Raw genomic sequence first — 56,867 nt, 5'->3', positions numbered from 1 at the left:
CCTGTTCGATGCCCGCAGTTTCGACATCAAGGGCGGCGCTCTCGTGATCGGCGACGGCGTCAAGGCGCACAGCGTGACGGTGTCGGTCGACGGCGGCGCCCTGACGGTCGCCGGCACCATCGATGCCAGCGGCGCCGCGCCCGGCACGATCCGCCTCTCGGCTGGCAACGGCTTGGCGCTTGCATCGACTGCCGTACTCGATGCCCACGGCACGGTGCTGCAAACGGATAGCTACGGCCAGCCAATTGAGGCCAAGAACCGCGGTCACATCGAGCTGACCGCCGCCGGCGGCGCGCTCACGCTGTCTGCCGGCGCGACGATGGATCTCACCGCGCCGAACGGGGTCGCCTATGGCGACGTGGTGCTAAATGCCCAGCGCACCGGCGAGACCTCCGGCGATATCGCGCTCAACGCCGCGGGGCCGCTCAACATCAAGGGCGCCTATAGCATCGCGCTCAACGCGTTCTGGACCTATAGTTTGCCTGCCGGCAGCACCATCACCCAAGCCACGCTCGACGGCTACGACACCGCGAGCACGGCCTTCATCAACGCGGCGCTCGGCAATGCAGGATTGTCGGCGCGTGTTGCAGGGCTGTCGGCGTACGGCAGCGCCTATCATCTGCGGCCGGGCGTTCAGATCACCTCGAGCGGCGATCTGTCGACCTCGGGCGACATCGACCTCGCGAAGTATCGCTACGGCGCCAATGCCGATCGCAATCCGAACTCGGCGACCTATGGTGCCGGCGAGGCGATGGCCCTCGTGATCCGGGCGGGTGGCAATCTGGCCGTTCAGGGAAGCATATCGGACGGCTTCCGGCCGGCCACCGATGCTCCGGCCCTGTATTCCCCGGTGGCCGACGTCACCACGAGTTCTGCTTTCAGACCTGTCGGCGCCAACTTTCTGCTGAGCATTGGTGGGACCGTGCAAACAGCCGCCGCCTGGACTGTTCCAACGACGTGGGGATTGGTGCTGCCCTTCTATCCGAGGGACTTGAGCGGTCATCGCTATTCTCCCGGGCAGACCATTCCGGCTGGAACTACTCTCAACTTGGTGGTTATTCCGGCCACCAAGGCATCCTCCGTTGGCGGCGTATTCAGCTCGCCATCGGGTCCCGCCCTGCCGGCCGCACAGGGAACGTCGGCCTGGGCCGTCATGCTGCCGAGCGGCTCGCAATCGGCATCGCTGCGCCTGACGGCGGGCGCCGATCTCACTGCCGCCGACCAACGCGGGTTGCAAACGGTTGGTGCGCTGAGCGGCGGGGGCAATCTGACGCTCAACGATCCCGCCTATGGCAACTTCGCCCAGGGCACCTTCTACAATGTGGTTCGCACCGGCACCGGCAGCCTCGAATTACTTGCCGGCGGCAGTTTCAACGAAGCGACCCCGTATGGGGTCTATACGGCCGGCACGCAGTCTGCCCCGGCTCTGGTCAACGGCAGCAATCCCTACGACCTGGTGGGTACGCTACGAAGCAACATCACGCATGCCTGGTATCCGGAGCATGGCGGCGATCTGCTGCTCGTGGCGCAGCAGGATGTGACGGGCTACATCGAGACCGCCCCGGTACAAAACACCTTACGCAACACCAACACGGATCGGATCGCGAACTGGCTGCAAACCCAGGGCGGTGGCGGGCTGACGCCGGATCCGACCGCATGGTGGATCAACTTCGGCACCTTCGCCAAGACCGACGCGGCTGCAACCGGCGCCTCCCTCGTCGGCTTCCAGGGGATCGGCACGCTCGGTGGCGGCAATCTGACAGTGATCGCAGGCCGCAATGCCGGCGCATCCGGCGGCGGCGCTGCAACCACCTCGACCGGGCTCGATCTTGCGGTCGCGTCGACCGGGCGGGTGCTACCGGACGGGACGGTGTTGCAGACCGGCGGCGGCGACCTGACGCTGAATGTCGGAGGCATTCTCAATCCGATGAACCCGCTCACCGCGGCGGGATCCTACTGGCCGGATTATTTCGGGTCGGTTGCCGATCTGCGCGGAAACACCATTGTTCGCGCCGGGTCGGTCGGAGCTGTGCTTCCAAACGGGCGGAGCGGCGGGGCCTCGTCGGTCGATCCGCGCACGCTTGATCCATCCACCTTCAAGGCTTCGATCAAGACGCTCGGCCCGACGTTCGCGCCGGGCGACGGCAGCGTCAGCATCACGACGCGCGGTGACCTCGTGATCAGCGGGGCGAGCGACCCCGGCATGGCCGCGCCGGTCGATGTCAATCGTGGCCTCTATACGCGGTTTCAGGTCAACGCGGACGGATCGTCGACGCCGGTGGTGAGTACGGGCGGGCTGACCAATTTCACGCTGTGGACGTCGGCCACTGCGATCAATCTCTACTCGGCGGGTGGCGATGTGGCACCGATGTCGGGCGACACCGGCGGCAGGCAGAACGCGAACGGCTTCTATCCGGGAACGCTGATCGTTGCAGCCGCCAACGGCGACATCCGCTTCAGCGGCGGATCGATCGAGATGACGCCGTCGCAATACGGTCAGCTCGAAGTGCTGGCGGCGGGGTCGATCTACGGGCAGGGCCAGGTTCTGTCGATGTCGGGCGCCGACATCAACTCACTTGCGACGCCACGCCATGCGGTGTTCTCCACCGGTACGTCAAAAACCAACGCGTCGCCGGATGCGGCTTACCGAAACAACAATTTCAATCCGATGGCGTTCGGCGAGGACACGTCTGTCTCCAATCTACATCAGGGTGATACCCAGCTCGCGCTGGTCTATGCCGGCACCGACATCGACGATCTTGGCCTCGGGGCAATACTGCCCATGAGACGCAATGGCGCCAACGGGTTCAATCCCCTCCATGGCACCTGGTATCTCGCGGCCAAGCCGTTCGAGGTGATTGCCGGCCGCGATATCGTCGGCCTCGGTGCGGCGCCGGATGTATTCTTCAACACCAGCCCGACCAGCGTTTCGTCGATGCAGGCCGGCCGCGACATCATCTACCAGTCGGTCGATGTGGTTGGTCCGGGCGTGTTTCAGATCCAGGCCGGCCGTAACCTGTACCAGGGCTATTATGGTTCGCTGACCAGCATTGGCGATGTCGTCAACCCTGCCAACAATGCGGGCGGCGCCGATATCACGGTGCTGACCGGAGTCGGTGCGAACGGCCCGGATTATGCCGATTTCGCCAAACTCTATTTCGACCCGGCCAATCAGCTGACAAGCAACGGCTCGCCGCTCGCCGGAAGCGGCAAGGTGGTGCACGCCTATGGCGCCGAACTGCTGGCGTGGCTGCAAAAGCGCTACGGCTATGCCGGAAGCGCGGCCGACGCACTCGCCTACTTCCTGGCGCTGCCGAGCGAGCAGCAGGGCGTGTTCGTTCGTCAGGTCTTCTACCAGGAACTGACCCTCGGCGGCCGCGAGTACAACGATACGACCGGCCCCCGCTACAAGAGCTATCTGCGCGGCCGCGAGGCGATCGCGACGCTGTTCCCCGACCAGGATGCCTTGGGCAACCCGATCAGCTATTCCGGCGGGCTGACGATGTTCAGCGGCTTTGCCAAGGACTATCTGGGCAATCTGTATCTCGCCGATGCCGGCATCCATACCCAGTATGGTGGCGCGATCCAGGTGCTCAATCCAGGCGGGCGGACCATCCTCGGCGTGGAAAGCGTCACGCCGGGCGCCGGCTCCGGCCTGATCACGCAGGGACGCAACAGCCCGATCGACATCTATTCGCTCGGCAGCATCCTGCTCGGCCAGAGCCGTATCATGACGACCTTCGGCGGCAACATTCTCGCATGGTCTGCCACCGGCGACATCAACGCCGGCCGCGGCTCGAAGACCACGACGATCTATACGCCGCCGCTGCTGAGCTACGACAGCTACGGCAACGCCACGCTGTCGCCGGCCGCGCCTTCGAGCGGCGCCGGCATCGCTGCGCTCGCGACCATCCCTGGCACACCGCCGAGCGATGTCGACCTGATCGCGCCGCTCGGCACCATCGACGCGGGCGAAGCCGGCATTCGCGTGTCGGGTAACGTCAACCTCGCCGCGCTGCAAGTGCTCAACGCTGCCAACATCCAGGTGCAGGGCACCTCGACCGGCATTCCGACAGTACAGGGACCGCCGGTGGGCGCGCTGACAGCGGCGTCAAATACCACGGCCGCCAGCCAGCAGGCCGCGGCGCCACCGCCAAAGACCAATGACCAGCCCTCGATCATCATCGTCGAGGTCATGGGCTACGGTGGCGGCGACGGCACTCCGTCCGAGACGGCGCCGGAACAGCAGCGCAAGCCGCGCGACAGGCAGAGCTACAACGAGAACAGCGCCTTTCAGGTCATCGGGCTCGGTGAGGTGAGCGGCTCACCCGGCAGGTGATCGATGTGAAGGAGGCTGGTTCGGGGACAGCGGTCGCGCTGTCCCCCGCCTCGACCTCCGATCGGCGGCTACTTGATCGTGAGATGGACATCCGGCACCGGCGGGCCGGGGACCCATCCCAATGCAAAGTGCTGGCCGGCGACGATCTCGTTTTGCGAGAGTTTTGATGCGACCGCATCGCGGTAGCGGAGATAGGCGTCGCGTTGTCGACCGCCGGTGCGGGCCGCGGCCAGGTTGAGCCATTTGTACGCCAGCACGAAATTGGTCGGAACGCCGTGGCCCTTGTCGTACATCAGGCCGAGTTGGGCTTGCGCGAACGGGTCGCCCTGCGCGGCGCCGCGATAGTAGAGATCGGCCGAGGCTTCATAAGCCTGCGGCACGCCGAAGCCATGCTCATACATGAAGCCGAGCAGGCCGAGGGCCCTTGGATTGCCACGCTCGGCGGCAGGTGCAAGCTCCCGGGCCGCCCTCACATAGTCGCCGTGGTGGAAGGCGGCCGCTCCGCGGGCGACGCTGTCGGCGTTCGCGACCGCTGCGGTCATCGCCCAAAGCACGACGGCGAGCGACGCGGAGATGGTTGTCCGGAGCGCGAGCGTGCGGCGCATGCTGTTGCTCCGCTCAATGATAGCTGGTGGTGATCGGCGCATTGGTCGTTGTCGTGGCGATGCTGCCGCGCAGCTTCGAACGGAGCTCCTCGGCGACGGTCTGGGCGTCGGAACCGTTGCGGATGATCTGCGGGCGGATGAAGATGATCAGCTCGGTGCGCTGGGTGGCGTTGCTCTGGTGCCCGAAGGCATCGCCAAGGCCGGGGATCTGGTCGAGCACCGGAAGCGCATTGCGGTTGCCGCTCTGCTGCTCGCTGATCAGGCCGGCCAGCAGCACGGTCTGGCCGTTGGCGACCGCGATCTGGCTCTTGACCCTGCGCTCCGACACCGTCGGGGTCAGGCTGTTTGCGCTGTTGGTCGGAACGTTGCTGATCTCCTGCTCGATATCGAGCCGTACCGTGCCGTTGATGCTGACGCGCGGCGACACCCGCAGGATGATGCCGGTGTTGCGATAGTCGATGGTGTTGACCACCGTGTTGCTGGTGGTCAGCACGGTGGCGCTGCCGGTCGATACCGGGACCACGTCGCCGACCTGCAAGGTGGCGACCTGATTGTTGATCACGACCAGCGACGGATTGGAGAGCACCTTGACGCTGGTGACGGCATGCAGCGCATCCAGGATAAGGCTCGGCTGCGTCTCGGACCCGATCAGGAAGTTGAAGCCCGGGAAGGCACGGTTGATGAAGGCATTGGTGACCGAACCCGCGACGGAGACCGCGCCGGTGGTGGCGTCCGTGGTGGTCGCGGGCGCCGTGGTGGCCTGGGTGCCGGTGAACGAGCCGACGTTCGGCTTCAGGCCCAGGCTCCGGCTGGTGAGATAGGTCTGCACGCCGTAGGACAAGGTGTTGTTGAGCGTGACCTCGGCGATCGTCGCATCGATCGCGACCTGGAGCTGCGGTTCGTCGATCTGCACCAGCGTGGCCTCGATGATGCGGTAGTTGGCCTGGTCGGCATAGATCAAGAGATTGTTGTTCACGACGTCGGGCGTGATCCGCACGTCCTGCATCACGGGCTGGCCGTTGCCGCCGTTGGCACCGCGGCCACTATCCAGCGCCGCATTGTTGCCCTGGCCCTGGTTGTTGGGATTGTTGGACTGACCGCCGGCACCGAATCCCTGGCCGAGGCCCTGACCGGTCCCGCCCGTCCCCGACGTGCCGCGCGAGGCGAAGCCGCCCATGCTGGAATTCGAGCCGTTGTTGTTGTTGAGCGACAGCCGATCGGCGACGCTCGATGTCGACGAGGTGCCGGAGCCGGGCGCGAGCTGACTGTCGGCGCTGTCGAGCAGGTTGCCGGACGATCCGCCCAGGAACATGTCGGTCAGCACCCGCGCCATCTGGCGCGCATCGCCGTATTTGACGCGATAGACATGCACCGTGGTTCGCGCGGTGTCGTTGCGGTCGAGCCGCTTGATCCAGGTCGCCGCGGTGTGCAGCATCTCCGGCTTCTTGGTCACCACCAGCACCGCGTTGAGGCGTTGGATCGGCATGAACTTGACGACGTTCTGGCTGAGGCCGTTCTCGCCGGAATCGACGATCTTTTCGAGTTCGGCAATCACGGGCGCAGGCGATCCGCTCGAGATCGGGAAGATGCCGACTGACTGGCCGCGCATCCAGTCGACGTCGAAGCTGAGCACGGTGTCGACCGCGGTGCGTCGCTCGGCGCCGGTGCCCTGGATCAGGAGCAGATTGCGCGCCGTATCGGCACGAACCGAGCCGGCCCGCGTGGCGAAGCTGTCGGTCAGCTTCAGCAGGGTCTGCGCCGATACATATTGCAGGGGGACCACCGAGACGCCGAAACCAGCCTCCGGGTTGGCTGCCGCCGCATCGACGCGGCCGCCGCCGACGGCGTCGCCGAGCGGCGTCAGACGGTAACCCGCCGTGTCCTTGAGCAGCACGACGCCGCTCAGCCGGAGCGCGTTTTCGAGCACGAACACCATGTCGGATTTCGGCACCGGGCGGACCGACACCAGGCTCACCGTGCCCTGCACCCGCGGGTCGATGGTGTATCCGACATGCAAGATATCGCCGAGCACGACCTTGGCGACGGTTGCCACCGGCGTGCTCTCGAAATTCAGATCGAAGCCATTGCCATTCGATGCCGGTTGCGGCCGCGCGTCCGCGACACCGGTCACCTCGCTGCCGTCGTACATCGCGGCGCGGACGCTGCCGTTCTGGTTTCCGGTCGTCGCCGCCAGCGCGCCTACGGGCTGTGGTTGGCGCGGCAGCAGATCCAGCGAGCGCACCTTGTCGGTGACGTCGACCTGCGACGCGTCCACGCTTTCGCTGACCGTCGCTGAATTGCAGGACGCCAACAACCCCAGCGACGTCAAAGCAAGAATAGCTGCGAGGCCGCCACGGATCGTCGGGCAGCGGCCCACTGTGCCTACGCGTTGCATGAAGGCCCTTACTCTGACTAACTGAAATTTCGACGGCTTGCGACGATCGGTCTCACCCCAAAGGGACTCTTATCGATCGAACATGACAGAAATAAATTGGTTACATGATTGTCGTTGGCGACCTCAGCAACGCGTTGCACCAAATCTCATCCAGCCGTCGGAGCGTCGCTGGCGTGTCCGATCCTCATCTCAAAGTTTCTTGAGAGCGGCGGAAGCCGGTGTGACTTCGCACAGCTGTCATACTTCGAGCCGATAACCGCGCAGTTGACGGGAGCCGAACGGCGCCGGTGCCTCGGCGCGAACTGATCCAGGATAGCGTGGCGGGATATCGAGAATGGCCAACGACCTGTCCGTTCGGTTCGTGGATTATCTCCGCCAGAACAATCACCTTGCGTCGGTCGATGGCGCGGCCGACCGCACCGGGCAGGGCGCCGACGTCAGGCAAATGAAGCTGTGGGAGGTCACCAGCCTCTCGCCGACCGAGTTCGCCGACGAAGCCGGGCGCTTCTTTGCGCTCGGTCGCCTGACGCTTCAGGACATGACATCGGCCGAACCGCTCGTCGGATCGTTCTCGCCGCGTTTCCTGCGCGAGACCATGGTGTTCCCGTGCCGGGTAGCCGACGGAAGCACGGTCCTCGCGGTCGTCGATCCGACCGATCAGGCAACGCTGCGCGCGGCGCAGATCGTGCTTGGTGCGGGCATTCAGGTGAAAGTGGCGTCGTCGGAAGACGTCGCCATCGCGTTGAACAACTCCTCGAGCGCCGAGGAAACCGAGACCGCCGATACGGCGACGGCGCTTCCCCGCGAAGACGACATCGAGAGCTTGCGCGATCTCGCCAGTGGCGCGCCTGTCGTGCGCGCGGTCAATGATCTGATCGAGAAGGCGGTCGAGCTCCGCGCCAGCGACATCCATATCGAGCCGTTTGCCGCCGGCCTGATGGTGCGCCTGCGCATCGATGGCCTGCTGCGGCCGGTTGCGGCGTTGTCGGGCGTGCTCCCGCAGGCGGTGGTCTCCCGCATCAAGATCATCGCCAATCTCAATATCGCCGAGCGGCGCCTGCCGCAGGACGGCGCGGCGCGGCTGCGCGCCGGGCGTACCGATATCGACATCCGCGTCGCGATCATGCCGACGCAGCACGGCGAATCTGCCGTCATCCGCATCCTGCCCAAGGATCGCGGCCTGCTGGTGGTCGAGAAACTCGGATTCTCGGAGCCTGACGAGACCAAGCTGCGGCGGCTATTGAAGCTGCCGCACGGCATGATCGTGATCACCGGACCGACCGGCAGCGGCAAGACCACGACGCTGGCGACGATCCTGTCGATCCTCAACGAGCCCACCCGCAAGATCCTGACGATCGAGGACCCGGTCGAATATGAGATCCCCGGCGTCAACCAGTCCCAGATCAAGCCGGCGATCGGCCTGACCTTCGCGACCGCGCTGCGTTCGTTCGTTCGTCAGGATCCCGACGTCATCATGGTCGGTGAAATCAGAGATTCCGAAACCGCGCATGTCGCTATCCACGCGGCGCTGACCGGGCATCTGGTGCTGACCACGCTGCATACCGAGACGGCGGCTGCCGCGGTGCCACGGCTGCTCGATCTCGGGGTCGAAGGCTATCTGCTCCGCTCGGTGCTGCGCGGTGTGATCGCGCAGCGTCTGGTCCGGCAATTGTGCGAACGCTGCAAGACGCCGCGGCCGCTCGCGGCAGCGGATTTTGCCGAGGACCCGCGGCTCGCCGCGCTCGGGTTCCGGGCCGGCGAGATCATCCAGGAGCCGTGCGGCTGCGAGCGCTGCGGCGGCACCGGCTATCGCGGCCGCCTCGGTGCGTTCGAGCTGCTCGAACTGTCGAATGAACTGCGCGAATTGATCGGAGAGCGAACCGACGGGTTGAAGATCGATACGATGGCGATCCAGGCGGGCATGACCACGATGCTCGATGACGGGGTTGCCAAATGCCGCGCAGGATTGACCTCGCCCGCCGAGGTCCTCCGCGTCGCGACGGTGCGGTGACGCCGTGCCGAATTTCCGCTATCGCGCCCTGACCCAGGCCGGCGAGATCGTCAACGGCACGATCTCCGCTCCGACCGCGGCCGAGGTGGCGCGGCGGATCGAATATCTCAAGCTGCTTCCGATCGAGACCACCGAAGACAAGCGTGCGTCCAACTCCGTTGGCGGTCGCAGCCTGTTCGGCGGGCCGAGTGCCGCCGAGGTCACCACCTTCACGCGGGATCTCGCGCTGCTGCTCAAGGCCGGCGCGCGGCTCGACGATGCCCTGGAGCTGTTGTCCGGCGATGCCGATGTCGGCCGGATGCGTCCGGTGGTGGCCAAGATGCGCGCGGCGCTGCTCACCGGCGAGAGCTTTGCCGATGCCGTGACCGATCATCCCGCTTTGTTCCCGCCGATGTACATCGCCCTGGTCCGGGTCGGAGAAATCTCCGGCACGCTCGATTCCGTGCTGGAGATGCTGGGGACCGAGCGCGCGCGCTCCGAGCAGATGCGGCGGAAGCTGACCGACGCGATGCAGTATCCGGCCTTCGTGCTGGTCGCCGCATCCGGCGTGATGCTGTTCTTCCTGCTGTTCGTGCTGCCGCAATTCTCGACCGTGCTCGGCGATTTCGGCGGCAAGTCGGATACGGCGCTGGCCAATTTCATCGCGGTGTCGGATTTCCTCCGCGCCAATGCGACCGCGGCGAGCCTGACCGCTGCCGCTACCATCGCCATCGCATGGTGGCTGCTGCGGCAGGCGCGCGTACGCGCGGCTCTGGTCAATGGGATCTCGCGGATTCCCGGCATTCGCAGCGCCTTCCATTTCTATCGCGCCAGCCTGTTCTGCCGCAATCTCGGCGTCCTGCTTGGCAGCGGCGTCAACCTGACGGCCGCGTTGCGCATCCTGGTCGACATCATGTCGGTGACCGGGAGCGAGGCGAACTGGACCGCGGCGGCGGACCGGGTCCGCCACGGCGGAAAATTGTCGGAAGCGCTCGCCGTGGCAGACAGCCTGCCGCCGATGGCGGTCCGCATGCTGCGGCTCGGCGAAGAGACCGGGCAGTTGCCGGTGCTCGCCGGGCGGGTGGCGGAATTCTACGAAGCAAAATTGCAGCGCAGCCTGGACCGCGTCGTGGGCATCGTCGGTCCATTGGCGATCATTACGATCAGCACCGTGGTCGGCGGACTGATCGTGTCGGTCATGACGGCGCTGCTCTCGGTCACGCAACTCGTCGGTTAAGCAGGGATCATCGGCCATGAAATCGCGCAACGCAATCATCGAGACATTATCCATCCGAGCGGGACGCGGCCGGGCGCGCACGCAGCGAGCAGGGCGTTGCGGGCAGGCGGGCTTCACGCTGGTCGAAATGCTGGTGGTGATCGCGATCATCGGCCTCATCATGGGACTGATCGGCCCGCGGGTTCTCAACTATCTCAGCGAGTCCAAGGTCAAGACCGCGCGCATCCAGTTGCAGAGCTTCTCCAGTGCGCTCGACCTGTACTATCTCGACGCCGGCCGCTTCCCCTCGACGGCAGAGGGGCTTGCGGCGCTGGTGCGGCGGACACCGGGTGTCGCGGCCTGGAACGGACCGTATCTGAAGGGCGGCAACGTTCCGAACGATCCCTGGAATCATCCCTACATCTATCGCTCGCCGGGCGAGCACGGGCCCTATGACATCGTCTCCTACGGCGCCGACGGCCAGGAGGGCGGCAGCGGCACCTCCGCCGACATTTCGCTCGAGAAGGCGACCGCCGCCAACACCGACCAGCAGTAAGGGCGTACGGCACGCATGAATCTCGCCACGCAGCGCGGCTTCACCCTGCTCGAGATGGTGTGCGTGCTCGCCATCATTGCGCTGCTGGCGGCGGTGCTGCTGCCGTTCATTCCGCATCAGACCTCGCGATCGCGGTTGCAGGCCTACGCGCTGCAAACCGCGACGCTCTTGAAGGCGGATCGGAATGCGGCCATCGAGCGCAGCAGCAGCGTTGCGACGCTGGTCGATGCCGCGAGCCGGGTGATCCATTCCGGCGCGTCACGCATGACGGTGCGGATCCCCGATGACGTGCGGCTCGATGCGGTGCTGCCGCAGAGCTGTCAGCGTCATGCCGCGCTGTCCACCATCCGGTTCTTCGCCAATGGCGGTTCCTGCGGCGGCTCCATCGCGCTGACGCGGCTCGATGCGGGATACGAGATTCGCGTCAACTGGCTCACCGGAAGGGTTGAAATCGTTGCTCGCGACGTCGCCACCAACTGACCGCGCCGATGCGGGCTTCACGATCATCGAGGTGCTGGTGGCGCTGGCGCTGGTCGCAGTGTCGATCGTGGCGATCGGCGCCGTCATGGGCGTCAAGACCCGCGGCGTCAGGGCGATGGAGCAGCATGTGGCGCTGATGCAAGAGGTGCGCACATTGATGACGGTCGGCATTCCGCCTCGCGCGGAATTGCAGCCGGGTACGACGAGTGGGCAGGCGGAGGGCTTCCGCTGGACCGTCGATGTCAGTCCGCTCGGTGGTGACTGGAAGGTGCCCGACGGCAACGTGCCGTGGGCTCCGGAACTGGTGAGGATTCGCGTCAAGTCGCCGGGCGGCGCGTTGTCCGACATCCGCACCGTGCGCCTGATGCCGAGGTCGTCGGAATGATTTCGGCAAGCGCAGCACGGTGGAGACATGAGCGCGGCTTCACGCTGATCGAGACCATCGTCGCGCTGGCACTGATGGGGCTATTGCTGTCGGCGCTCGCCAGCATCACGGCGCAATGGCTGCCGAGCTGGAACAGGGGGCTCGACCGCATCCAGCGCAGCGAACTGATCGGGATCGCGCTGGAACGGATCGGCGCCGATCTCGCCGCGGCCGAGTTCGTCGCCGCCAACCGCGACACCCACAAGCCGCTGTTCGACGGATCGGAATTGTCGGTGACGTTCGTACGAACAGCGGTGGGGCCGAATGCGGGGCCGGGGCTCGACGTGGTGCGGCTCGGCGAGACCAGGGATCGCGGTGAGTTCGTCACGGTCCGCTCTCAGGCGCGGTTCACCCCGCTGGCCGACGGCGTGTCGCTCTCGGAGCAGGTGCATCTCGGCAGCCCGGTCGTGCTGCTGCGCGCGCCCTATCGCCTGTCGTTCGCTTATGCCGGCACCGATCGAAGCTGGAAGAGCGTATGGAAGGATGCGGAAAAACTCCCGACGATGATCCGGCTGACCGTCCGCGACGCGGCGAGCCAGCGTGTCCTGTCGGTCTCAACCATCGCGCCGCTTCATGTCCAGATTCCGAGCGACTGCACCAAGCCGGACGGCAATTGCGGCGACAAGGCCAGTTCCGGTACTACGACCGATCAGGGGAAGACGTGATGGGCGCGTTCGGCGATATCGGTCGACTGCGGGCCAATCGCGGCTTCGTCATCGTCGCGGTGCTCTGGATCCTGTTGGCGCTGTCGTCGCTGGCGATCATCTTCTCGGCCTATCTCGCCGCATCGGCGCGGGCATTGGCGGCGAGCGACATATCGTTGCAGACCGAGGCGCTGGTGTCGGCCGGGCTCGAGCTCACCGCGTATCAGCTGACGCTGACGGATGACAAGACCAGACCGCGGCAGGGTGCGTTTCATTTCGGGCTGGACGACGCCAGCATCGGCGTGACCTTCACGTCGGAGGCGGGCCGCATCGACCTCAACTACGCGTCGAAGGAAATGATGAGCGCACTCTTCGTCGTGCTCGGCGCCGACAAGGACGCGGCCTCCGAATACGCCGACCGGATCGTCGGCTGGCGCACCCGACCGACGCCGGGCAGCGAGAATGTCGAGGCGGCGCGCTACAATGCGCTCGGCTATTCGCCGCGCCAGGGTTTGCTCACCCATGTCAACGAGCTGGCATTGGTCGCCGGCATCCCCGAGGCGCTGGTCGATCGCGCGCTGCCGTTCGTCACGGTGTTCAACGGCGGCGCGGATGTCGATCCGAAGATCGCCGCGCCGGAAGTCGTCCTTGCGATGGATCGCGCGTCGGGGAAGCCGCAGGACGGATTCGGGAGGTCTACCGGCGCCGCTGATGCCATCTCCGGCGCAGCGCAGACGCAAACCCAGCAAGGCGCGGTATCGACCGCGCAAAGCCCGTGCTACCGGATCGCGATCTCGATCCGATTCCGCAATGGCCACCGCACCACGTCTGAAGCGGTGATCGCGCTCGGCGACAAGGTCGAGCCCTATCGTGTGTTGTCCTGGCAGAACGATGTCGAGCCGCGAAGTCCGGTTCTGCCTCGCGGGAGAGGTTGATGGCCATGCTTGCCGAGGCACGACAATGGTTTGAACAATGGATCGGCGCGGTCGCGGTCACCGTCGACGGCGTCGCGGGCAGGTTCATGCGCCGGCGCAGCGTCGAGCTCGACGAGAATGCCGACGGAACGTTCACCGCGCGTATCGCGCAGGCGAAGGATGGCGCGCTCGCTGCCCCGGTTTCGTTCCGGCTCGATCAAGATGCGCCGCTGCCGCAGCTTTCGGCGGACTGGAAGGCTGCGTTCGACGGTTGCCGGATCGAGGCGCGATTGCGATCGGATCACATCGTCAGCCGCGTGCTCGATTTCCCAAGCCAGGCCGGCGACTTCCTCGACGGCATGATCCGCGCCCAGGTCGACCGGCTGACACCCTGGACCGCCGCCGACGCCGTGTTCGGCTGGGGACCGCCGCAGCCGATCGCCAACGACCGCATCGAGGTCGCGTTCGGCGCGACCGCTGCGGCCAAGGTCGATCCGTTGCTCCGGCTGGCGAAGACGCTCGGTGCCGCCTCGATTGCGGTCTCGGCGCCGGCGACCGGCGGCGACGGCGTGCCGCTGCTGGTGACGTTGCTCGACCGGCCGCTGCGCGGCCTCGCCGGACCGGCGGTCCCGCGTCTGCTGCGTGTTGGTCTGGTCTCGGCGGCTGCCACGGCCGCAGTATGCCTGCTGCTGAACGTCTATCTCGGTGGATGGCTGCAATCGCGGCAGGAAGACCTGCAACACCGCATCTCGCAGCGCCGTGCCGCGCTTCGCATCGACGCAAACGGCGACGGGTCCGGTCTCGGTCTACTGGCCAAGCGCAAGCAGACGACACCGTCGAGCGTGATGGTTCTGGAAGCGATCTCGCGCGTGCTGCCCGACACGACTTATGTGACCGAGCTGCGCATCGAGGGCAACAAGGTGCAGGTGGTGGGCATGACCCAGGATGCACCATCCCTGATTCGGCTGCTCGAGCAGTCGCCGCAGTTCACCCGCGCCACCTTCTTCGCGCCGACCACGCGCGCCGCGAATGAATCGGCGGAGCGGTTCCACGTCGAAGCCAACATATCAGCCTATTTCGGGTCCGGCACATGAGTGCAGCATCGCGATCGCTCGCAACCGTCAGCACCTCGCCGCTGGTCGCTACCGCAAGCTACCTCGGCCTGTTCATCCTGCTGCTCTTCGTCGTCATCTCCTCGCTCTCCGATCTCGTGGGCCTGCGCAGCGATGTCGCGGCATCGACCGGGATGCTGGAGCAACTCGAGGGGCGTTCCAGGCCAAATGCCGCCGGCCAACCCGCCATGCCGGCCGGGTCCGCCTATCTCGAGGGGGCGACCGTCACGGTTGCCGGCGCCACCCTGCTGCAACGCGTATCGGGCGCGGTGATCAAGGCGGGCGGCAACGTGCTGTCGACGCAGCTCGAGGTTCCGAACGTACCGGCCAAGGCCGGTTTCATCAGCATGGTCGCGAGCTGCGAGATCGAACAGGCGCAGTTGCAACAGGTGCTCTACGATCTCGAAGCCGGCATGCCGTTCCTGTTCATCGATCAACTGGTCGTGCAACCGGTCGCCGACGAGGCGGCCAAGGGCGGCGATCCAGGCAAGCTGCGCGTGTTGCTCGGCGTGTCCGGACAGTGGCGGGGAGCCAGATGATGCAACGCTTCGCGGCGATCATCTTGCTGTGGGCCGTGTCGACGCAACTGGCTCCTGCCGCCGTGCCTGACCGGTCCGGCGATGCACTCGATGCCGGACTGCTCGACGATACCCGCCTCGGTGGACCGGTGCTGACCTCGCCGCCGCCATCCGAGCCCGTCACGTCGGTCCGGGTGGCACCCTCGCCGGCGCCGACGCCGCGGCCGCTCAGTGCGAACCCGTTGTGGGGCATCCCGCTCAAGACCCTGTCCAATACGCGCGATCGTCCGGTGTTCTCGCCGTCGCGGCGACCGCCGCCCGTGGCCGTCGCCGAGCCGGAAGTCAGCAAACCGTTGCCGCCGCCGCGCAAGGTTGCGGTCGAGCCACCGCCGCTGTCGCTGGTCGGTACCATCACCGGCGATGACGCGAGCTTCGGAATATTCCTCGATCAATCGAACAAGACCGCGTTGCGGCTGAAGGTCGGTGACGACTTCCAGGGGTGGAAGCTGCGCTCGATCAATGGACGCGAAGCCACGATGCAGAAGGACGAGCAGGGCGCGGTGCTCGCATTGCCGCAGCCCGGCGGCGAAGCGAACGGCGATGTCCAGTTCGTTCCAGTCAGTACGGAACGGAGGCCGCTGGCGGCGCGGCGCCAGATGTGACGCGAGCATGATCCGGACAAGCGCGAAGTGGCTTTCCGAAAACGATCATGCTCGAAGGATCCGGCCAAACAACGATCCAACCCGATCGCAGCCAATCGGGAATGATGCCGTGGCGAGCATCGATCGGCGCCGCCGCACGGCACAACATGCAAAGCGCTCCATAAGCTCCAATGAAATAGAGAGCTTCGCGGTCGATCTGCATGGTGGCGGGACAAGTGTGACGCGTGCACGTCCATTGTTGCAACAGACTCGTGCGTGTTGAACAGTTCGTTTCGATTGATCAATCGCCGTGCGATGGGTGTGCGAGATCGTGATCGTCACCGACAACATCGAAGCAGAAAAGATGCGACAAAAAGTCCGCGCTGTCACAAATCCGCATAGGATACCGACAATAGTTCGCACCGCTACATGCCGCGAACCCTTCGCGGCAGATGAGTGGGCTGACCATGCACAAGATGCGAGTGGCGGCGTGCCTGGCTTTGCTGGCGACGCTGGCAGACGTGCGCGCCGCCAATGCCGGCACGCTCGAGGAGGGCGCCGAGCGCTATCGGCCGTATCTGATCGAGGGCGTTGCCAGCGCACTGGCAGGCGCGCGTGCGCTGCGTGCGCGCGCCGCTGCGGCGGATCTGCCCGGTGCAAGGAAGGCCTGGTTGTCGGCACGCGCCGGCTGGGAGCGCTCGGAGGTGTTCACCGCGGGTTTTGTGCCCGAGCTCGACGCCCAGATCGACGCCTGGCCAAACGCCGATAGCGGCTTCCACGCCATCGAAGCGAAGCTGTTCGGGGCGGGCAGCACCGACGTCGGCACCGATGCGACGGGGCTCGTCGAACATTTGAATGACCTCCACGGCAAGCTGAACGATATCAAGCTCACGCCGCAGGGCCTGCTGGACGGTACGGTGCGGCTTGCCTACGAGGTCGGTGAGAGCAAGGCAGATGGTGGCGAGTCACGCATCAGCGGCACCTCGCTGGAGGATATGCGCAACAACATCGCCGGCATCGACTTCGCCTATCGCACGATATTCTCCGCGGCGCTCAATGCGGTGGACGGCAAACTCGACGAGATGGTGACAAGCCGGATCAAGCGGCTCGACGCGATCGTCGCCACGCCCGACCTGCCGCATGTCGATACTGCTGCGTTGCGCCAGACCAGCGAAGAACTGGTCATCGCGCTACAGGGCGCTTCGGCCAAGCTCGGATTGCAGCGGCCGACCCTGGAGGCCCAGGCGCGATGAAATCGCTTCACAGGTGCCTGGCCGTGCTGCTCTCCGGCGTCATCGCGCTTGCACTGCTCGGGCGTGCGGTTGCCTTCCCGGTCGACGGCGACAAGACCGTGTTGCCGGTTGCAACGGAGCTGAACGAGGATGCACTGGACAAGCCGCGCGAGGTGTTCCAGTCCGAGCGTACCGGCAGCAAATCCTATCTCGTCAATCTCGGTGATCTCGCGTTCAATTCGCCGGGACTGCTCGGCGAGGTGGCTCGGCAGGCCGGCGTGAGCTGCGGCACCTGTCATGTCAACGGCGCGAACAATTCCAAGTTCTTCATGCCGAAAATGTCGAGCCGGCCCGGCACGTTCGACACCACCGGGCCGCTGTTCAATCCCAAGGCCAACAATCTGGCGTTCGACCCGGTGCGGATTCCGAGCCTGCGCGGCACGCGTTATCTTGCGCCCTACGGCGCCGATGGCCGGTTCGCCTCGCTGCGTGACTTCGTCCGCAACGTCATCACCAGCGAGTTCGCCGGACCGGAGCCGTCGCCGGCAACGCTCGATGCGATCGTGGCCTATCTGCACGACATCGACTTCCTGCCCAACCCGAGCCTTGGTCCGGCGGGGCGGCTGGCGGGCAAGATCACCGATGCGGAGCGTCGCGGTGAAGCGTTGTTCTCCAGGCCGTTTCCGCACGATCCTGCGCTGAGCTGCGCGGGTTGCCACGTTCCGTCGGCAGGCTTCGTCGATCACCAGCAGCACGACGTCGGTTCAGGCGGTCTGTTCAAGACGCCGACCTTGCGCAACGCGGATTTCAATGCGCCGTATTTTCACGACGGCCGCTTCGACAATTTCAACCAGGTCGTCGATTATTTCGACCGGACTTTCCAGCTCGGCCTGTCGACGCAGGACAAGGGTGACCTCATCGCCTACCTGACGGCGGTGGGCGACGGCGTCCAGCCCTATGAGCGCGACGGTGCCGGTGCGACGCTCAAGGAGATCAACGACTTCTCCTCGGTGCTCGCGACTGCGATTCCTGCTGGCGACAAGGATACAGTTGCGCTTGCGGTCGACACGATCGGCCGCGAATTGCGCGAGCTGACCGAGCAGTATCCCGATCGAAAGAACACCAGCGTATCAGGCGGCGAGCAACAGCGCGTGCTTGCGCGCAACGGCCTCAAGGAGCTGGTGCTCACGCTGCGGCGAATCGAGATGGCCGTCGCAGCTGGACGCAACGCAGATGCTGCCGCTGAGTTCAGGAATTATCGCAATCTCACGGCAGCTGCCGTTCCGGCGTTGCTCGCCAGCGCCGAGCCATGGTCGCTGTTCAACCAGGACGTCCATGATCAGCATTACGCTGCGCTTCGCGAAGTGATGCGCGCCAGGCACGTTCAGCACTGACGGAGCATTCCTGACGAGCATTCGTGGTCTTCGCAGTCGCGTTGATCACGCAATCGCTATTCGATCGATTGAGGTGCGTGAAGATGCAGCTCGCTGCTGCCGATGTCTCCACAGAAAATCTTTGAACGTTTCGAAATTTCTTATGTGGGTTCACGGGAGCGAAAATTCTGCGTCATGTTGTCGCATTAAGCAGGTTGTGTTGCTAACCGCAAACACCTGAGGTCGACAATGAGTTTGAATTACAAAAAGCACTGGCGAACCAGCACCGCGCTCTGCATCGCGTCGACGGTGCTCGTCGCAACGGCTGCATATGCCGCGCATTATCCCGGCGGTCACAGTGATTGGGACAAGCGTTCGCATCACAATCATCGCGCGCATCAGGAGGCAGATCGCGCCAGGAATGATCATGGTGGCGAACATGGTGACAAGGATCACGGCGGCAAGACCGCTTCGCCGATCAAGCATGTCATCATCCTGATCGGTGAGAACCGCGGTCTCGATCACACCTTCGGTGTGTACAAGCCGAAGGGCAAGGGGCAGACCATCTCGAACCTGCTGTCGAAGGGCATCGTCAACGAGGACGGAACGCCGGGGCCGAATTTCGCCCAGGCGCAGCAGTTCTCGGTCGCGGGCCAGCCGTCGTTCTATATCGGCGCGCCGGCGATCGCGAAGTCGCCCTACAACGCGACCAACGCGATGCCGCAGCCGAACACCAACGGCACGCCGACCGCGCAGAGCGACACCGGGGCACCGTTCAAGACGATCGCGGAAGCCAGTGTCGAGAAGGACATGGATCCGAGCGATCTCGACATCCTCACCACCGGCTTCAGCGGCCTGCCGACCGGTGTGCTTGATACCCGCGTTCCCGGCGCCGGCGGTCTGAATGGACCGTTCCCGTTGCAGGGCGAGCAGATCAGCGACGACGACTACACCGGCGACACGACGCATCGTTTCTATCAGGACTGGCAGCAGGAAGACTGCAGCGTCGCCAGCGCCACCAAGAAGAACAATTCGGGTTGCCTCAACGACCTGTTTCCGTTCGTGATGGCGACCTACTCGGCGTCCAACAAGAGCATGGCCAACTCGATGGGCTTCTACAACGCCCAGCAGGGTCAGGCCCCGGTCCTGAAGATGCTCGCCGACCGCTTCACGCTCGGCGACAATTTCCACCAGTCGTTCCACGGCGGCACCGGCGCGAACCACTTCATGCTCGGCACCGGCGATGCGGCGTTCTGGAGCGACGGCAAGGGCAACCCGGCGACGCCGCCGGCCAGCCTGATCGCCAATCCGAACCCTGCTTCGGGCTCGGTCAACCGCTACACCGTCGACGGCAATTTCAGCAATTGCTCTGACGTGTTCCAGCCCGGCGTGAAGCCGATCGTCAATTACCTCAACAATCTGCCTTACGCGGCCGAGCCGAACTGCAAGCCCAACCACTACTACATGCTCAACAACACCAATCCGGGCTATCTGCCGAATGGCGCGCTGTCCGGCGGCAACAACCTGCCGCCGTCGCCGGTTCGCACGATCGGCGATGCGCTGATGGAGAAGAACATCTCCTGGGCGTACTACGGTGGTGCGTACAACGACGCCGTGGCGCTTTCGAACGCTGCGGTCGCTGCCAACCCGTCGAACCCGAACCTCAGCGCCGCGGCGGTTGCCGATCCGGCGCATGCGCTCGGTGTCGCCTATTGTCAGATCTGCAATCCGTTCCAGTATGCGACCTCGATCATGGCCAATCCGGCCACGCGCCAGGCCCATATCAAGGACACTGCCGATCTGATCACCGCGATCGAGAAGAACTCGCTGCCCTCGGTGTCGTTCGGCAAGCCTGACGGCCTGCTCGACGGTCATCCGCAGAGCTCGAAGGTCGATCTGTTCGAGGCCTATGTCCTGAACGTGCTCAGCGCGCTGGATAACAATCCGGAACTGAAGGCTGAAACCGCTGTCTTCATCACCTGGGACGAAGCCGGCGGCTACTGGGATTCGGGCTATCTGCAGTCGATCGACTTCTTCGGCGACGGACCGCGCATGCCGATCCTGATCCTGTCGCCCTATTCGACCGGCGGCAAGATCTACCACAACTACGGCGACCACGTTTCGCTGCTGAAGTTCATCGAGCGCAACTGGGCCCTCCAGCCGCTCACGAACCGTAGCCGCGACAACCTGCCGAACCCGACCTACTCGAGGAACAACGAGTACGTCCCGACCAACAGCCCGGCGCTGTCCGACATGTTCGACGCGTTCGACTTCAACAAGCCGGTCACGCTGTCCTACACCGAGTGATCACGTCCCCGTCCTGAACGAGGTCGTGATCTGAATTGAGGCCGGCGCCGATCGAGCCAATGGTTCGATCGGCGTCGTCATGTCTTGCTTGTCCACGGCCTGATCGATCGGAACACGCGATGAAGCACGACGAGACGAATTGCCCGACTGGCCGGAACGTCGCTGCTTGGTTTCTTGCCGTTGCGATCCTGGCTGATATTCCGACGCCGGTCATGGCGCAGCAGTTTTCGGCCGACCTCGTGGCGCGGAAAGACCAGGCGATCAGCACGCTCGGGACACTGCATGTCGCGGGCCAAAAGGCGCGGATCGAAGCAACCGCGTTGCCGGACGGTTTCTTCCTGATCGATGCCGCGAGGCCCGTGGCGCATTTCGTCCGTCCCGGCGCGCATGTTTTCATGGACGCGAGGCAATCGAGCCGGCTGACCCAGATGTTCGTACCGGTCGATCCGGACGATCCTTGCCGGCAATGGCAGGCGTTCGCGCAGCTCGCCGCACCGCTCGATCCCGCGACGTGGCGCTGCCAGCGCGACGGAACGGACAGCGTCGCGGGGCGCAGCACCGACGTGTACCGCGTCACGGCACCGTCCGACGCCGGCTTTGTCGGCTGGATCGATCGCGCGCGCAGATTCCCGGTGCAGGTCAGGATCGCGGACGGCACGCTGATCGCGGCGGATCACATCCGCGACGAGCCCCAGCCGGCGCATCTCTTCGAGATTCCTGCTGGTATCCGCAAGTTCGATCCGCAGGCGCTGATCCGCCGGATTCAGCAGAGCGACGTCTGGGTGGCGCCGCCGGCTTCGCAGTGAGCTGTCACGATCCGGCCAGAGCCCTTCCCGTTCCGATGGAATCGGAACGGGGCTCTCAGTTCTTGTCGTGACGCGTGTTCTTCACGCGAACCGGCATCCACTTCGCTCGAAACGCCCTAGTTCATGATCTCCACCGTCGCCGAACGGCCGGCGACCAGCGCGATGCGATCCGGCAGCTGATCCAGCGCGATGCGTACCGGGACGCGCTGCGCGAGGCGAACCCAGCTGAAGGTCGGGTTGACGTTGGCGAGCAGGTTCGCGCCGTCGGTGCGGTCGCGGTCGGCGATGCCGGCCGCGATGCTCTCGACGTGACCGGTGAGCCGGGCCGGCTCGCCCATCAGCCGGACCTGCGCCTTGTCGCCGACACGGATCCGCGCGAGCTTGGTTTCCTCGAAATAGCCTTCGACATGCAGCGTATCGGTGTCGACCAGCGCCATCACGCCCTTGCCCGCGGTGACATAGGCGCCGGGCCGCAGATCCATGTTGGTGATGGTGCCGTTGACCGATGCGTGCACCTCGCTGCGGTCCAGATTGAGCTGCGCCACGGCGCGATCGGCAACCGCCTGATCATAGGCGGCCTTGGCTTGCAGCTGCGTGGCCAGCACCTGCTCCTGCTTCTGCTGCGACACCGCATCGGTGGTCAGCGCGCTGTAGCGCTTGAGGTCGGAATCGGCCTGATCCAGCGTGGCGCGATGGCCGGCGACCGCCGCGTCGGCCTGCTGCAATGCCAGGGCAAAGCGGGCGCGATCGATCCGGAACAGGATATCGCCGCGATGCACGGGCTGATTGTCCTTGACCAGCACGTCGGTGACGAAGCCGGATACGTCGGGCGCGACCTGGACCACGTCGGCGCGGACCCTGCCGTCGCGGGTCCATGGCGATTCCATGTAGTAGACCCAGAGCGCGTGAGCCACGGCGAGCGCGGCGACGAGCGCGACGGCAGTCAGCGCGACCCGGCCGAGCCAGGCGAAATTCCCCTTCATGGCAGAAACTCCGAAAGATAGACGACGCCGCCGAGCAGGCAGACATACAGTGCGAAATTGAACAGCGCGCGATGCCAGACCAGCCGGTAGAGGCCGAAGCGCTGCATGATCCGGCTCAGCAGCACGCTGAGCGCATAGGCAATAACGAGCCACAGCAGCAGCGCGGGAACCAGAACTCCGTAGATGTCGAGCTCATATCTCATGCCGCAAAACTCTCCTCGGGCTGCGATCGATACGCCGGCGCATTCGGAAACAGGCCGCGGCGGATGCCGACGAGTCCGAGCAGCGCATCGTCCCGCGCGCGCTCATTGGGGTCCTTGACGACCGCGGTCACCGCGGCATCGACGCATGACAGCAATTCGGCCGGCAGTGCCTGATCCGCATGGGCGCGAAACGCCGCCGCGAGGTCGTCCAGCATGTGGTCGATGGCGCGCACGGTCGATGCGGCGAGGCCGTAGCGGGCGCGCCGAAGATCGATGATGTTGAGCCCGATGCGCAGCTGGACCAGGCTGTCGGTGTCGCGGCGGTCGCTCTCGGAGATGAAGGCGATGCGCTGCACCAGCAGTCCGAGCCGATGCAGCATCAGGCCGGCAAACTGCGCGCGATCGCCGCGGCCACGCCGCTCGGCCGCGACCGCGAGCGTCTGCCAGCTCGACGTCATCAGCCGCTTGGCGATCCATTCGGCACCGACGCCGCGCGCGATCCGCGTCACGATCTCCGCGATCACGACACCGAGGAAGAAGGCGACGGACGTGTTGGCAAAGCTGGCGAAATCCGCGCTGTAGGTCGATTGCAGCGCGAGCAGCGTCGCCGTGTTGGCGGCGAGCGCCATGCCGATCGGCGCGGTGCTGGGTCGTGCGATCAGGAATCCATATGTCAGGAAGGTCGGCGCCAGCGCGGCGATCAGGACCTCGACATGGGAGATGCTCGGCACCACCGCGAACTGATAGATCGCGACGATGACGACGGCGACCAGCGAGAACAGGCCGAAGGCCCGGATGCTGCGCGCCGGCTCGTCCTGCGCGGCGAAGAAGGAGCAGGCGACCGCCGCCATCATCGGCGCCGAAGCGCCATCGGCCCAGCCGGTGGCGATCCACACGCCGCAACAGATCAGGATGGCGACCGTGGTCCCCGCGGCCGACCACAGCGCCATGCCGTGGTCGCGATGCCGGACCGGAGCCGCTCCGGCCTCCGGATGGAATGCGAACGGCACTGAGGAGATATCCTGGCCCGCGGCAATAGCATCGGCCACCGCGCGGCAGTCGGCCGAGATGTCGACGAGGTCGCGCAGCCGCAGCAGCAGGCTGATCGTGATGATGCGTTCCCGCGCCGCGAGGCCGTCGAGGGCGGATTGCCGCTCGGCGATATCAGCGCGGATCTGCTCGCCGGATTGCCGCTGGCGATCCTCGTCCACGATCCAGGCGGCGACGTCGCCGATCAGGCGCTGTAGTCCCGGCTGCTGTTGCAGCACCGCCGCACCGAGCGCGGCAAGCCGGTCTTCGATCGACGTCACGATCGGCAACAGCATCAGCATGCGCAACCGAACCTCGGCGAGACCGCGCACGGTGCCGGTGTCGGCCAGCCGGTCATAGGCGAGATGGGTCGCCAGCGTATCGATCTCGACGATGTCGGTCGCGAGGCGGAGGCGTTGGGCCCGGCGCGTCTCGCTGCTGCCGTGATCAAGCAGCACGTCGCGGGACAGGCGGCGGGCATCCGACAGCCAGCTCCTGACCCGGCTGCCGACCGCCGGCGCGACGCTGCGCGGAAACACCACGGTCGACACCAGGCTTGCGCAGATGATGCCGAGCGAGATCTCCTCGACCCGCGCCAGCGCGATATCGAAAATGCTTCCGGGTTCGGCGACGGACGGAAAGCCGATCAATGCGACGGTGTATCCGCCCAGCATGAAGACATAGCTGCGTGGGGTTCCGTCGAGCAGCGACAGATAGAGGCAGAGCCCGACCCACAACGCGATGGCAAGGCAGAGCAGCTCGGGCGCGTTGACGAGGTTCGGCACCATCGCCACCGTGACGATCGCGCCGATCAACGTTCCCATCACGCGGAAGAACGCTTTCGAACTGGTCGCGCCGGCCAGTGGCTGCGACGTGATGTAGACCGTCGCCATCGCCCAGTAGGGCCGCGGCAGATCGATCGCCAGGGCGATCACAAGCGCCAGCATGGATGCTGCGAACGTCTTCAAAGCGAAAACGAGGTCCGCGTGGCGGACCAGGAATGGCTCTTCGGCGCGCATGACTATTTCGCCTCTGGAGCAGTCTTCGCCGGACCAGACCTGGCGTCCTGGAGGCGGCTCGCACGCTGCTCGATGCGCTGGAGCGTCTCGAAGGTTATCGCAAGTTTCTCGCTCTCGATATCCTTCAGCACACTGGCACGCACGCGGCGCAGGATGCGGTCGATGTCCTCGGCCTTGGCCTTGCCGCTCGCGGTCAGGTGCAGCGTCTTGGCGCGCCGGTCGGTCGGGTCCTCGCGGCGCTCGACCAGGCCTTCCGACGCGAGCAGATCGATCAGCCGCACCAGCGAAGGACCTTCGATCCCCAATTCGTCGGCCAGCACGCCCTGGCGGACGTTTTCCCCCTGCCGCGACAGCACCAGCAACGGGATAGCCGTCGCGTAGGACAGGCCGTGATCGGACAGCGCCTGATCCGACTCGCGTCGCCAGATCCGGGCGAGCCTGGTGATCAGGCGGCCGATCTCGGCGTGGATATGGGATTGCGATGGAGGCATGCAAATTAGATAGGATACAAACTATTAGGCTGCAACTATATAATTGGGCATCACCCTGATGATCACGCAAAAGCGATCGGGCAATGGGCACGGGCTTCACGGCAGGAGCGGATGAGGGGCTTCGCGGCGATAGCAGCCTGGCGCTGATCCCGACCTTCATCGTCGTGGCGGTGGATGCCACCGGAATGGGCATCATCCTGCCATTGCTGCCGTTCTACTCACAGCGGCTCGGCGCGACGCCGTTCGTGATCGGTGCCCTGATCTCGGTCTATGCGGTATGTCAGCTGATCGCGGGCCCGATCGTCGGCATGCTGTCCGACCGCTACGGCCGCCGCAAGGTGCTGGTGGTCAGTCAAATCGGCACATGTGTCGGCTTCGTCTTGCTGGCCATCGCAGGCAACCTGACGCTGGTGTTCCTGGCGCGGATCATCGACGGGCTGACGTCCGGCAACATCTCGGTGGCGCATGCCTATGTGGCCGAGCATAGCGCACCTTCGACCCGCAAGCAGGCGCTCGGCATGACCAGCGGTGCGATCGGGACCGGCTTGCTGGTCGGCCCTGCGCTCTCGGGCCTTCTGGTCCACTATGGTGACACTTATCCGGTATGGGCGGCGGCGGTCCTGTCGCTGATCAGCATTGTCGCCACCATCGCCTTGCTGTCGCCCGATCATCCGGCCTCCGAGCCGCTCTACCAGCAGCGGGTGCCCGAGCCGACGCTGGCGCGCACGATCGCCGGGATGCGCTATGCGTGGCGCGTGCTCGCTCTGCTCATCGTGTTCTTCTTCGTGAACTCGATGTTCCTGTCGCAGATCGGCCTGTTCCTGTCCGCGCGGTTCAGCTGGGATGGGCATCCGTTCGGTGCGCGCGAACTCGGTGCGGTGTTCGCCTATGCCGGCTTCATCAACATGGTCGTGCAGTGCCTCCTGATCACGCGGGCGAATATCTTCGCTTCGGACAGGATCATCGTGCTGGCGGCATTCGCCTGCATGGCGATCGGATTTTCGGGGCTCGCGTTCGCGCCGCGGATCAGCCTGCTGGTGCTGTTCCTGACGCTGATCATCGTCGGCATGATGTTCACCCGCAGCACGCTGACCGCCGAATTGTCGCGCAGCACCGCGATCAACCGTCAGGGCATGATCATGGGCCTCAACCAATCGTTGATGTCGGGTGCCAATATCAGTGCTCCACTGCTGAGCGGCGTGCTCATCGGCCATCAACTGTTCGTCAGCTGGACGCTCGTGATGGCGGCGGTCGCCGTGATCGGGGTGGTTCTGGCCGGACAACTTCTGCCGCCCCAACCGGGCAAGCCGTGAGCTAACGCGCAGCTGCCGCGTTGATGGACGTGCTTCGTGCACGGCGACATGATGTTGTGCACGCCGCATAGCGCAGGGTGCTGCCGGATCTCAGCCGAAGTCGCACATCAGCCGGCTCCAGTCCTCGCCCGCGAGGCCGCCGACATAGATATCGCCGCGCACGATGGCGTCGTTCACTTCCGGAACACGCGTCAATGCCATGGCGAAGGCGCGGTGCCGGAACACGAGCCAGCGTTGCAGCCCGAGCCCCGCCATCAGAGCCGGCTGCGCACGGCCGCGAGCCTCGACATGGCCGCTGTCTTCGAGGTGGCGGAACATCGCACCCAGCACGCCGACTTCCTGGCCGGGCAGCGACAGGATGTTGAGCACATGCGCGGTCCGTCCCGGCGACGCGTAGTAGACAAAACAACCAAGCAGCGCGCCGGAACGGTCTTCGATCGCGCGGATCGTGAAGCTGCCTAGTCTGGTGTTCTGCGCCGCGAGGCCGACGAGCCAGCCGAGCTCGTCCTCCGACCAGAGCGGGCGGACGGCGTAATGGGCGATCAACCGCGGCGCATGCGCCAGGAAGTCCGCGACGGACATCTCCAGCACCTTCGCGCCGGCGGGGCCCTCGATGTTGTCGTCACCGCGGAGGCGACCAAGGAAAGCATCGACGGGACGCAAGAGCGCTGCCAGGCCCGGCTCAATCCGGCGCAGGACGCGGGGCGAATGACGCCCGAGCAATGCGCTTAGCGGACGGAAGGTGCGCACCCACTCCAGGTTCTGCATCGGAATCGTCTTTCCGCCGATGGCCATCAAGGACCTGGCGCTGGTCGGCGATGCGCTGTCACAGAACGAAAGACTTGCCTTCTTCGGCCGCAGACCAAGATTGAGCTGGGCGGCTCCGGCGGAGTCCCTGTTCGTCATGAAGACGCCGAGCAGCCGTCCCGGGATGACATTGCCGCACGCCATGAAGCGCATCGGGACCGAAAGCAGGGCGCTCGAGATGAGGCCGTCCTGCTGTTGATAGATTTGCGTGCCCGCCGCCTCGCTATAGGACGGTGATCCCAAGGTCAGTGCGTGCAGATAGCCCTTGAGATCCGCGCCAGCGGGCCTGTCGCTTCCCCTGAAGACCTTGAGGAAGAGGCCTGCGACCGCGGGAACGTCCGCAGTCGTCATCGGCCTCGCTGCGCCCTTGCGCAGCGCTTGCCGGTCGGTCTGGACGATGGGTTCGGACTGCGGAGCCGGACGATCCGGCGCGATCGACAGACCTTCGTGCGGCAGAATAGCCCGGACCGCTGTATGGGACGTTGCGCTCAGCATGTTTCGCCACTTCGTCTCCTGCCGCCTAATTGCGACAGCGCCGTCGGACGGCAAGATCAAATGGCTGTCGACAAACTCGGGTCGGTCGACATCACGCGAGCAGGAAGTTGCGAATGCTCCGCGTAGGCGCGCGTCCTTGCATCAACTCTCCAACGTGGCGTGTGGGCCGTCAAGAAATTCAACCTGTGGAGGTTAATGCGATGCGCTTGCTAACGTTAATGCGGCACGCCGCTGCAGCGATCGGTCCTGGCGACGCAGGTCACCATGCCGCACGTCACGATGGCCGATGCCATGAACAAGGTTGATGGCTCAACTCTCAAGGCCGGTTCCATGCGTCACGAGCTATTCGATAGCATCGACAATCAGGCGCCGATCGCAGCGTGGATCATTTTCAATGAGACTGTGGCAATCTACCGCGCCGTCCAGTGCAATCCTCCGTTTGCACCTCTGTGTAAACAGTACAAATAGGTCGAGGATGCGCTCCGCTTGTTTCGTTCTTGCACCGTGTCGCGATCGTCGCGCGTATGTGCCGCGGATGCACGGAGGAGGTGTGCCGACGGCCGGACCGGTTGCCGCTGGCGCAATCGCGGCCATCGCGCCGGAAGGGATGATGATCGGCGGAACAGACATCGACCGGATGACGTTCCAGGAGTTCGGCCAACTCCTGCCGTGGAAGGCAGTCGGCGGGAACGTTGCGAATACTCAGCCGAATTGAGAACACAACGCAGCCGTCCAGGAGGAACTCGAAGGGAATGCTTACGGACGTACGGCAGATCAAGGCGGCGCGTGCGCTCCTCCGCTGGAGGCAGGATCGGCTTGCGCAAGAAGCTGGTTTGGCACTTGCGACGATCCGACGACTAGAGCGTCTTGAAGGCCGGATAGAGGCCAACTTCGACACGGTGCAACGGATTCGCGAGGCGCTTGAAAATGCCGGCATCGAATTTGTGGGTGCGCCGAACCTTGGAGTCCATGTTTCGACGGCACGACAAGACGGCGTTGCCAAGCCCGAGGTCGGCTGAAGAATTTTCGATACGACGTGCAGCGATCTGGATTTTCCGGCGCTCGGACGTTCCCGCTCAACTGAATCGATCCTGGTCAACTCGCGCCACTCAGTTTGAGGTGCGACATGGATGTCGTTCGCGTGCGCGACAAGCCAGGGATCGGGAGATAGCTAAAAAGCTATTCTTGTAGCGCTATTGATACTTCATGTAAGGAATAAAAATATCGTTTTATAACAGTGTGTTAGAAGTATCACGCGATGACATCGAATGCGTGTGACAAGTATTTGTCGCATTGTCGCGTCTCACGAACTGTTGTTCTCATCGATCCTGCGTGATGAGGGGCTTTGCGGAGGTTGGAGATCGGTCACCGATCATCCTTCTCACGCCGAAGCGACGCGAATTGGTTGGGGATGAAGATCAGGGGCGCAATCGGCTCGATCGTAAATCTCCTCAAACGAAAAAGGGCAGGAGGATTTATGCAGCTTTCCAAGAGTATTATTCTGGCTTCGGCAGCGTCGCTCATTGCAGTGGGCGGCGCGCAAGCAGCCGACCTTCCGGTGAAGGCCAAGGCGGTCGAATACGTCAAGGTGTGTTCCCTGTACGGCCCGGGCTTCTACTACATTCCGGGCAGCGATACGTGCATCAAGCTGGGCGGCTATCTGCGCGTCGACGTTCTGGCGAATACGAACTCCGACAACACCGGCAACACCTCGGGTCCCGCCGGGGCGAACAATCGTTACACCAACGGCTACACCTGGCGCTCCCGTCAGGATCTGAATATCGACACGCGCACCGCGACCGAATACGGCGTGGTTCGCACCTTCTTCGATGCGACCTTCAGCTGGACCACGGATAGCTATGCCGGGCAGGGCAATGGCTCGAGCATCTACTCGGCGATCGGCACGGCCTCGGCGCCGAACAACGCCAACGGCGGCGCCGTTGCGGCCGGTACGGTCGGCGTCTACTACGCCTTTATCCAGTTTGCGGGCTTCACCATGGGCAAGGCGGTCTCGCAGTTCGCTGCTCCGTGGGCCAACTACCCGGGCAACAACTACGACGGTCTGGTCGGCGGCGGTGGCACGATCACCGGTGTGAACCAGTTCACCTACACCGCGCAGTTCGGCAACGGCGTGTCGATGGCGCTGTCCGCGCAGGATCAGACGGCCTACTATCAGGCCGGCGTCAACAATCTGGGCGCAACTCCGGGCGCACTCGGCCCGTTCGGCCTCAGCAACTACGCCGGCACGATCGCTCCGGACCTTGTTGCGATGTTGCGCGTCGACCAGGCCTGGGGTCTGTTCCAGGCGTCGTTCGCGGCGCATAACAACCATGCGGCCTACTACGGCGGCAACGAATCGACCGGTCATCCGGACGACAAGTGGGGCTGGGCTGGTGCGTTGGCCCTGTCGATCAAGAACATCCCGACCGGACCTGGCGACACGATCAACATCCAGGGCGTCTACACGAACGGCGCAACCCGCTACAATATCCAGGATCTTGCCGGTTCGGCCGGTGCGAACACGGTCTTTGGCGGCACCAATCTGCCGGGGGCCTATCAAAGCGTCGGCTTCGGCATAGCGCCCGACTCGGTGTTCGTCGCCGGTGGTCAGCAGCAGTTGATCACGACCTGGGGCATGCGCGGCGCGTACACCCACAATTGGGATGCCTACTGGAACACTGCGATCTACGGTGCTTACGCCGGGGTCCGCTATAACGGCACCGCCAAGTCCTACATCTGCGGCCCAACAGGCTCTGGCGTGGGTGGTTCGTTCGGCGCCGCGTTCGGCACCGCCGGCCTGACCTCTTGCAACCCGGATTACAATATCGCGCAGCTCGGCCTGATCACCCGGTGGACCCCGGTCAAGAACCTGACCTTCTCGGCAGACCTGACCTACACGCACGTGGATCAGAAGTTCGCCGGCACGATCGCGTATCCGGGCAGTGCCGGCATCGGCAAACCGGGCGCCGTGTACGAGCTGAAGGATCAGGACACCGTGCTCTTGCTCCTTCGCGCTCAGCGCAACTGGTAAAGATTTATCCACCAGGAAGGGAGATTGCTCTGAACTTGTAAAACTTGTCACCTCCAAGGAAGGCCTCCGGTATGTCCACCGGAGGCCTTCGCATTTTGATCGCCGTGTGGACCTTGCCACGCCGATCCGCATTTCCCGAAGTGCAGGTGGGGTGGACGCAAGTTCGGGTGAGGAGAACGCGTCGGACGAAGTTTCGGTTCTGATCCCATCAGAATCGAAAATGCTCTGGTTCGGCGATCTATTTCTTTGCGCGCGATTGCGAGGCGACCCGGCGGCGGGGCGGCTTGGCCGGAGGTTGCCGTCTTCTCTTGCGAGCGGCTCGCCGCTTGCTGCTGTTCAATTCAAGGTTGGCGGACACTGCCTGTTCGAACGCCGTGAGATCCATTAGCAGGCTTGCGATGTCTTCGCGCGGCACATCCAGGAATAAGGCCGAGAGCGAGCGCGTCTGCTCCGTCCGCAGCCGGCGAAGCATGGCCCTGCCGGCCTTCGTCAGCAGAACAACCTGAACGCGGCGATCCGCCTCCGCCGTTACGCGCCGGACGTGACCGACCTTGACGAGTTCATTGACGAGAGCGGTGACGTTGCTTTGCGGCACCATCAAAGCGCTGGCGAGCTGGCTCAACGCTACGCCTCGTTTGGAGGCCGATAGAGCTTCGAGGACATGCAGCCGGGCAAGGCTGTATTCGAATCGATCCCTGAGCCGCCGATTGATCACTCGTGCGATTTGTGACGAGCAGCCGAGCAGCCGCAACCAGAGCTTGGTCTCATCGTCGTTCATCTGCGAGCCGACCATCGACCTGTTACTGTAGGTTCCTCGCTGCTCGAACCTGTCTGGGTCCGCGACTTAGGGGCGCGTCGGGATTTGGTGTCGCCTTCCGCAGAGCCGGGGCGGTGCGGAAGTCATCTGGATCGGTGGCGGCTGTTCTGCTTGCTTGATATTGGATGGCCCCGCCTATGGGTCGAGCTCAGTATCCCAGTAGAGATAGTCGAGCCAGCTCTCGTGCAGATAATTCGGCGGGAATAGCCGCCCGTTGCGATGCAGCTGATGCACGGTCGGAGCGTAGGGCGTCTGCTTCGGAAACATCTTGGCCTGCTGCGGCGTCAGATTGCCCTTGCGCAGATTGCAGGGCGAGCAGGCCGCGACGACGTTCTCCCAGGTGGTCTGGCCACCCTTGCTGCGCGGAATGATGTGATCGAAGGTGAGGTCGTCCGGCGACAGGCAATACTGGCAGGAGAAGCGGTCGCGCAGGAAAACATTGAAGCGGGTGAAGGCGGGGTGGGTGGTCGGCTTGACGAAGGACTTCAGGGATACGACGCTGGGCAACTGGATTTCGAAGGAAGGACTTCGGACCGCCCGGTCGTAATATTCGACGATGTTGACACGATCGAGGAACACCGCCTTGATCGCGTCCTGCCAGGACCAGAGCGACAGCGGGTAGTAACTCAGCGGCCGGAAGTCCGCATTCAAGACCAGCACCGGCCAACCGCCTTGTGAGACATGTGCGTTCAAATAACGCTCCTGACTCCCATTAGCTGCGAAGCAGCATGCACTCACATACTACAGGCAGCGTGACGGGATTGTGAAGAGCGATGAGCGGCTTATCCGCCATGCACTGCCATGTTCCTGCCCCGATTGCCTCCGGCCCGCGAGGCCCGTAAAGGGAGCCGCACGGCCCTGTCGGCCACTGACGGACCCCTGCCGATGACCACGACTTCAAGCTATCTCGAGGCGCCGCGCCGGTTGCGTGCATTCGTGCGGGCGCACGAGACCAGCCTCGTGGTGCTGGCGGTGCTGATCGGCGCCATTGGCGGCCTCGTGGTGGCGGTCATGAGCAGCCTGGTCACAGTGCTGCATTCGGTGCTGTTCAATCTGCCGCTGGGCGAGCGGCTGTCGAGCCAGCCCAGCATCGATCCCGTGCGGGCACTTCTGGTTCCCACCGCTGGCGGCCTGCTGCTGGGTCTGGCGTTCCTGCTGCTGCTCCGGGTCCGGCCAGCCCGCGAGATCGACCCGATCGAGGCCAACGCGCTCTATGGCGGGCGGATGTCGTTCCGCGGCAGCGTGATCGTGGCGTTGCAGACGATCTGGTCGAGCGGCGTCGGCGGCTCGGTCGGGCTCGAAGCCGGCTATACCCAGCTCTCCAGTGGCCTCGCCGCTTCGCTCGGCCGCGGTTTCCATCTTCGCCGCAACGACCAGCGAATCATGGTCGGCTGCGGCGCGGCGGCGGCGATCGCCGGTGCCTTCAGCGCCCCGCTCGCCGGCGCGTTCTACGCTTTCGAACTTGTGATCGGCGGCTACACGCCGGCGAGCCTGACCCCGGTCGGGGTGGCTGCGGTGACCGGCTATTTCGTCGCCCATGCCTTCGAGCCGCTGCCGCTCGGGGTCGGGGTCGGAACCGTCGGCGACGTGCTCGGGCGCGATCTCGCGATCGCCGCGCTGCTTGGCATGGCCGCCGCTTTGACCGGGATCGCGATCATGCGCGGGGTGACGCTGTGCGAGGCGTTGCTCGCCAAGACCCGGCTCTGGCCGCCGCTGCGCCCGGCGCTCGGCGGCCTTGCCGTCGGCGCGATGGCGCTGCTGACCCCGCAGGTGATGTCGTCGGGCCATGGTGCGCTGCGCTTCGCCGGCATCGTGGCGATGCCGCTCGCCTTCATCGCCGGTGTGTTCGCTTTGAAGGCTGTCGCCTCGATTGTGTCGCTCGGCTCGGGCTTCCGCGGCGGATTGTTCTTCGCCACGCTGTTCATGGGGGCGCTCGGCGGCCGGCTGTTCGCCGCCGGCGTCGACATCGTGTGGCCGGGGCTGAACCTCGACCCCAACGCCTATGCCGTGATCGGCATGAGCGCGCTGTCGGCCTCGGTGATCGGCGGCCCACTGACGATGTCGTTCATCGCGCTGGAATCCACCGGCAACCTCTGGCTCACCACAGCGGTGCTGGTCGCGGTCATCATCTCGACCACGATCACCCGCGAGCTGTTCGGCTATTCGTTCGCGACCTGGCGGCTGCATCTGCGCGGCGAGACCATCCGTAGCGCCGCCGATATCGGCTGGATCCGCGATCTCACGGTCGGCAAGATGATGCGGCAGGACATGACGACGGTGAATGCCGCGATGCCGATCGAGGCGTTCCGCGAGGAATTCCCACCGGGCTCGAAGACCCAGGTCGTCGCGGTCGATGGCGAGGGATGCTACGCCGGGCTGGCGCTGGTGGCGGAAGCGCATGCGCCCGATCTGGAGGCCGACAAGGGGCTCGCGGGCATCCTGCGCTACGCCGACGTGGTGCTGCATCCCGGCATGAACGTGCAGGAGGCGATCGCGGTGTTCGACGCGGCGGAAGCGGAGTCGCTCGCGGTGATCGAGGGCGATGGCGACCGGCGGCCGATCGGCCTGCTCACCGAAGCGCACGCCATGCGCCGCTACGCCGAAGAATCCGAGCTGCGTCGCCGCGAGGTGATCGGCGAGGTTTGATTTCGCCGAGGTGATCTGGCCCGTCGCAGGCTATCAGACCCGTCATCCTGCGGAGCGCGGAACGCGCGTCTCGAAGGATGCGCGGACACCAGCCGGGCCGCTGACCCTTCGAGACGCGCGCGATGCGCGCTCCTCAGGGTGACGCTGGTGGAGTCGAGTTCAGATCGGAATCTTCTCCAGCTTCTGCAAGCATCGCGTCAGGCGCACCGTGGCCGGCATCTCGGTGTCCGGAAAGCTGGTTTTCCAGTCGGTGACGCCGACCTCGCCGACATAGATATCGCCGCGCGAATCCAGCGCGATGCCGTGCGGCGCCAGGAATTTTCCGGTCTCGACGCCGGGGCCCTGCTCGCCGCCGAGCCGGGCGATGCGCTTGCCGGTGCCATCCACGATCGACAGCCGCGGGCCGAGATTGGGCACCTTGCGGTTGACCGCCATGCCGGGGCCGAGCTCGCCGATCACGAAGTTCGGCTGCTTGCCGCCGCCGCAGCACAGCGCGCAGGGCCGGTGCAGGTTGTTCCACTGCGTCTCGTATCTACCGTTGCCGTCGAACACCTGGACGCGATGGTTTTCGCGGTCGGCGACATAGACGAAGCCGTCGGCATCGGTCGCGATGTTGTGCACGATGTTGAACTGGCCGGGATCGGTGCCGGGCTCGCCCCAGGTCTTGAGCAATTTTCCATCCGGCGTGTACTTGTGGACGCAGGCGTTGCCGTAGCCGTCGGAGACGTAGATCTCGCCCTTCGGCGAGAGCGCGGTATGGGTGCAGCGATGGAACGGCTCGCCGCTCATGAATGGCGCCGGCTTGTTCGGGATGCCGATCGTCAGCAGCACCTTGCCGTCGGTGGAGCATTTGCGCACGGTGTGGTCGCCGTCATCGGTGCAATAGAGATTGTCGTCGGCGTCGATGTGCAGGCCGTGCGCGCGGGTGAACACGCCTTCACCCCAGCTCCTGAGGAAGTGTCCCTCGCGGTCGAGCACCACCATCGGGTGTTCGCCGCGATTGAAGACATAGACGCGGTCCTTGCTGTCGACCGCGACCGAGGCGACATCGGTCAGGCTCCAGCCGTCGGGCAGCTTTGCGAAATTCTCGACGACGCGATAGCGGTGCTCGCCGGTGCCGAGGATGGTTGGCATTATTCCGTTCTCCCCATTTCTTGTCATTCCGGGATGCGCGCAGCGCAGGCCCGGAATCCATTCAACCATAGAGCTTGCTGCTCAATGGATTCCGGGTTCGCGCTGCGCGCGCCCCGGAATGACGGGTTGGTTAGGTCAATTTCGCCACCGGCCCGACGTCGCGCGGCAGCAGGCCTTGCTCGATCGCCTTGATCTGGAGCGCCAGATAGCGCGAGTTGATGCGGCATTGCGCCAGGCTGCCGGCGATGAACCAGAGGCCGGGCTGCGGCGTGCGTGTGTACATGTTGCGCAGCTCCTGGCCGTCGCCAAAGCCCCAGATCGGGCCGACGCGCGCGGCCATCGCCTCGCCGAACAGTTTCTTCACCAGCTCTTCCTGCGGCCGGTAGCCGGTCGCGAGCACGATCAGGTCGGCAGCGATCGTCTCACCGCTCTTGAGCCGCGCGCCATCGCTCACGAAGGTCTCGATGTCGGCGAACTGTTGCAGGGCGACCGCGCCGCTGGCGACGAGGTCGGAGCAGCCGACGTTGAAGTAGTATCCGCCGCCACGGGTCAGGTATTTGAACTGCCAGCCGGTGCCGCCGTCGCCGAAATCGAGCCTGAAGCCCTTGCGCGCGAGGCCGTCGAGCAACGTCTTGTCGAGCTCCTTCGACTGTTCGGTCATCAACACGTGGCTGCGCTTGGCCAACGCGAGCGGCATCGAGGTCGCGATCAGGTCGTTGTCCTCGAGCGAGCCTTCGTTGTAGGCGGCATAGGCGAGCTGCGCCGACGGCTCGATATTGGTGATCAGGGTCGAGGAGCGCTGCACCAGCGTCACCGCAGCGCCCGAGGAATGCAGGTCCTGCGCGATGTCGTGGCCGCTGTTGCCGGTGCCGATCACCAGCGCGCGCTTGCCGGTCCAGTTCTCGCCGTCCTCGTAGCGGCTGGAATGCATGACCTGGCCTGAAAAATTCTTCAGGCCGGGGATCTCGGGCAAATTGGGGATGCCGCTGACGCCGGTTGCCATCACGACATGGCGCGGCCGCATTGTCCGCGTCGTGCCGTCGGCGCGGCGCAACTCGACGGTCCAGCGTCCTTGCGCATCGTCATAGCTGCCGCCGATGAATTCCGTGCCGGTCCAGAAGTTCAGCTCCATGGCGTCGACATAGGATTCGAACCAGTTGGCGAGCTTGTCCTTCGGGATGTAGGTCGGCCAGTTCGGCGGGAACGGCATGTAGGGCAGGTGATTGACCTGGACCTGGTTGTGCAGGGTCAGCGCGTGATAGCGCTTGCGCCAATTGTCGCCGACCCGCGCCTCGCGGTCGACGATCAGCGCGTCGATCTTGAGCTGTTGCAGCCGCGCGGCGATCGCCAGCCCGGCCTGTCCGCCGCCGACCACCAGCACATCGGGGTCGCGGTCGGCATATTCGGCGGAGGCCTTGCGCAGGTCGAGCCAGTTGGGCCCGCGGAAGTCGCGCGAATAGGCCTGTCCGCGTGGACGTGTATGGCCCTGCTGCTCCTCGAAGCCCTTCAGTTCCTCGAGTGCCGTCAGCAACGTCCAGGCCTTCAGCCGGTCGCCATCGCCGGCATCGGGGATCAGCCGCACGATGCCGTGGCCACGGCCGGTCGTCGTCTCGAATTTGAAGATCGCCTCGATCGCGGTGGTGCCGGCGCGCATCACCCGGCGGGGGGCGGCGCGCTCGGCATCGATGCGGAAATCATGCGGCGCGCTGCGGCGGGCATGTGCCGGCAGTTCCTCGAGGATCGCAAAGGCGCGGTTGACGGTCTGGATGTTCCAGCTCAGCGCCAGCACGTCGCGCCAGTAGCTGTCGGGATGGAATAGCGGCTTCAGCAGCACATCGTCGGGGCTCGCCAGCGCATCCTCGAACTGCACAAGCCAATTGTCGGCGGCGACCGAAATATCGTCCGTCTTGTCGAGCATTTCTCGTCATCGGCCGCCGTGGTGACATTCTCTGACGGCGTTCCCTTGCTGCAAGCCTATACCCATTGGTGAGGCAGCAGAAAGGGCGTGACGGGATATCGCCTATTCGGCCAGCGACAGGATCAAGCCTTGATCCGGCGGAACACGGCCTTGCAGGGTATCGAGATAGGCCTCGCGCACCGCGGCCGGGCCGTGCCGCTCGACCACATCGAGCCAATTGGGCAGATGCGGCACGAACTCGGCCCATGCGGCGCCAAAGCGCTGGTCGATGCCGCCGGGGCCCCATTCCTTGGCACGCTTGCGGATCTGGTCCGGCGCAAAGAACCACACCGGCCTGGCGCCGGGCAGTGTCGGTTCGTCGGGCTCGCTCGCCCGATGCGTCAGCCCGACCCGGCCGGAATAGACCATCTGCGCGCCGAAGTGCCGGTGCAGGGCCTCGCGCAGCGCGCTGTTGCCGGCCATGTCGACATAGGCGACCGGTTCCGCCGACGGGATCGCGGTGACCTGGTCATAGGTGACGACCTCGTCATAGCAACCGAGCGAAGTGACGAAATCGATATTGCCCTTGGATGTCAGCCCGATCACGCGGATGCCCCGCTTGTGCAGCAGGTGGGCGAGCCCGAATGCAGTCTTGCTCGAGGCCGACGACAGGATGACGCGGCGTGCGCCGTAGAATTCATTCTCGGCAAGGAAGTCGTCGACCAGGAACGACAGCATGAACAGCGGCAGCAGCAGCGCGCGGAAATCGCCCTGCTGGCCGGCATAGGTCGGATCGCCGGAGACACGGGCGTAGTTGTTGTAGACCGGCGAGACCTCCTGCCGGTGCGCGGCCGCGTCGCGCAGGCCGCGCTTGCTGACATCTGCCGCCTCGATCACCAAATGGGTTGCCATCGGGAAGTAGCCGAACAGTGTCTCGCCGACCGCAACAGTAGGATGCTTCGAGGCCAGCACCTCGCCAAAACCCCAGACCGGTATGATGCCGTAGCCCTCGGGCGCCGGGAATAGATGCCAGTATTTCAGCTGCTCGCCGATCACGGCATAGGTGATGTTGTTGGCGGTGAAGGCGAACCGGGTCACCTTCACCAGCAGCGCGTCCGCCGGCAGCGCCGCGGCGTCGGGCAACCGGGTCTCGATGACCTTGCATTGCTCTAGGTCGTTGCGGATGACGATGAAGTCGGTCGAGTTCATGGCGATGATCCAGGCTCGGGATACGGACGCATCGTTGCGTCGATTGCCGGCGCTTTGCAACAGCAACTAAGTTTCAAACGTCGTTCGCTGCACCGTCAGCCTCAGCGAAGCTGTCCTTCACGGTAGAGGTCGCGCAGCTTGCGCTTGAAGATCTTGCCGGTGGCCTCGCGCGGCAGCGCGTCCATGAAGCGGATGTCGCGCGGCACCTTGAAATTGGCGAGCTTGCCGCGCAGGAAATCCTGGATCGCCGCCACCGACAGCGTGGCCCCGGTGTCCGGCTCGACGCAGGCGAACAGCCGCTCGCCATACTCGTCGTCGGGAACGCCGAACACCGCACAGTCGCGGACGCCGTCCATGCCGATCAGGGTATTCTCGATCTCGGCGGGATAAATGTTGACGCCGCCCGAGATCACCATGTCGCGCTTGCGGTCGCACAGGAACAGGTAGCCGTCGGCGTCGAGATAGCCGACATCGCCGACGCTGATCAAGCCGTCGCGGTCGGCCTCGGCGCGCGCCTTGGCGTTGCCGTGGTAGTCGAAATCCGAGATCAAGGTTTGACGCATGAAGATCTCGCCGGGCTCGCCGACGTCGCAAGGCGTGCCGTCCGGCCGGAATATCCTGACGATGGCGCCCTCGATTGCCCGCCCGACGGTGCCGGGCTTCGCCAGCGCTTCCGCCGAGGAGTGCCAGACCGGGATGCCGGTCTCGGTCGAGCCGAGATATTCGTTGATCACCGGACCCCACCACTCGATCATCGCGCGCTTGACCTCGACCGGGCAGGGCGCAGCGCCATGGATGATGAAGCGCAGCGACGACAGATCGTAGCGGCGCCGTGTCTCATCGGGCAGGCGCAGCAGCCGCACGAACATGGTCGGCACCATATGCATGTGCGTGACGCCGTGGCGCGCGATCAGTTGCAGCAGATCCTCGGGGTCGAAGCGCGGTTCGAGCACGATGCTGCAACCGTTGCGGAACGCGAGCATGCCGTAGGAATGCGGCGCCGAATGGTACATCGGCCCGTTCATCAGGATCACCTGATCCTCGTTGGGCTTGACGCCGTAGGTGATGGCGCCGATGCGGGCGGCCGCCGGCAGCTGCTCGGGCCGCATCGGCTTGCGCCGGACGCCCTTCGGCAATCCGGTCGTGCCCGAGGTGTAGAACATCGGCGCCGCGCCGATCGGGGCGTCGGTCAGCGGCGCATGGGTGTCGCGCCACTGGTCCCAGTCGGTCATGCCATCGGGCACGCGCGCGAATTCAGGCACTACGCCGTAGGCCGCGGCGATCTCGGGTGGCGTGGTCACGACCAATAGCCTGATCGCCGCTGGCAGCCCGTCGCGGATCTGCGGCAACAGGTCGGCATGGCAGACCAGCGTGTCGGCGCCGCTGTCGGCCAGGATATAGGCGACCTCGTCGGCTTTCAGGTGCCAGTTGATTGGCACCACCGGGCTGCCGAGTGCGGCCGCCGCCGCGACCACCTCGAACAGCGCGAAATCGTTGCGCAGCATCATGCCGACCGGCTTGCCGTCGCGCATGCCGAGCGTGCGGAAGCCGTTCGCCGCCCGCGCGATGCGGGCATGGATGTCGCCGTAGCTGATCTGTCTCTCGCCGCTGATGATCATGTCGGCATTCTCCACGCGATCGTCCTTACGTCAGGCGCTGGCACGAACGAAATCGTTGCGTGCCTCATTAAACTCCGCTTTCAGCCGCGTCACCAGCTCGGCGACCGGCGGAGCATCGATGATTTGGCCGATGCCCTGGCCGGAGCCCCAGATGTCGCGCCAGGCCTTGGCCTTGGTGTTGCCGCCGGAGCCGAAATTCATCTTGGACTTGTCGGCGACCGGCAGATTGGCGGGATCGAGCCCGGCTGCCGCGATCGACGGCCCGAGGTAGTTGCCGTGCACGCCGGTGAACAGGTTCGAGTAGACGATGTCATGCGCCGCGAATTCGGTCAGCGCCTGCTTGTACCTGATATCGGCGTTGGCTTCCTCGGTCGCGATGAAGCGGGTGCCCATGTAGGCGAGGTCGGCGCCGAGCGCGAGAGCCGATGCGATGCTCCAGCCGTCGGAGATCGCGCCCGACAGCAGGATCGTGCCCTTGAACCATTGCTTGACCTCGCGCACCAGCGCGAATGGCGACAGCGTGCCGGCATGGCCGCCGGCGCCGGCGCAGACCAGGATCAGGCCGTCGACGCCCTGCTCGGCGGCCTTGCGGGCGTGCTTCACGTTGATGACGTCATGGAACACCACGCCGCCATAGGAATGCGCGGCCTCGACGATCTCCGACGGCGGGCGCAGCGAGGTGATGATCACAGGCACCTTGTGCTTCACGCAGGTTTCCATGTCGTGCATCAACCGGTCGTTGGAGGCGTGGCAGATCTGGTTGACCGCGTAGGGCGCAACCTTCTTCTCCGGATGCAGCGCCTGATATTCGCCGAGCTCGTCGGCAATGCGCGTCAGCCACTCGTCGAGCTTCTCGACCGGGCGCGCGTTCAGCGCCGGGAATGAGCCGACGATGCCGGCCTTGCACTGCGCGATCACCAGTTCGGGCCCCGAGACGATGAACAGCGGGGAGCCGACGACCGGCAGTTCGAGCTTGTTGGTCAGCGAAGCAGGCAACGGCATCTTTCGGGTCCTCCATGGGCGGATCGCTCGGCCGACGGCCTGAGCGGATCGTGAATTGTTGTGGTGGCGGGAGCGTCTCTCCTGGCGGGCCAATATAAGGCTGGACGGCGTCGCGATTGCGTTCAATATTGAACAGATAGCTAGTCAAGATTGAACAGAAACGGGCAGGCTGGGGAATGGATTGGGAGCTCTGCAAGACCTTCGTCGCGGTGGCAGAGACCCGTAGTTTCGCCGCCGCCGCGCGCCGCCTGCGCATCAGCCATCCGACCGTCGGCCGCAACGTCGCGGCGCTCGAGAAGCAGCTCGGCACCCGGCTGTTCGCGCGTTCCAATGACGGCCTGTCGCTGACGTCGCATGGCCGCAGGTTCCGCGAGCACACCGAGGTGATGGCGGCGGCCGCCTTGCGCGCGGAAGCCGCGGCCTCCGCGACCGGTGCGCAGGCCCGTGGCGTGGTGAAGCTGTCGATCGGCGCGACGCTGGCGGCGCACTGGCTGATGCCGCGCCTCGGGCCGTTCCTGCGCGATCATGCCAGCATCCAGCTCGAGGTCATCACCCACCCGTTTCCGGCCAGCGTGCGCCGCCGCGAGGCGGACGTCGTGCTGCGGCCGGTCGACGCCGGCGACGAGAACCTGATCGGCCGCAAGATCGGGCGGCTCGGCACCGGTTTCTTCGCCTCGCGCGACTATGCGGCGGGCCACAAGCTTCCGGAGCGGCGGGACGAGTGGAAGGGCCACAGCGTGATCGGCTTTGCCGACCAGGCTTCGAACGCGCACCTGGCACGGTGGAGCGATGTCATCACGCGGCAGGGCACCCTGGTGATGCGCTGTTCATCGCAGGGTGACATGCTTGCGGCGGCGCGGGCCGGGCTCGGCATCACGGCATTGTCCTGCCTGGTTGCCGCCGACTATCCCGACCTGGTTCGGGTCGCGCCGCAAAAGCTCGCGAGCCTCTCCGACCTCTGGCTGCTCGCCCATCCCGATCTGGTCGAACTTCCCGCGGTGCGCGCCGTGATCGGCTTCGTCACCGACTGCGCGCGTGAGGACCGGGTCCGGCTGCGGGGATAGAGCATGATCCGGAAAAGTGGGAACCGGTTTTCCGAAGAGACCATGCTCAAATCAAAATCGAGATCATGTCCTCAGGTTCGCGCCCGCCACAGCGTCACCGCAAGCAGGATGAAGGCGGCGCAGGTCCATAGCGACTGCCAGTTCTGCGGCCCCTCGTTGAGCGCCGTATAGATTGCCGCGGCAAGGAAAATGCCGGCAAACATCGATTCTGCCAGAGGGCGGTTGCCCTTCCCGGGAGGATTGAGCAGCGTCATGGCCGCAAAAGGCACCGCCGCCATGGTAAGGGGCGCGAACGGAAAATCGATGAAGCGCGGGTCGAAGATGAGGCCGAGTGCGGTCGCCGTGCCGATCACGGCGGTGACCATCAAGGTCAACCCGTGCATCGTCACCAGCATCGTTTCCGTGTGGTAGCCTCGTGGGCCGAGCAATTCGGCAAAGCTCGGCGGTGCGCGACCCGACACGAGGGCGTTGGCGCCCAACACCGGCGCCGCCGTTGCCGCCGCCAGAAGCGAGCCCCACACGAGCCAGCCTCCGGTGCCGTAGCTTTCATAGACCAGTCGTTGCGTGGCGACCCCGAACAGGATTCCGGCCGTGGTCGCCGAGAGCCCAACCGCAAGCCATGACACGAGCCAGGATTCCGTTGGCTCCCGCGGCTTGCGGCGCACGGTCAACCATGCCGCGCCGAACGCCAGGATGGCCAGCGCCATGCCGCCGGCCATTTGCAGCTTCCAGTGCGGGAAATTGCTGATCGGCACGCCCGCCGGATATTTCAGTGTTCGCTGTTCGGAAGAGAACAGGCCCCAGGATCCACCGACCGTGCCCTCGATCTCGCGCTTCCACCCTTCGTCATAGGCCTCGAACAAATTGACGCGGAAATGCTCGCGCCGGGCCAGGTCGAGCACCTCCGCGACCACGCGCGCCTGATTGACGGGCGACGGCAGCGCGGATTCGCGCATCCGCCCCTCGCTCGGCCAACCTATTTCCCCAATGAAGATCTCCTTGCCCGGAAAGGCCGCCGCGACCTCGCGGCGCATCTCGTCGGCGTGCGCGGCGGCCTGTTCCGCCGGGATCGGCACGTTCTCCCAATAGGGCAGGATGTGGATCGTGACGAAGTCGACCGCGTCGGCCAGTTCGCGATTGCTCAGCCAGAACTCCCAGACGTCGGCATAGGTGACGGGCACGCGGACCTGCGTCTTGATCGAGCGGATCGTCGCGGCGAGATCGGACGCTGACATCTCCTTGCGCAGCAGGACCTCGTTGCCGACCACGAGCGCGATGATCGTGTCCGGATATTGTTTCGCGAGGCGGATCGCCGTTTCGACCTGCGTCGCATTCTTCTTCCGGTCCCGATCGAGGAAAATGCCTTGAATGACCTTCAGCCCCGCCTTGCCCGCGAGGCCCGGAATCTGATCGAGACCAAGGTCGGTCGCATAGGTGCGGATGCAGTTTGAGATCTTCGCGAGTTGCGCCAGATCCTCCGCGATCTGCTCAGGCGAGACCTGCGTTGCCGGCGAAAGCGACGTCTGGTTGTTGCGGAACGGGGCGTATGAGATGCACTGGACCTTGTCGCTCGGATCGATCGGCGCGCGCACCAGGGTGATCGGGATGCCGAGCCACCACCACACCGCGGCGATCGCGCCCAGCGAGACCAGGAGAAGCGTCAGCGGGATGCGGGGCGATACCAGGTCCGTCCTCCGTGAGGGGATGTGCTGGGCGTGCGGAATGACAGGGCAGGCAAACTGATTAAGTATTCGTCGGTCGATGCTAGCACGCGATCAGGCCGTTGCAGCGTTTTTCTCGATCGCCTACTTCGCGCTGGCGATCACGCCTTCGCGATTCTTCAGGACACGATAATAGGCCCACCACAGATGCGCGGCGGCGCCGCGCAGCGGCCGCCACGGCTCGGCAAGCGGCGCCATCTGCTTTGGCGTCGGCCGCTCCTTCAGCCCGAGCCCGACCTTCATTGCTTCCTGCACCGCCAGGTCGCCTGCCGGCCAGGCATCGCCATGGCCGAGGCAGAACAGCAGATAGACGTCGGCGGTCCACGGGCCGATTCCGGGCAGTGCGGTCAGCGTGTTGTGCGCGGCATCGGCGTCCTCGTTGGCGAGCACGTCGAGGTTCAGCCGCTCGTCGGCAAGCTCGCGCGCGATGTGCTTCAGCGTCTTGATCTTGGCCGCGGAGAGGCCGAGCCGGCCGAGCCGGTCGGCGCGCGCCCTGCGGATCGCATCATGGTGGAACGGGTCGAATGCCTTGCTGACCCGTCCCCAGATCGCCGCCGCGCTCGCGGTCGACAGCTGTTGGCCGCAGATGATCGCGGCAAGCCCGGCAAATCCAGCCTCGCGTTGCCGGATCGCCGGCATGCCGGTCAGTTCGAGGATCGGCCGCAGGCGTCGATCCTGGTCGACCAGCTTGTGGATGGCGTCGTCGAGGTCGGCCTGGGTTTCGAGATGAATCAGCATTGCGGGATCGGCTTTGCCAGACGTGCTCTTGCTGCTCGGGCGCCACGCCTTGTGGACGCTTCGGCAGGTCATAGAGTATGACAACTTCCCTTGATTTCGGAAGTGCTCGATGAGTCTGAGAAGCATTCCTGCCGATATGGATGCAGGCAAGGTCGCCGCGATCGATGCGATGCTCGATCGCATCGCCGATGAACACCGGGTCTTCTTGCCGCTGGCCGTCGAAAGCGGAAGCCGGGCGTGGGGATTTGCGTCTCCTGACAGCGACTACGACTGCCGCTTCGTGTACGTCCGCCGCGTCATCGACCACATTACGCCTTGGCCCGTTCGTGACGTGATCGAACTCCCGCTGGAGGGCGATCTGGACGCAAACGGCTGGGATCTTCGCAAGGCGCTTCAATTGCTGCTGAAGGGCAATGCGGTCATCGTGGAGTGGCTTTGCTCTCCTGTGGTCTATCGGGGCCAGGCCTGGTTTCGTGACGCCTTCTTGGAATTCGCGCGCCGTGCGGCGAGTCGGGAGGCGATCTGCCGCCACTACTTGCATCTCGGTGAGCGCCAGCGGCGGGTCTATTTTGGTGACGAGAGCAGTGTTCCGCAAAAGAAGGTGTTCTATGCGCTGCGGCCAGCGGCGGCACTGCGCTGGTTGCGGATGCGTCCAACCGAAGCCGTTGCGCCGATGCATTTCCCAACCCTGATGGCGGAATGCGACCCGCCTGCCGAGTTGCGGGAGCAGGTCCGTGATCTCATGGACCGCAAGGCCGTCACGCATGAACTCGGCGCGACACCGCTTTCGCGTCCCGTCGCCCGCTTCATCGACTCGGAGTTCGAGATTGCGCGGAGCGCATTTGAGAGCGTCTCGGCAGATCCGCCCGAGGAGATGATGTCGGAGGCACAGCGCTTCTACCGCATGGTCGTCGAACGGCTCGAACTGGAAGCGGGTGGTGCGCCGGACGCGTCTCGCCACGCGGAATCGCCTTGATGCCACCCGTCTTCCGTTTCGCACCGAGTCCGAACGGCCACCTTCATCTCGGCCACGCCTATTCGGCGCTGCTCAACCACGACCTCGCACGGCAGACGGGCGGGCGCTTGCTGCTGCGGATCGAGGACATCGACGCGACGCGCTGTCGTCCGGAGTTCGAATCCGCGGTCTACGAAGACCTCGCCTGGCTCGGCATTGGCTGGGAAACCCCGGTGCGGCGGCAGTCCGAGCATTTTGCCGCCTATGGTGCTGCGGTCGACCGCCTGACGGCGCAGGGGCTGGTCTATCCGAGCTTCGAGAGCCGCGCCGACATCGCACGGCTGGTTGCCGACAGGGAAGCCGGCGGCGCGTGGCCGCGCGATCCGGACGGCGCGCCGCTTTATCCGGGCACCGCCAAATCGCTGGCGCAGACGGAGCGCGAACGGCTGATCGGGCAGGGGGCACCATTCGCATTGCGGCTCGACATGGCGGCGGCCTGTGCGCACGCCGGTTCACTGCGCTGGCGGGAACAGGGCGACGGGCCGGCCGGAGAGACCGGAGACATGGTGGCGCGACCCGAGGCCTGGGGCGACGTGATCCTGGCGCGCAAGGAGACCCCGACCAGCTACCATCTCTCCGTCGTGATCGACGATGCGTTGCAAGGCGTCACGGATGTGGTCAGGGGCGCTGACCTGTTCTGGTCCACCAGCGTGCACCGGTTGTTGCAGGAGTTGCTGGGCCTGCCCGTGCCCACCTACCGGCACCATCGCCTCATTCGAGACGCCGCCGGCCAAAAACTGTCGAAATCGACCCAGGCGACCGCACTGCGCGCCTTGCGCGCGGACGGCGCAAGCCCGGCCGACATCCGCCGCCTCGTTGGCCTGTGATGGGTTCGGGCGCGAAGCAGGGCGGTTACCATCATGCCGCTTTGCGGCGGCCGGCCGCAAACGCTGCCGTGACTCCGGCACGGCTGGCATGCCATGTTGTCCTTCGGGGCGGGGATTACTGAGATCATGGCGTCAAAATCGCGCGTACGGCGCAGCAAGCGGCCATCCGGAAGGACGCCGCCCAAGCCGCGCGCCGCCAAAACGCGCATCATCAAGAAGCGCTCCACCAAGGCAGCGACCAAGCCGCGCGGCAAGCGCGCCGCATCGAAGGCGGCGCCGAAGGCCGGTTCCGGCATGGTCGAGACCGCACTCGCCGCCTTTGCCCACGAGGTGCGGACGCCGCTGACCGGAATCCTCGCGATCAGCAACCTGCTCGCGACGTCGGACCTCGGCGAGCGCGAGCGGCGCTGGGTCGATACCATCAAGGCCGGCGCCGAGCATCTGGCGAGCTTGGCGACGTTGTTTGTCGATGCTGCCCGGAGCGACGGGCCGGGGCTCGAGATCCGGCGGGATTTCTTCGACCTGCGCGCGCTGGCGCGCCATGCCGGGGATTCGCTGGCCGGCCGTGCGGCCGCCAAGGGACTGCGGGCCTCGGTCGCGGTTTCAGACGGACTGCCCGGCTTCGCGGTCGGCGATCCCGTCCGCCTGCGTGCGGCGCTGGAAAACCTGATCGACAACGCCGTCAAGTTCACCGAGCAGGGGACGGTCGAGCTGCATGTCGCGCCGGTGCGCGTGGCCAAGGCGAGGGATCGTGGCGGGGTCGGCGTTGCCTTTGCGATTTCCGACAGCGGCATCGGGCTTTCGCTCGCCGAGGTCAAGCGCCTATTCCGGCCGTTCTCGCAGGCCAACGTCTCGATCGCCGCGCGGTTCGGCGGCGCCGGGCTCGGGCTGTCCTCGGTCCGGCAACTCGCGCGCGCCATGGGCGGCGACATCGCGGCCGCCCAGCGTGCCGGGGGCGGCACCACCTTCACGCTCACCGTAAAGCTGGCGCCGGCTGAAGAGCCGGCCAGCCCCGGGGTGGGCGAAGACAGAGCAGCGCCGGCATCGCGGGGGCTGCGGCTGCTCAGCGTCGAGGACAATCCGTTCGGCCGGGTCGTGCTCAACACGATCCTGACTGAGCTCGGCCACCATACCGAATTCATCGGTCAGGGCGAGGTCGCCCCTGACAGGCTGGCGCGCGGCGCCTTCGACGCCGTGCTGATGGATATGGTCCTGCCGGGAATCGGCGGCGTCGAGACCATCAAGCGCATCCGTGCGTTGCCGCCGCCGCACGGCCGCACCGCGATCGTCGGGATTTCCGGTCGCGCCGAGGACGAAGCCGCGGCGCGCGCTGCCGGCGCCGACACCTTCCTGGTCAAGCCTGTTTCTCCGCGGGCGCTAGCGACTGCGCTGCTTGAAGCGACACGCCGCGCGGCAGCCGCGACTTGATGATCGCGGCGTTCAGCTCGCCGCCGAACACGAAGATCGCGGCGATGAAATACAGAAACACCAGCGCGATGATCACCGAGGCGAGCCCCGCATACATCGTCACATAATTGTTGGCGAAGCGCGCCAGATACATGCCGAAGCCGATGCCCGAGATCAGCGACGCCACCATGGTGAAGATGATGCCGGGCAGGATCTGGGTGAAGCCGCGGCGCCCCGCCGGCAGCCAGGCATGCAGGATGAAGAGCGCGACGACCAGCGCCAGCACCGTGATGCCGTAACGGGCGGTGTTGACCAGGCTCTCGTTCGATTCGACGAAGAAAGGGATATAGCGCCGCGCCGCCTCGATGATCAGGGGCCCGAGCACGATCAGGAAGGCCATCGCGAGCGAGGTGAACGCGGCGACCAGCGTGTAGCCGATCGATTCCAGCCGCAGCCAGTACCAGCGCCGCGGCTCGATCACGGCATAGGCGCGGTTCAGCGCCACCCGCAGCGCCTCGACCCCGTTGGAGGCGAAGTAGACCGCAAGCACCGCGCCGATGGTCAGGATGTCGCCGCGGGTCTTGGTCAGCACGTCGTGGATCTGGCCGGACAGCGCTTCGGCGACCTGCGTCGGCCAGACCTGGAGCAGCAGCCCGACGGCCTGGTCGGCGAGCTCCTTGGAGCCGAAGAAACCGGCCACCGACGTCAGCACGATCAGGAACGGAAACAGCGCCATCAGGGTCGACAGCGCGATGTGGCTCGCGATCGCCCAGCCGTCATCGGCGAGGAACGTGTAAAAGGCATCCATCACGACGTTGAAGACGTAACGAAGCTGTTTCACATTCCACCCGGCATTGTCGAAATCGCTCGCTCCGAGAACCAACCCAGCATCTGATATTACGCACGGAAAAGCCAGTTGGTTGCATGGCGGAGCTGTGTGGAAGTCCGCGTCCTGCGGTGTTATGTACCGCAGATGACATCTGTCCTCAGTACGATCATTCTTCCCATTGCCGTCGGCGCCGTCGCGCTGGTGCTCCTGCTCGGCCTCATCAACATGATGAAGGGCGGCTCGCCGAACACGTCGCAGAAGCTGATGCGGCTGCGCGTGCTGTTGCAGTTCGTCGCCATCGTCATTGCGATGCTCGCGGTCTGGGCGATGGGACGATAAGGCGGATGATACGGATTCTTCACCTCTCCCATTGGGAGAGGTCGGATCGCCTTGGCGATCCGGGTGAGGGGTTCAGGTCTCTCGTTAGACTATGACCCCTCACCCGCTCGCAAGATGCTCGCGACCTCTCCCTGCGGGAGAGGTGGAAACCAACACTGGAGCCGGAGCTGACCATGGTCGTCCTCAATCGGATCTACACCCGCACCGGCGATGATGGCAGCACGGCGCTCGGTTCCGGCGAGCGGCGTCCGAAATACGATCTGCGCGTTGCTGCCTATGGCACGGTCGACGAAACCAATGCCGCGATCGGCGTGGTGCGGCTGCATCTGGCCGACAGTTCCGAGGTCGATGCGATGCTCGGCCGAATCCAGAACGATCTGTTCGATCTCGGCGCCGATCTTGCGGTGCCGGAGCGCGACGGCAAGGCCGAGCGGCTGCGCGTGCTGGCAAGCCAGGTCGAGCGGCTGGAGCGCGACATCGACAGCCTGAACGATCAGCTCGCGCCGCTGACCTCCTTCGTGCTGCCGGGCGGAACGCCGGCATCCGCATATCTGCATCTCGCCCGGACGATATGTCGCCGCGCGGAACGCATCATGGTGGAACTCGCCGCCAGGCCCGACGAGCGGGTCAATGCCGCTGGCATCCAATATATGAACCGCCTGTCGGATTTCCTGTTCGTTGCCAGCCGCTTCCAGAACAATAAGGGGGCCGGGGACGTGTTGTGGGTGCCGGGCCAGAACCGCTAAACTGGTTCAAAACCGGGGGGCGGTTTTTTGGCTTTCGCGCGTTGACCGGGGGGTGAGGGACCTTTAGGTTCCGCGCCAGCCAACCGAAACCCATAAAATCAAAGCGAAAGAGGATCGATGAAGGTTCTTGTGCCGGTAAAGCGGGTCGTCGACTACAACGTCAAGGTCCGCGTCAAGAGTGACGGATCGGGCGTAGAGCTCGCCAACGTCAAGATGTCGATGAACCCGTTCGACGAAATCGCCGTCGAGGAAGCGCTGCGGCTGAAGGAAGCCGGCAAGGCGACCGAAGTCGTGGTGGTGTCGATCGGACCGGCGCAGGCTTCGGAGACCATCCGCACCGGTCTCGCCATGGGCGCCGACCGCGGCATCCTGGTCAAGGCCGAAGGCAATGTCGAACCGCTCGCGGTCGCCAAGATCCTGAAGGCCGTGGTCGATGCGGAGCAGCCCGGCCTCGTCATTCTCGGCAAGCAGGCGATCGACGACGATTCGAACCAGACCGGCCAGATGCTGGCCGCACTGCTCGGCTGGTCGCAGGCGACCTTCGCCTCCAAGCTCGAGGTCGAAGGCAATGACTTCAAGGTCACCCGCGAAGTCGACGGCGGTCTGCAGACCATCAAGCTCAAGGGCCCGGCGATCGTCACCACCGACCTCCGCCTCAACGAGCCGCGTTACGCGTCGCTGCCCAACATCATGAAGGCGAAGAAGAAGCCGATCGACGACAAGAGCGTCGCTGACTACGGCGTCGACGTGACGCCGCGTCTGGAAGTGCTGAAGACCGCGGAACCGGCAGGCCGCAAGGCGGGCGTCAAGGTCAAGGACGTCGCCGAACTCGTGAACAAGCTCAAGACCGAAGCCGGGGTTCTCTGATGACGACGCTGTTGATTGCCGAACACGACCACGAGACCCTGAAGGACTCGACCAACAAGGCGCTGACCGCGGCGAGCCAGCTCGGCGGCGACGTGCATGTGCTGGTTGCCGGTGGCGGTCAGGGCACCAAGGCTGCGGCGGAAGCCGCCGCCAAGCTCGCCGGCGTCAGCAAGGTGCTGGTGGCCGAAGGCCCGGCCTATGAACACGATCTCGCCGAGCCGCTGGCCGCGCTGATCGTCGCGCTGGCCCCCGGCTATGACGCCTTCGTCGCGCCCGCGACCTCGCGCTTCAAGAACGTGATGCCGCGCGTCGCAGCGCTGCTCGACGTCATGCAGGTCTCCGAGATCATCAAGGTCGTCGCGCCCGACACCTATGAGCGGCCGATCTATGCCGGCAACGCGATCCAGACCGTGAAGTCGAAGGACGCCAAGAAGGTGATCACGGTCCGCACCTCGACCTTCGCCGCCGCCGGCGAAGGCGGCAGCGCGGCAATCGAGAACGCCGCGTCCGCCACCGATCCGGGCCTGTCGACGTTCGTCGGCGAGGAAGTTGCCAAGAGCGACCGTCCGGAACTGACCTCGGCCAAGATCATCGTCTCGGGCGGCCGTGCCATGCAGAGCCGCGAGAACTTCGCCAAGTACATCGAGCCGCTCGCCGACAAGCTCGGCGCCGGCGTCGGCGCCTCGCGAGCCGCGGTCGATGCCGGCTACGCGCCGAACGACTGGCAGGTCGGTCAGACGGGCAAGGTGGTGGCCCCGGAACTCTATGTCGCGGTCGGCATCTCCGGCGCGATCCAGCATCTGGCCGGCATGAAGGACTCCAAGGTGATCGTCGCCATCAACAAGGATGAGGACGCGCCGATCTTCCAGGTCGCCGATTACGGCCTGGTCGCCGACCTCTACCAGGCGGTTCCGGAATTGACCGAAGCACTCGGCAAGCTCGGAAAGTAAGCGACAAAACACCGGCCGGATGAGTAATCTCCGGCCGGTGTTATTATTGTTGGGGCAACGATCCGGAAACGGTTTTCCGGAAAGATCGTGCCCGACAAGGAAGATGGATCGGATGCGATTACTTGGTGATCACATCATGGTCCCGGGAAACGTTTTCCGGCGGATTGGGCAACCCGGAAGGCTTCGCTTCGGGTATCGTTGGAATTGGGCAGGCGCGACATGCGCGCCGTTCCGGTGGATGACAAGATGACGGTGGCAATCAAAAAGGTCGGCGTGATCGGTTCGGGCCAGATGGGCAACGGCATCGCCCATGTGGCGGCGCTGGCTGGCTTCGACGTGGTGCTCAACGATGTCTCGGGCGACCGGCTGAAGTCGGCGCTGGCGACCATCAACGGCAATCTGACCCGCCAGGTCGCCAAGAAGGCGATCAGCGAGAGCGAGAGGAAGCAGGCGCTCGACCGCATCGCTTCCGCCGAAACGATCGATGCGCTGGCCGATTGCGATCTCGTGATCGAGACCGCGGTCGAGAAGGAAGAGACCAAGCGCAAGATCTTCCACGACGTCTGTGCGGTGCTGAAGCCCGAGGCGATCGTCGCGACCAACTCGTCGTCGATCTCGATCACAAGGCTCGCCGCCTCGACTGATCGCCCGGAGAAATTCATCGGCATTCATTTCATGAATCCGGTGCCGGCGATGGAGCTGGTCGAGCTGATCCGCGGCATCGCCACCGACGACGTGACCTTCGACACCGCCAAGGCGTTCGTCGCCAAGCTCGGCAAGCAGGTCGCGGTGTCGGAGGATTTCCCCGCCTTCATCGTCAACCGCATCCTGCTGCCGATGATCAACGAGGCGATCTATACGCTGTATGAAGGCGTCGGCAACGTCGAGGCGATCGATGCCGCGATGAAGCTCGGCGCGCACCATCCGATGGGCCCGCTCGAGCTCGCCGATTTCATCGGCCTCGATACCTGCCTGTCGATCATGCAGGTGCTGCATGAGGGGCTGGCGGATTCCAAATACCGGCCGTGCCCGCTGCTGGTGAAGTATGTCGAGGCTGGCTGGCTCGGACGCAAGAGCCAGCGCGGCTTCTACGACTATCGCGGCGACAAGCCGGTTCCGACGCGATAGTCATCGGCTCGCGCATCAGTTCAGTGCCCGCAACAGCGCAAGCGTCGCGGGTACGAGACTGATGATGACAGTTACGCCCGTCCCAAGTCCGAACAAATGAGCTGCTAGCGCAAGACGCTGTCTCTGCTGGAGAGGCGTCATTGCAGTGTCTCGCAGGCGCGCCTCACCCGTCTCGCGGCTTCCTCGATGGTCGCCGACGGGTTGGCGAAGCTGACGCGGAAATAGGGCGACAGCCCAAAATCCTCGCCGGGGAACACCACCACGTCCGCCTGTTCGAGCAGATAGGTCGAGAAGTCGCGGTCGGTCTCGATCGCCCGGCCGTTGGGCGCGCGCTTGCCGATCACGCCGGCGCAGTTGACCAGCAGATAGAACGTGCCTTCGGGCGGCGCGCAGGACAACCCGGCGCATCCGTTCACGAGTTCGACAAAGCGATCGCGCCGCCCGCGAAGGATTGCGGCGCGCTCGGCCAGCACCTCCTGCGGGCCATCGAGCGCCGCGACCGCTGCGGCCTGGCTGATCGACGATGCGCCGGACGTGGTTTGCGACTGGATCGTGATCATCGCGCGGATCAGTGCCGCAGGTCCGGCGGCATAGCCGATCCGCCACCCCATCATGGCGTAGCTCTTGGCGAGGCCGCTGACCGTCAGCGTCCGCGGCTTCAGGCGCGGCTCGATTGCCGCTAGCGTCGGCGCCGGCGCGCCGTCGAACGTGATGTGCTCGTAGAGCCCGTCGGCCAGCACGAAGATGTCCGGATGCTGCAACAGGACCGCGGCGATCTCGCTGAGGTCCTCATGCGAATACAGCGCGCCGGAGGGATTGACCGGATTGTTGACGATGACCCAACGGGTTCGCGCCGAGATCGCCGCTCGCAGATCATCCGCGCGCAGCTTGAAGCCGTTGTTCTGCGCGCACGGCACGACCACCGGCGTCGCGCCTGCGAGCCGCACCTGGTCGAGATAGGGGGCCCAATAGGGCGCGGGGATGATCACTTCGTCTTCGGCTGCCAGCGTCGCCAGCAGCGCGTTGAACAGCGCCTGGGTCGAGCCGTTGGTGATGGCGATCTCGTCCAGCCCGTAGTCGAGGCGATGATCGCGCCGCAGCGCGGCCTGCACCGCCTGCTTCAGTTCCGGCGTGCCATCGACATCGGTGTAACGGGTCTCGCCGCGCAGGGCCGCCTGATGCGCCGCCGCGATCACATGGTCGGGCGTCGGGAAGTCCAGGTTGCCCGACGACAGCTCGATGATGTCGCGCCCGGCCGCGCGCAGCTCGCGGGCGCGGCGCCGCAGCACGGATGCGGGCGAAGGCTTGATGCCGCTCATCCGCGGCGAGAGGAGCGGTGTGGCAGTCATCGGACGTACTGCGCCTCACCGTTGCCGAACGACCAGTTCTCGGGCAGCACCTCGACCAGGTTGATGAAGATGTCCTCGCGGCGCAACCCGGGACTTTCCGCCAGCAGCTCGGCGATCCGCCGATACAGCCTCTGCTTCTGCGCCACGGGGCGGGTGTTGCTGACCGTGATCTGGATGATGACCAGGTCGTCGCTCCGCCTGATGCCGAGGTAATCGGCGCCGTAGACGAAGTCGTCATCGTCGTGCTCGGAGATCGTCATGAAGCGATCGTCTTCCGGCACATCGAAGGTCTCGCGCATGGCGCGATACAGGCTTTCGAGGATTGACTTGCGGTAGGCGGCGGGCTTGCCCCGCCGCAGCGAGACGCGGGTCAGCGGCATGATGTTGGCTCTCCTGGCGGCGATCGTTGCGTTCAGCCGAACCTAGGGCTTCGTTGATCATTGGAAAACCGTATGGTAATGCATTTCAATGATATTCATTTCCAATGAATGGCCATGAAGGCGCTCGACATCGAGGCGGTGCAGGCCTTCGTGCTGGTGGCGGACCTCAGTAGCTTCACCCGCGCGGCCCAGGCGATGGAGACCACGCAGTCCGCGGTCAGCCTGAAGATCAGGCGGCTGGAGGATGGGCTCGGCCGCCGGCTGCTGGAGCGAACGCCGCGGTTGGTGCGGCTGTCCGCTGAAGGCGCCGCCTTCCTCGGCGCTGCGCGCGATCTGGTTGCCGCGCATCAGTCGGCGATCGGGGCGTTCGCGGTCGAGCACCGGCGGCTGATGGTCGGCATCAGCCACCACATCGTCGGATCGGAGCTCGCATCGCTGTTGAAGCGGATGAACGCCACCGATCCGGGGCTGGTGATCCAGCTCCATGTCGACACGTCGCGGTCCGTGCTCAGCGCATTCGACGACGGCAGGCTCGATGCGGCGATCGTGCTGCGCCACGACGCCAAGCGCCGCGATGGCGACGTCTTGTTCGAGGAACCGTTCGGCTGGATGGCCGCACCCGATTTCCACCATCGCCCTGGCGAGCCGCTGCGTCTGGCAACACAGGCCGAGCCGTGCAGCGTGCGCGCGATGGCGGTCGAGGCGCTCGACGCTGCCGGCATTCCCTGGACCGAAGCGTTCGTCGGCGGCGGGCTTGCGACGATCGGCGCGGCGATTTCAGCGGGCCTTGCGGTCGCGGCGCTGGCGCGCCGGGTGGCGCCGGCGGATACCGTCGACCTTGGGCCGCGGCTTGGCCTGCCGCCGTTGCCGAGCCGCGATGTCGTGCTCTACTCAAAGCTGTCCGACGTGCGGACCCGGCAGGCGCTTCGCACGCTCGGTGCGGCCTTCGCGGCGAACGCGGCTTAGGCGTTCGTCATTCGGTCAACCGGCATCCTGCACGCTTCAGCATGTCGCGGATGATCAGCGGCGTCGCCGGTGTCTCGGCGGTGGCGCCGGCGATCGCGTCGCGAGCCTGCTGTGCGTCGAGTGACAGCCGCCGCGCGCAGGGCGGCAGGCCGCGCGCCGTATCCATCAGCCAGCCGGCGGTTTCGCCTGACCCGGCCAGATACGCCGTCAATGTCTGACGCGCGGTCGGATTGGTGGCGGCCTGATCCAGCATCGCCCCGACCTGCGCGACCGAGATCTGTCCACGCGATGTCGAAGGCTGCGCATGCACGGTTGTGGTCAGCAAGAGAAGAGCGCAGATGGTGCGCGCGGGGCGTCGGAGCATGAGGTACCTTTCAAGATATGTTGACTTGCGAATATTTATTATCGTAAAACAATAATAATGCGCCAGAAACCTCCGAGGTCGAGTATGTCTGTGTCCCTTTCGTCAGAGTTTTCCCCGTCCGTGCGGCCCGCGCGCCTCGCCCGCATCCGCTCGGTCAGCCGCGTGCTCGCCTATGCGTGTACCGCGATCTCCTTCGTGCTCGCCGTGGGATTGCTGGCCTATTGGCTGGCGAGCCCGGATGAGGCGATCCTGCGCGATGCCGGGCTGAACGGCGTCGCATTCCATCCGATCGGTTGGCTGGTCCGCGTGATGAGCCTGATGGTCTCGGCAATGCCGCTGGCCTGTCTGATCTGGGGATTGTCGCGGGTGCGCCGCTGCTTCAGTGCGTTCGCCGCGGGACGTTTCTTCACCGCCGATAACGTTGCGGGGTTGCGCGACCTCGCGATCGCGATGCTCGCCTCGACCCTGCTGAAGCCGCTGATCGGCGCGCTGCTCTCGATCCTGCTGAGCTGGCAGACCTACGCGCAAGGCAAATCGGTCGTGATCGCGTTCGGCTCCGATACGCTGCTGGCCCTGCTGTTCGCCGGCCTGGTCGCGGTGACCGCCTGGGTGATGGCCGAGGCCAACGCGATCGCCGACGAGCACGCGCAATTCGTCTGAGGCTGTTGCGATGCCGATCCGGGTCCGGCTCAACGTGATGCTCGCCGAGCGCAACGTGAAATCGAAGGAGCTTGCCGAATATGTCGGGATCACCGAGGCCAATCTGTCCCTGCTCAAGCAGGGCAAGGTGAAAGGCGTCCGGTTCGACACACTGGAGCGGATCTGCACCTATCTGAAGTGCCAGCCGGGCGACCTCCTGCGCCATGAAGACGACGATGCGTCAGCCTGACGCGGCCATCCGTTACCCAAGCATTAACTTTCGCGCGCTAC

52 protein-coding genes (1 of these 52 cut by a window edge) are annotated in these 56,867 nt (G+C 65.1%); 32 read left to right on the top strand and 20 right to left on the bottom strand.

The genetic code is table 11. The features are described from left to right. Positions 1–4,339, top strand: the 3' portion of a protein-coding gene (locus B2W55_RS05640) for a filamentous haemagglutinin family protein (protein WP_029880154.1). The gene continues 7,793 nt to the left of window position 1, outside the view; the window shows 4,339 of its 12,132 coding nt (coding positions 7,794–12,132); its start codon lies off the left edge, out of view; its stop codon occupies positions 4,337–4,339. Between the two features lie 68 nt (positions 4,340–4,407). Here B2W55_RS05640 and B2W55_RS05635 read toward each other — a convergent pair whose 3' ends face one another. Next, complete coding sequence (locus tag B2W55_RS05635; protein WP_024584701.1) at positions 4,408–4,881, bottom strand: tetratricopeptide repeat protein; 474 nt, start codon at positions 4,879–4,881, stop codon at positions 4,408–4,410. 76 nt (positions 4,882–4,957) lie between these two features. Continuing rightward, positions 4,958–7,339, bottom strand: a complete 2,382-nt coding sequence (gene gspD, locus B2W55_RS05630; protein WP_168200247.1) for a type II secretion system secretin GspD — start codon at positions 7,337–7,339, stop codon at positions 4,958–4,960. Positions 7,340–7,673: 334 nt separating this feature from the next. Between gspD and B2W55_RS05625 the strand changes: the two genes are divergently transcribed. From B2W55_RS05625 to B2W55_RS05560, 14 genes are all read left to right on the top strand, one after another. Then, the gene (locus B2W55_RS05625) at positions 7,674–9,350 is read left to right on the top strand and encodes a GspE/PulE family protein (RefSeq protein ID WP_024584703.1); all 1,677 of its coding nucleotides are present in this window, start codon (positions 7,674–7,676) and stop codon (positions 9,348–9,350) included. Positions 9,351–9,354: 4 nt separating this feature from the next. After that, positions 9,355–10,566, top strand: a complete 1,212-nt coding sequence (locus B2W55_RS05620; RefSeq protein WP_024584704.1) for a type II secretion system F family protein — start codon at positions 9,355–9,357, stop codon at positions 10,564–10,566. Positions 10,567–10,582: 16 nt separating this feature from the next. After that, a complete protein-coding gene (gene gspG / locus B2W55_RS05615; RefSeq protein ID WP_024584705.1) occupies positions 10,583–11,101 on the top strand; it encodes a type II secretion system major pseudopilin GspG in 519 nt (172 codons plus the stop codon). Positions 11,102–11,116: 15 nt separating this feature from the next. Next, complete coding sequence (locus B2W55_RS05610; protein WP_024584706.1) at positions 11,117–11,581, top strand: type II secretion system protein; 465 nt, start codon at positions 11,117–11,119, stop codon at positions 11,579–11,581. Continuing rightward, the gene (locus B2W55_RS05605; RefSeq protein ID WP_145987244.1) at positions 11,556–11,966 is read left to right on the top strand and encodes a prepilin-type N-terminal cleavage/methylation domain-containing protein; all 411 of its coding nucleotides are present in this window, start codon (positions 11,556–11,558) and stop codon (positions 11,964–11,966) included. Before B2W55_RS05610 ends, B2W55_RS05605 begins: the two co-directional genes overlap by 26 nt. Then, positions 11,963–12,670: a PulJ/GspJ family protein gene (locus B2W55_RS05600; RefSeq protein ID WP_024584708.1), complete on the top strand. Its 708-nt coding sequence runs from the start codon at positions 11,963–11,965 to the stop codon at positions 12,668–12,670. The genes B2W55_RS05605 and B2W55_RS05600 overlap by 4 nt, the downstream gene beginning before the upstream one ends. After that, positions 12,670–13,584 (top strand): general secretion pathway protein GspK, encoded by a 915-nt coding sequence (locus B2W55_RS05595; RefSeq protein ID WP_024584709.1) that lies wholly within the window; start codon positions 12,670–12,672, stop codon positions 13,582–13,584. Before B2W55_RS05600 ends, B2W55_RS05595 begins: the two co-directional genes overlap by 1 nt. Continuing rightward, entirely contained in the window at positions 13,584–14,657 is a 1,074-nt protein-coding gene (locus B2W55_RS05590; RefSeq protein ID WP_024584710.1) for a PilN domain-containing protein, read from the top strand. The genes B2W55_RS05595 and B2W55_RS05590 overlap by 1 nt, the downstream gene beginning before the upstream one ends. Then, a complete protein-coding gene (gene gspM / locus B2W55_RS05585) occupies positions 14,654–15,214 on the top strand; it encodes a type II secretion system protein GspM (RefSeq protein WP_024584711.1) in 561 nt (186 codons plus the stop codon). Before B2W55_RS05590 ends, gspM begins: the two co-directional genes overlap by 4 nt. Next, complete coding sequence (locus tag B2W55_RS05580; protein ID WP_244468606.1) at positions 15,214–15,855, top strand: hypothetical protein; 642 nt, start codon at positions 15,214–15,216, stop codon at positions 15,853–15,855. The genes gspM and B2W55_RS05580 overlap by 1 nt, the downstream gene beginning before the upstream one ends. Positions 15,856–16,301: 446 nt before the next feature. After that, positions 16,302–17,087, top strand: a complete 786-nt coding sequence (locus tag B2W55_RS05575) for an EfeM/EfeO family lipoprotein (protein WP_024584713.1) — start codon at positions 16,302–16,304, stop codon at positions 17,085–17,087. After that, the gene (locus tag B2W55_RS05570; RefSeq protein WP_024584714.1) at positions 17,084–18,460 is read left to right on the top strand and encodes a cytochrome c peroxidase; all 1,377 of its coding nucleotides are present in this window, start codon (positions 17,084–17,086) and stop codon (positions 18,458–18,460) included. Before B2W55_RS05575 ends, B2W55_RS05570 begins: the two co-directional genes overlap by 4 nt. A 228-nt stretch (positions 18,461–18,688) precedes the next feature. After that, positions 18,689–20,746 carry an alkaline phosphatase family protein gene (locus tag B2W55_RS05565; RefSeq protein ID WP_244442333.1) on the top strand — a complete coding sequence of 686 codons (2,058 nt, stop codon included), beginning with the start codon at positions 18,689–18,691 and terminating at the stop codon, positions 20,744–20,746. Positions 20,747–20,958: 212 nt separating this feature from the next. Next, positions 20,959–21,552 carry a hypothetical protein gene (locus B2W55_RS05560; RefSeq protein WP_291532190.1) on the top strand — a complete coding sequence of 198 codons (594 nt, stop codon included), beginning with the start codon at positions 20,959–20,961 and terminating at the stop codon, positions 21,550–21,552. A gap of 116 nt (positions 21,553–21,668) precedes the next feature. On the opposite strand, the gene B2W55_RS05555 is transcribed toward B2W55_RS05560, so the two are convergent. From B2W55_RS05555 to B2W55_RS05540, 4 genes are read right to left on the bottom strand one after another with little or no spacing between them, the layout of a single operon-like run. Further along, positions 21,669–22,535: an HlyD family secretion protein gene (locus tag B2W55_RS05555; protein ID WP_024584716.1), complete on the bottom strand. Its 867-nt coding sequence runs from the start codon at positions 22,533–22,535 to the stop codon at positions 21,669–21,671. Beyond that, a complete protein-coding gene (locus B2W55_RS05550) occupies positions 22,532–22,738 on the bottom strand; it encodes a DUF1656 domain-containing protein (RefSeq protein WP_024584717.1) in 207 nt (68 codons plus the stop codon). The genes B2W55_RS05555 and B2W55_RS05550 overlap by 4 nt, the downstream gene beginning before the upstream one ends. Beyond that, entirely contained in the window at positions 22,735–24,786 is a 2,052-nt protein-coding gene (locus B2W55_RS05545) for an FUSC family protein (RefSeq protein WP_024584718.1), read from the bottom strand. Before B2W55_RS05545 ends, B2W55_RS05550 begins: the two co-directional genes overlap by 4 nt. Positions 24,787–24,788: 2 nt before the next feature. Beyond that, a complete protein-coding gene (locus B2W55_RS05540) occupies positions 24,789–25,277 on the bottom strand; it encodes a MarR family winged helix-turn-helix transcriptional regulator (protein WP_024584719.1) in 489 nt (162 codons plus the stop codon). A gap of 83 nt (positions 25,278–25,360) precedes the next feature. Here B2W55_RS05540 and B2W55_RS05535 point away from each other — a divergent pair, with 83 nt between their 5' ends. Then, a complete protein-coding gene (locus B2W55_RS05535) occupies positions 25,361–26,590 on the top strand; it encodes an MFS transporter (RefSeq protein WP_024584720.1) in 1,230 nt (409 codons plus the stop codon). Between the two features lie 90 nt (positions 26,591–26,680). On the opposite strand, the gene B2W55_RS05530 is transcribed toward B2W55_RS05535, so the two are convergent. Beyond that, the gene (locus tag B2W55_RS05530) at positions 26,681–27,946 is read right to left on the bottom strand and encodes a GNAT family N-acetyltransferase (protein ID WP_291532189.1); all 1,266 of its coding nucleotides are present in this window, start codon (positions 27,944–27,946) and stop codon (positions 26,681–26,683) included. A 210-nt stretch (positions 27,947–28,156) separates the two neighbouring features. Between B2W55_RS05530 and B2W55_RS05525 the strand changes: the two genes are divergently transcribed. From B2W55_RS05525 to B2W55_RS05515, 3 genes are all read left to right on the top strand, one after another. Next, the gene (locus B2W55_RS05525; RefSeq protein ID WP_024584722.1) at positions 28,157–28,360 is read left to right on the top strand and encodes a hypothetical protein; all 204 of its coding nucleotides are present in this window, start codon (positions 28,157–28,159) and stop codon (positions 28,358–28,360) included. Between the two features lie 284 nt (positions 28,361–28,644). After that, positions 28,645–28,911: a helix-turn-helix domain-containing protein gene (locus tag B2W55_RS05520; RefSeq protein WP_043855173.1), complete on the top strand. Its 267-nt coding sequence runs from the start codon at positions 28,645–28,647 to the stop codon at positions 28,909–28,911. Positions 28,912–29,369: 458 nt separating this feature from the next. Further along, positions 29,370–30,923 (top strand): porin, encoded by a 1,554-nt coding sequence (locus B2W55_RS05515; RefSeq protein WP_024584723.1) that lies wholly within the window; start codon positions 29,370–29,372, stop codon positions 30,921–30,923. A 238-nt stretch (positions 30,924–31,161) separates the two neighbouring features. Here the strand turns inward: B2W55_RS05515 and B2W55_RS05510 are convergent, their stop codons facing one another. Then, complete coding sequence (locus tag B2W55_RS05510; RefSeq protein WP_024584724.1) at positions 31,162–31,716, bottom strand: MarR family winged helix-turn-helix transcriptional regulator; 555 nt, start codon at positions 31,714–31,716, stop codon at positions 31,162–31,164. A gap of 159 nt (positions 31,717–31,875) precedes the next feature. After that, entirely contained in the window at positions 31,876–32,433 is a 558-nt protein-coding gene (locus tag B2W55_RS05505) for an HNH endonuclease (RefSeq protein WP_024584725.1), read from the bottom strand. 192 nt (positions 32,434–32,625) lie between these two features. Here B2W55_RS05505 and B2W55_RS05500 point away from each other — a divergent pair, with 192 nt between their 5' ends. Beyond that, positions 32,626–34,386, top strand: coding sequence for a chloride channel protein (locus tag B2W55_RS05500; protein ID WP_024584726.1), 1,761 nt, complete (start codon positions 32,626–32,628; stop codon positions 34,384–34,386). A gap of 159 nt (positions 34,387–34,545) precedes the next feature. Here the strand turns inward: B2W55_RS05500 and B2W55_RS05495 are convergent, their stop codons facing one another. The 5 genes from B2W55_RS05495 to B2W55_RS05475 all read right to left on the bottom strand — a co-directional run bounded on the left by B2W55_RS05495 (position 34,546) and on the right by B2W55_RS05475 (position 41,247). Further along, positions 34,546–35,520, bottom strand: coding sequence for a peptidyl-alpha-hydroxyglycine alpha-amidating lyase family protein (locus B2W55_RS05495; RefSeq protein ID WP_024584727.1), 975 nt, complete (start codon positions 35,518–35,520; stop codon positions 34,546–34,548). Positions 35,521–35,650: 130 nt separating this feature from the next. Continuing rightward, positions 35,651–37,438, bottom strand: a complete 1,788-nt coding sequence (locus B2W55_RS05490; RefSeq protein ID WP_024584728.1) for a flavin-containing monooxygenase — start codon at positions 37,436–37,438, stop codon at positions 35,651–35,653. Positions 37,439–37,540: 102 nt separating this feature from the next. Then, complete coding sequence (locus tag B2W55_RS05485) at positions 37,541–38,626, bottom strand: DUF2855 family protein (RefSeq protein WP_024584729.1); 1,086 nt, start codon at positions 38,624–38,626, stop codon at positions 37,541–37,543. A gap of 101 nt (positions 38,627–38,727) precedes the next feature. Continuing rightward, positions 38,728–40,245 (bottom strand): acyl-CoA synthetase, encoded by a 1,518-nt coding sequence (locus B2W55_RS05480; protein WP_024584730.1) that lies wholly within the window; start codon positions 40,243–40,245, stop codon positions 38,728–38,730. A 30-nt stretch (positions 40,246–40,275) separates the two neighbouring features. After that, positions 40,276–41,247, bottom strand: coding sequence for an NAD(P)H-dependent flavin oxidoreductase (locus B2W55_RS05475; RefSeq protein ID WP_024584731.1), 972 nt, complete (start codon positions 41,245–41,247; stop codon positions 40,276–40,278). A gap of 176 nt (positions 41,248–41,423) precedes the next feature. On the opposite strand from B2W55_RS05475, the gene B2W55_RS05470 reads away from it, so the two are divergent. Beyond that, positions 41,424–42,311, top strand: a complete 888-nt coding sequence (locus B2W55_RS05470; RefSeq protein WP_024584732.1) for a LysR family transcriptional regulator — start codon at positions 41,424–41,426, stop codon at positions 42,309–42,311. Between the two features lie 71 nt (positions 42,312–42,382). Here the strand turns inward: B2W55_RS05470 and B2W55_RS05465 are convergent, their stop codons facing one another. Together B2W55_RS05465 and B2W55_RS05460 are read right to left on the bottom strand one after the other, a co-directional pair. Further along, positions 42,383–43,954 carry a glycosyl hydrolase family 17 protein gene (locus tag B2W55_RS05465; RefSeq protein WP_024584733.1) on the bottom strand — a complete coding sequence of 524 codons (1,572 nt, stop codon included), beginning with the start codon at positions 43,952–43,954 and terminating at the stop codon, positions 42,383–42,385. Between the two features lie 162 nt (positions 43,955–44,116). Then, positions 44,117–44,770 (bottom strand): DNA-3-methyladenine glycosylase family protein, encoded by a 654-nt coding sequence (locus B2W55_RS05460; RefSeq protein WP_024584734.1) that lies wholly within the window; start codon positions 44,768–44,770, stop codon positions 44,117–44,119. Positions 44,771–44,879: 109 nt separating this feature from the next. On the opposite strand from B2W55_RS05460, the gene B2W55_RS05455 reads away from it, so the two are divergent. The 3 genes from B2W55_RS05455 to B2W55_RS05445 all read left to right on the top strand — a co-directional run bounded on the left by B2W55_RS05455 (position 44,880) and on the right by B2W55_RS05445 (position 48,040). Then, positions 44,880–45,746: a nucleotidyltransferase domain-containing protein gene (locus B2W55_RS05455; RefSeq protein ID WP_024584735.1), complete on the top strand. Its 867-nt coding sequence runs from the start codon at positions 44,880–44,882 to the stop codon at positions 45,744–45,746. Next, positions 45,746–46,612 carry a tRNA glutamyl-Q(34) synthetase GluQRS gene (gluQRS, locus tag B2W55_RS05450; RefSeq protein WP_029880164.1) on the top strand — a complete coding sequence of 289 codons (867 nt, stop codon included), beginning with the start codon at positions 45,746–45,748 and terminating at the stop codon, positions 46,610–46,612. Before B2W55_RS05455 ends, gluQRS begins: the two co-directional genes overlap by 1 nt. Positions 46,613–46,738: 126 nt before the next feature. Next, the gene (locus tag B2W55_RS05445; protein ID WP_024584737.1) at positions 46,739–48,040 is read left to right on the top strand and encodes an ATP-binding protein; all 1,302 of its coding nucleotides are present in this window, start codon (positions 46,739–46,741) and stop codon (positions 48,038–48,040) included. On the opposite strand, the gene B2W55_RS05440 is transcribed toward B2W55_RS05445, so the two are convergent. Beyond that, the gene (locus B2W55_RS05440; protein ID WP_371412483.1) at positions 47,967–48,827 is read right to left on the bottom strand and encodes a YihY/virulence factor BrkB family protein; all 861 of its coding nucleotides are present in this window, start codon (positions 48,825–48,827) and stop codon (positions 47,967–47,969) included. The two genes, B2W55_RS05445 and B2W55_RS05440, sit on opposite strands and share 74 nt — an antisense overlap. A 165-nt stretch (positions 48,828–48,992) precedes the next feature. Here B2W55_RS05440 and B2W55_RS05435 point away from each other — a divergent pair, with 165 nt between their 5' ends. The 5 genes from B2W55_RS05435 to B2W55_RS05415 all read left to right on the top strand — a co-directional run bounded on the left by B2W55_RS05435 (position 48,993) and on the right by B2W55_RS05415 (position 52,878). Beyond that, entirely contained in the window at positions 48,993–49,187 is a 195-nt protein-coding gene (locus tag B2W55_RS05435) for a twin transmembrane helix small protein (protein ID WP_024584739.1), read from the top strand. Between the two features lie 173 nt (positions 49,188–49,360). Then, the gene (locus tag B2W55_RS05430) at positions 49,361–49,933 is read left to right on the top strand and encodes a cob(I)yrinic acid a,c-diamide adenosyltransferase (protein ID WP_024584740.1); all 573 of its coding nucleotides are present in this window, start codon (positions 49,361–49,363) and stop codon (positions 49,931–49,933) included. Positions 49,934–50,050: 117 nt separating this feature from the next. Next, a complete protein-coding gene (locus tag B2W55_RS05425) occupies positions 50,051–50,800 on the top strand; it encodes an electron transfer flavoprotein subunit beta/FixA family protein (protein WP_024584741.1) in 750 nt (249 codons plus the stop codon). After that, complete coding sequence (locus B2W55_RS05420; RefSeq protein ID WP_024584742.1) at positions 50,800–51,750, top strand: electron transfer flavoprotein subunit alpha/FixB family protein; 951 nt, start codon at positions 50,800–50,802, stop codon at positions 51,748–51,750. The genes B2W55_RS05425 and B2W55_RS05420 overlap by 1 nt, the downstream gene beginning before the upstream one ends. A 246-nt stretch (positions 51,751–51,996) precedes the next feature. Next, a complete protein-coding gene (locus tag B2W55_RS05415) occupies positions 51,997–52,878 on the top strand; it encodes a 3-hydroxybutyryl-CoA dehydrogenase (RefSeq protein ID WP_024584743.1) in 882 nt (293 codons plus the stop codon). 137 nt (positions 52,879–53,015) lie between these two features. On the opposite strand, the gene B2W55_RS05410 is transcribed toward B2W55_RS05415, so the two are convergent. Beyond that, positions 53,016–54,197 (bottom strand): pyridoxal phosphate-dependent aminotransferase, encoded by a 1,182-nt coding sequence (locus B2W55_RS05410; protein ID WP_080890875.1) that lies wholly within the window; start codon positions 54,195–54,197, stop codon positions 53,016–53,018. A gap of 26 nt (positions 54,198–54,223) precedes the next feature. Beyond that, positions 54,224–54,607, bottom strand: a complete 384-nt coding sequence (locus B2W55_RS05405) for a tautomerase family protein (RefSeq protein ID WP_024584745.1) — start codon at positions 54,605–54,607, stop codon at positions 54,224–54,226. A gap of 108 nt (positions 54,608–54,715) precedes the next feature. On the opposite strand from B2W55_RS05405, the gene B2W55_RS05400 reads away from it, so the two are divergent. Next, positions 54,716–55,573, top strand: coding sequence for a LysR substrate-binding domain-containing protein (locus tag B2W55_RS05400; protein ID WP_080890871.1), 858 nt, complete (start codon positions 54,716–54,718; stop codon positions 55,571–55,573). 7 nt (positions 55,574–55,580) lie between these two features. On the opposite strand, the gene B2W55_RS05395 is transcribed toward B2W55_RS05400, so the two are convergent. Beyond that, entirely contained in the window at positions 55,581–55,826 is a 246-nt protein-coding gene (locus tag B2W55_RS05395) for a hypothetical protein (RefSeq protein ID WP_145987235.1), read from the bottom strand. Positions 55,827–56,021: 195 nt separating this feature from the next. On the opposite strand from B2W55_RS05395, the gene B2W55_RS05390 reads away from it, so the two are divergent. Further along, the gene (locus B2W55_RS05390; RefSeq protein WP_024584748.1) at positions 56,022–56,597 is read left to right on the top strand and encodes a DUF2975 domain-containing protein; all 576 of its coding nucleotides are present in this window, start codon (positions 56,022–56,024) and stop codon (positions 56,595–56,597) included. Between the two features lie 10 nt (positions 56,598–56,607). Beyond that, positions 56,608–56,826 (top strand): helix-turn-helix domain-containing protein, encoded by a 219-nt coding sequence (locus tag B2W55_RS05385; RefSeq protein WP_021079458.1) that lies wholly within the window; start codon positions 56,608–56,610, stop codon positions 56,824–56,826. The last annotated feature ends 41 nt before the right edge of the window (positions 56,827–56,867 follow it).

Origin of the sequence: Bradyrhizobium sp. UBA2491 (genome assembly GCF_002341725.1) — a bacterium.
Classification (GTDB): Bacteria; Pseudomonadota; Alphaproteobacteria; order Rhizobiales; family Xanthobacteraceae; genus Bradyrhizobium.
Note: the sequence above shows the minus strand (reverse complement) of the source record. Positions and strands in the feature narration are given on the sequence as shown.

Coding starts and splice junctions, on each gene's coding strand:
- B2W55_RS05635 (WP_024584701.1), bottom strand. CDS start 4,881: ATGACCGCAGCGGTCGCGAACGCCGACAGCGTCGCCCGCGGAGCGGCC.
- gspD (WP_168200247.1), bottom strand. CDS start 7,339: ATGCAACGCGTAGGCACAGTGGGCCGCTGCCCGACGATCCGTGGCGGC.
- B2W55_RS05625 (WP_024584703.1), top strand. CDS start 7,674: ATGGCCAACGACCTGTCCGTTCGGTTCGTGGATTATCTCCGCCAGAAC.
- gspG (WP_024584705.1), top strand. CDS start 10,583: ATGAAATCGCGCAACGCAATCATCGAGACATTATCCATCCGAGCGGGA.
- B2W55_RS05610 (WP_024584706.1), top strand. CDS start 11,117: ATGAATCTCGCCACGCAGCGCGGCTTCACCCTGCTCGAGATGGTGTGC.
- B2W55_RS05600 (WP_024584708.1), top strand. CDS start 11,963: ATGATTTCGGCAAGCGCAGCACGGTGGAGACATGAGCGCGGCTTCACG.
- B2W55_RS05595 (WP_024584709.1), top strand. CDS start 12,670: ATGGGCGCGTTCGGCGATATCGGTCGACTGCGGGCCAATCGCGGCTTC.
- B2W55_RS05590 (WP_024584710.1), top strand. CDS start 13,584: ATGGCCATGCTTGCCGAGGCACGACAATGGTTTGAACAATGGATCGGC.
- gspM (WP_024584711.1), top strand. CDS start 14,654: ATGAGTGCAGCATCGCGATCGCTCGCAACCGTCAGCACCTCGCCGCTG.
- B2W55_RS05580 (WP_244468606.1), top strand. CDS start 15,214: ATGCAACGCTTCGCGGCGATCATCTTGCTGTGGGCCGTGTCGACGCAA.
- B2W55_RS05575 (WP_024584713.1), top strand. CDS start 16,302: ATGCACAAGATGCGAGTGGCGGCGTGCCTGGCTTTGCTGGCGACGCTG.
- B2W55_RS05570 (WP_024584714.1), top strand. CDS start 17,084: ATGAAATCGCTTCACAGGTGCCTGGCCGTGCTGCTCTCCGGCGTCATC.
- B2W55_RS05565 (WP_244442333.1), top strand. CDS start 18,689: ATGAGTTTGAATTACAAAAAGCACTGGCGAACCAGCACCGCGCTCTGC.
- B2W55_RS05560 (WP_291532190.1), top strand. CDS start 20,959: ATGGCGCAGCAGTTTTCGGCCGACCTCGTGGCGCGGAAAGACCAGGCG.
- B2W55_RS05555 (WP_024584716.1), bottom strand. CDS start 22,535: ATGAAGGGGAATTTCGCCTGGCTCGGCCGGGTCGCGCTGACTGCCGTC.
- B2W55_RS05550 (WP_024584717.1), bottom strand. CDS start 22,738: ATGAGATATGAGCTCGACATCTACGGAGTTCTGGTTCCCGCGCTGCTG.
- B2W55_RS05545 (WP_024584718.1), bottom strand. CDS start 24,786: ATGCGCGCCGAAGAGCCATTCCTGGTCCGCCACGCGGACCTCGTTTTC.
- B2W55_RS05540 (WP_024584719.1), bottom strand. CDS start 25,277: ATGCCTCCATCGCAATCCCATATCCACGCCGAGATCGGCCGCCTGATC.
- B2W55_RS05535 (WP_024584720.1), top strand. CDS start 25,361: ATGGGCACGGGCTTCACGGCAGGAGCGGATGAGGGGCTTCGCGGCGAT.
- B2W55_RS05525 (WP_024584722.1), top strand. CDS start 28,157: ATGCCGCACGTCACGATGGCCGATGCCATGAACAAGGTTGATGGCTCA.
- B2W55_RS05520 (WP_043855173.1), top strand. CDS start 28,645: ATGCTTACGGACGTACGGCAGATCAAGGCGGCGCGTGCGCTCCTCCGC.
- B2W55_RS05515 (WP_024584723.1), top strand. CDS start 29,370: ATGCAGCTTTCCAAGAGTATTATTCTGGCTTCGGCAGCGTCGCTCATT.
- B2W55_RS05510 (WP_024584724.1), bottom strand. CDS start 31,716: ATGGTCGGCTCGCAGATGAACGACGATGAGACCAAGCTCTGGTTGCGG.
- B2W55_RS05500 (WP_024584726.1), top strand. CDS start 32,626: ATGACCACGACTTCAAGCTATCTCGAGGCGCCGCGCCGGTTGCGTGCA.
- B2W55_RS05495 (WP_024584727.1), bottom strand. CDS start 35,520: ATGCCAACCATCCTCGGCACCGGCGAGCACCGCTATCGCGTCGTCGAG.
- B2W55_RS05490 (WP_024584728.1), bottom strand. CDS start 37,438: ATGCTCGACAAGACGGACGATATTTCGGTCGCCGCCGACAATTGGCTT.
- B2W55_RS05485 (WP_024584729.1), bottom strand. CDS start 38,626: ATGAACTCGACCGACTTCATCGTCATCCGCAACGACCTAGAGCAATGC.
- B2W55_RS05480 (WP_024584730.1), bottom strand. CDS start 40,245: ATGATCATCAGCGGCGAGAGACAGATCAGCTACGGCGACATCCATGCC.
- B2W55_RS05475 (WP_024584731.1), bottom strand. CDS start 41,247: ATGCCGTTGCCTGCTTCGCTGACCAACAAGCTCGAACTGCCGGTCGTC.
- B2W55_RS05470 (WP_024584732.1), top strand. CDS start 41,424: ATGGATTGGGAGCTCTGCAAGACCTTCGTCGCGGTGGCAGAGACCCGT.
- B2W55_RS05460 (WP_024584734.1), bottom strand. CDS start 44,770: ATGCTGATTCATCTCGAAACCCAGGCCGACCTCGACGACGCCATCCAC.
- B2W55_RS05455 (WP_024584735.1), top strand. CDS start 44,880: ATGAGTCTGAGAAGCATTCCTGCCGATATGGATGCAGGCAAGGTCGCC.
- gluQRS (WP_029880164.1), top strand. CDS start 45,746: ATGCCACCCGTCTTCCGTTTCGCACCGAGTCCGAACGGCCACCTTCAT.
- B2W55_RS05445 (WP_024584737.1), top strand. CDS start 46,739: ATGGCGTCAAAATCGCGCGTACGGCGCAGCAAGCGGCCATCCGGAAGG.
- B2W55_RS05440 (WP_371412483.1), bottom strand. CDS start 48,827: ATGGATGCCTTTTACACGTTCCTCGCCGATGACGGCTGGGCGATCGCG.
- B2W55_RS05435 (WP_024584739.1), top strand. CDS start 48,993: ATGACATCTGTCCTCAGTACGATCATTCTTCCCATTGCCGTCGGCGCC.
- B2W55_RS05430 (WP_024584740.1), top strand. CDS start 49,361: ATGGTCGTCCTCAATCGGATCTACACCCGCACCGGCGATGATGGCAGC.
- B2W55_RS05425 (WP_024584741.1), top strand. CDS start 50,051: ATGAAGGTTCTTGTGCCGGTAAAGCGGGTCGTCGACTACAACGTCAAG.
- B2W55_RS05420 (WP_024584742.1), top strand. CDS start 50,800: ATGACGACGCTGTTGATTGCCGAACACGACCACGAGACCCTGAAGGAC.
- B2W55_RS05415 (WP_024584743.1), top strand. CDS start 51,997: ATGACGGTGGCAATCAAAAAGGTCGGCGTGATCGGTTCGGGCCAGATG.
- B2W55_RS05410 (WP_080890875.1), bottom strand. CDS start 54,197: ATGAGCGGCATCAAGCCTTCGCCCGCATCCGTGCTGCGGCGCCGCGCC.
- B2W55_RS05405 (WP_024584745.1), bottom strand. CDS start 54,607: ATGCCGCTGACCCGCGTCTCGCTGCGGCGGGGCAAGCCCGCCGCCTAC.
- B2W55_RS05400 (WP_080890871.1), top strand. CDS start 54,716: ATGGCCATGAAGGCGCTCGACATCGAGGCGGTGCAGGCCTTCGTGCTG.
- B2W55_RS05395 (WP_145987235.1), bottom strand. CDS start 55,826: ATGCTGGATCAGGCCGCCACCAATCCGACCGCGCGTCAGACATTGACG.
- B2W55_RS05390 (WP_024584748.1), top strand. CDS start 56,022: ATGTCTGTGTCCCTTTCGTCAGAGTTTTCCCCGTCCGTGCGGCCCGCG.
- B2W55_RS05385 (WP_021079458.1), top strand. CDS start 56,608: ATGCCGATCCGGGTCCGGCTCAACGTGATGCTCGCCGAGCGCAACGTG.